General features: G+C 62.1%; 46 protein-coding genes, 1 other RNA gene and 1 pseudogene (2 of these 48 only partly in view). 17 read left to right on the forward strand and 31 right to left on the reverse strand.

The window, feature by feature from the left end; all coding sequences use genetic code 11:
• The 4 genes and pseudogenes from CKW07_RS00280 to CKW07_RS00295 all read right to left on the reverse strand — a co-directional run.
• On the reverse strand, positions 1-1,405 hold the 5' portion of the coding sequence (locus CKW07_RS00280) for a nitrate reductase (protein WP_095143075.1). Its footprint begins 1,313 nt before the window's first position; the window shows 1,405 of its 2,718 coding nt (coding positions 1-1,405); the start codon lies at positions 1,403-1,405; the stop codon falls past the left edge of the window.
• A gap of 73 nt (positions 1,406-1,478) precedes the next feature.
• A pseudogene (locus CKW07_RS00285) lies at positions 1,479-2,682 on the reverse strand (NAD(P)/FAD-dependent oxidoreductase); the annotation flags it as partial.
• Between the two features lie 350 nt (positions 2,683-3,032).
• Positions 3,033-4,706, reverse strand: a complete 1,674-nt coding sequence (locus tag CKW07_RS00290) for a bifunctional protein-serine/threonine kinase/phosphatase (protein ID WP_095143076.1) — start codon at positions 4,704-4,706, stop codon at positions 3,033-3,035.
• Between the two features lie 6 nt (positions 4,707-4,712).
• The gene (locus CKW07_RS00295; protein WP_095143077.1) at positions 4,713-5,924 is read right to left on the reverse strand and encodes a NarK/NasA family nitrate transporter; all 1,212 of its coding nucleotides are present in this window, start codon (positions 5,922-5,924) and stop codon (positions 4,713-4,715) included.
• 26 nt (positions 5,925-5,950) lie between these two features.
• Between CKW07_RS00295 and CKW07_RS25870 the strand changes: the two genes are divergently transcribed.
• Complete coding sequence (locus CKW07_RS25870) at positions 5,951-6,160, forward strand: hypothetical protein (RefSeq protein WP_095143078.1); 210 nt, start codon at positions 5,951-5,953, stop codon at positions 6,158-6,160.
• A 120-nt stretch (positions 6,161-6,280) separates the two neighbouring features.
• Here the strand turns inward: CKW07_RS25870 and CKW07_RS00305 are convergent, their stop codons facing one another.
• Complete coding sequence (locus tag CKW07_RS00305) at positions 6,281-6,856, reverse strand: ANTAR domain-containing response regulator (protein WP_095143079.1); 576 nt, start codon at positions 6,854-6,856, stop codon at positions 6,281-6,283.
• Positions 6,857-6,871: 15 nt separating this feature from the next.
• On the reverse strand, positions 6,872-8,083 hold the full coding sequence (locus CKW07_RS00310) for a CmpA/NrtA family ABC transporter substrate-binding protein (RefSeq protein WP_095143080.1): 1,212 nt from the start codon (positions 8,081-8,083) through the stop codon (positions 6,872-6,874).
• Between the two features lie 244 nt (positions 8,084-8,327).
• On the opposite strand from CKW07_RS00310, the gene CKW07_RS00315 reads away from it, so the two are divergent.
• The gene (locus CKW07_RS00315; protein ID WP_095143081.1) at positions 8,328-9,353 is read left to right on the forward strand and encodes a quinone-dependent dihydroorotate dehydrogenase; all 1,026 of its coding nucleotides are present in this window, start codon (positions 8,328-8,330) and stop codon (positions 9,351-9,353) included.
• A gap of 192 nt (positions 9,354-9,545) precedes the next feature.
• Here CKW07_RS00315 and rmf read toward each other — a convergent pair whose 3' ends face one another.
• On the reverse strand, positions 9,546-9,761 hold the full coding sequence (gene rmf / locus CKW07_RS00320; RefSeq protein WP_003223300.1) for a ribosome modulation factor: 216 nt from the start codon (positions 9,759-9,761) through the stop codon (positions 9,546-9,548).
• Between the two features lie 546 nt (positions 9,762-10,307).
• On the opposite strand from rmf, the gene rlmKL reads away from it, so the two are divergent.
• Entirely contained in the window at positions 10,308-12,578 is a 2,271-nt protein-coding gene (rlmKL, locus tag CKW07_RS00325; protein WP_095143082.1) for a bifunctional 23S rRNA (guanine(2069)-N(7))-methyltransferase RlmK/23S rRNA (guanine(2445)-N(2))-methyltransferase RlmL, read from the forward strand.
• A 211-nt stretch (positions 12,579-12,789) separates the two neighbouring features.
• Here rlmKL and dacB read toward each other — a convergent pair whose 3' ends face one another.
• Entirely contained in the window at positions 12,790-14,250 is a 1,461-nt protein-coding gene (dacB, locus tag CKW07_RS00330) for a D-alanyl-D-alanine carboxypeptidase/D-alanyl-D-alanine-endopeptidase (RefSeq protein WP_095143083.1), read from the reverse strand.
• A gap of 232 nt (positions 14,251-14,482) precedes the next feature.
• Here dacB and CKW07_RS00335 point away from each other — a divergent pair, with 232 nt between their 5' ends.
• Positions 14,483-14,827: a YggL family protein gene (locus CKW07_RS00335; protein ID WP_095143084.1), complete on the forward strand. Its 345-nt coding sequence runs from the start codon at positions 14,483-14,485 to the stop codon at positions 14,825-14,827.
• 44 nt (positions 14,828-14,871) lie between these two features.
• Here the strand turns inward: CKW07_RS00335 and CKW07_RS00340 are convergent, their stop codons facing one another.
• Complete coding sequence (locus tag CKW07_RS00340; RefSeq protein ID WP_095143085.1) at positions 14,872-16,062, reverse strand: benzoate/H(+) symporter BenE family transporter; 1,191 nt, start codon at positions 16,060-16,062, stop codon at positions 14,872-14,874.
• Between the two features lie 235 nt (positions 16,063-16,297).
• Between CKW07_RS00340 and CKW07_RS00345 the strand changes: the two genes are divergently transcribed.
• A complete protein-coding gene (locus tag CKW07_RS00345; RefSeq protein WP_095143086.1) occupies positions 16,298-17,062 on the forward strand; it encodes a GntR family transcriptional regulator in 765 nt (254 codons plus the stop codon).
• Positions 17,063-17,193: 131 nt separating this feature from the next.
• Here CKW07_RS00345 and guaD read toward each other — a convergent pair whose 3' ends face one another.
• From guaD to xdhA, 4 genes are all read right to left on the reverse strand, one after another.
• Positions 17,194-18,498, reverse strand: coding sequence for a guanine deaminase (gene guaD, locus CKW07_RS00350; RefSeq protein WP_095143087.1), 1,305 nt, complete (start codon positions 18,496-18,498; stop codon positions 17,194-17,196).
• Positions 18,499-18,521: 23 nt separating this feature from the next.
• The gene (gene xdhC, locus CKW07_RS00355) at positions 18,522-19,364 is read right to left on the reverse strand and encodes a xanthine dehydrogenase accessory protein XdhC (protein WP_095082701.1); all 843 of its coding nucleotides are present in this window, start codon (positions 19,362-19,364) and stop codon (positions 18,522-18,524) included.
• A gap of 69 nt (positions 19,365-19,433) precedes the next feature.
• Positions 19,434-21,833 carry a xanthine dehydrogenase molybdopterin binding subunit gene (gene xdhB, locus CKW07_RS00360; protein ID WP_095143088.1) on the reverse strand — a complete coding sequence of 800 codons (2,400 nt, stop codon included), beginning with the start codon at positions 21,831-21,833 and terminating at the stop codon, positions 19,434-19,436.
• Complete coding sequence (gene xdhA, locus CKW07_RS00365) at positions 21,826-23,280, reverse strand: xanthine dehydrogenase small subunit (RefSeq protein WP_095143089.1); 1,455 nt, start codon at positions 23,278-23,280, stop codon at positions 21,826-21,828. The genes xdhB and xdhA overlap by 8 nt, the downstream gene beginning before the upstream one ends.
• 266 nt (positions 23,281-23,546) lie before the next feature.
• Between xdhA and CKW07_RS00370 the strand changes: the two genes are divergently transcribed.
• The 5 genes from CKW07_RS00370 to ffs all read left to right on the forward strand — a co-directional run bounded on the left by CKW07_RS00370 (position 23,547) and on the right by ffs (position 31,668).
• On the forward strand, positions 23,547-24,206 hold the full coding sequence (locus CKW07_RS00370) for a GntR family transcriptional regulator (RefSeq protein ID WP_095082707.1): 660 nt from the start codon (positions 23,547-23,549) through the stop codon (positions 24,204-24,206).
• A gap of 2 nt (positions 24,207-24,208) precedes the next feature.
• On the forward strand, positions 24,209-27,697 hold the full coding sequence (gene smc, locus CKW07_RS00375; RefSeq protein WP_095143090.1) for a chromosome segregation protein SMC: 3,489 nt from the start codon (positions 24,209-24,211) through the stop codon (positions 27,695-27,697).
• Between the two features lie 256 nt (positions 27,698-27,953).
• Positions 27,954-28,808, forward strand: coding sequence for a cell division protein ZipA (gene zipA / locus CKW07_RS00380; protein WP_095143091.1), 855 nt, complete (start codon positions 27,954-27,956; stop codon positions 28,806-28,808).
• A gap of 91 nt (positions 28,809-28,899) precedes the next feature.
• Positions 28,900-31,257: an NAD-dependent DNA ligase LigA gene (gene ligA / locus CKW07_RS00385; protein WP_095143092.1), complete on the forward strand. Its 2,358-nt coding sequence runs from the start codon at positions 28,900-28,902 to the stop codon at positions 31,255-31,257.
• 314 nt (positions 31,258-31,571) lie between these two features.
• Positions 31,572-31,668, forward strand: an RNA gene (gene ffs / locus CKW07_RS00390) — signal recognition particle sRNA small type.
• Between the two features lie 430 nt (positions 31,669-32,098).
• On the opposite strand, the gene CKW07_RS00395 is transcribed toward ffs, so the two are convergent.
• Positions 32,099-32,413: a helix-turn-helix domain-containing protein gene (locus CKW07_RS00395; protein WP_095082209.1), complete on the reverse strand. Its 315-nt coding sequence runs from the start codon at positions 32,411-32,413 to the stop codon at positions 32,099-32,101.
• A 483-nt stretch (positions 32,414-32,896) separates the two neighbouring features.
• Here CKW07_RS00395 and CKW07_RS00400 point away from each other — a divergent pair, with 483 nt between their 5' ends.
• Complete coding sequence (locus CKW07_RS00400) at positions 32,897-34,597, forward strand: bifunctional diguanylate cyclase/phosphodiesterase (protein WP_095143093.1); 1,701 nt, start codon at positions 32,897-32,899, stop codon at positions 34,595-34,597.
• A 3-nt stretch (positions 34,598-34,600) separates the two neighbouring features.
• On the opposite strand, the gene CKW07_RS00405 is transcribed toward CKW07_RS00400, so the two are convergent.
• Positions 34,601-35,365 carry an ABC transporter substrate-binding protein gene (locus CKW07_RS00405; protein ID WP_095143094.1) on the reverse strand — a complete coding sequence of 255 codons (765 nt, stop codon included), beginning with the start codon at positions 35,363-35,365 and terminating at the stop codon, positions 34,601-34,603.
• A gap of 146 nt (positions 35,366-35,511) precedes the next feature.
• Between CKW07_RS00405 and dnaX the strand changes: the two genes are divergently transcribed.
• The 5 genes from dnaX to CKW07_RS00430 all read left to right on the forward strand — a co-directional run bounded on the left by dnaX (position 35,512) and on the right by CKW07_RS00430 (position 41,198).
• Positions 35,512-37,602, forward strand: coding sequence for a DNA polymerase III subunit gamma/tau (gene dnaX / locus CKW07_RS00410; RefSeq protein WP_095143095.1), 2,091 nt, complete (start codon positions 35,512-35,514; stop codon positions 37,600-37,602).
• Positions 37,603-37,669: 67 nt separating this feature from the next.
• Positions 37,670-38,008 carry a YbaB/EbfC family nucleoid-associated protein gene (locus CKW07_RS00415; RefSeq protein WP_008028561.1) on the forward strand — a complete coding sequence of 113 codons (339 nt, stop codon included), beginning with the start codon at positions 37,670-37,672 and terminating at the stop codon, positions 38,006-38,008.
• 218 nt (positions 38,009-38,226) lie between these two features.
• Positions 38,227-39,261, forward strand: a complete 1,035-nt coding sequence (locus CKW07_RS00420; RefSeq protein ID WP_095143096.1) for an NADP-dependent oxidoreductase — start codon at positions 38,227-38,229, stop codon at positions 39,259-39,261.
• 77 nt (positions 39,262-39,338) lie between these two features.
• Positions 39,339-39,941: a recombination mediator RecR gene (recR, locus tag CKW07_RS00425; RefSeq protein WP_095143097.1), complete on the forward strand. Its 603-nt coding sequence runs from the start codon at positions 39,339-39,341 to the stop codon at positions 39,939-39,941.
• Positions 39,942-40,049: 108 nt separating this feature from the next.
• On the forward strand, positions 40,050-41,198 hold the full coding sequence (locus CKW07_RS00430) for an acyl-CoA dehydrogenase family protein (protein ID WP_095143098.1): 1,149 nt from the start codon (positions 40,050-40,052) through the stop codon (positions 41,196-41,198).
• Positions 41,199-41,456: 258 nt separating this feature from the next.
• Here the strand turns inward: CKW07_RS00430 and CKW07_RS00435 are convergent, their stop codons facing one another.
• The 16 genes from CKW07_RS00435 to ccoN (CKW07_RS00510) form a co-directional block, all read right to left on the reverse strand.
• Positions 41,457-42,005: an adenine phosphoribosyltransferase gene (locus tag CKW07_RS00435; RefSeq protein WP_095143099.1), complete on the reverse strand. Its 549-nt coding sequence runs from the start codon at positions 42,003-42,005 to the stop codon at positions 41,457-41,459.
• 78 nt (positions 42,006-42,083) lie between these two features.
• Positions 42,084-42,818: a fumarate/nitrate reduction transcriptional regulator Fnr gene (fnr, locus tag CKW07_RS00440; RefSeq protein ID WP_095143100.1), complete on the reverse strand. Its 735-nt coding sequence runs from the start codon at positions 42,816-42,818 to the stop codon at positions 42,084-42,086.
• A 110-nt stretch (positions 42,819-42,928) separates the two neighbouring features.
• Positions 42,929-44,311: an oxygen-independent coproporphyrinogen III oxidase gene (gene hemN, locus CKW07_RS00445; protein ID WP_095143101.1), complete on the reverse strand. Its 1,383-nt coding sequence runs from the start codon at positions 44,309-44,311 to the stop codon at positions 42,929-42,931.
• 165 nt (positions 44,312-44,476) lie between these two features.
• A complete protein-coding gene (locus tag CKW07_RS00450) occupies positions 44,477-45,160 on the reverse strand; it encodes a sulfite exporter TauE/SafE family protein (protein ID WP_095143102.1) in 684 nt (227 codons plus the stop codon).
• Positions 45,153-45,383 carry a cbb3-type cytochrome oxidase assembly protein CcoS gene (gene ccoS, locus CKW07_RS00455; protein WP_095143103.1) on the reverse strand — a complete coding sequence of 77 codons (231 nt, stop codon included), beginning with the start codon at positions 45,381-45,383 and terminating at the stop codon, positions 45,153-45,155. Before ccoS ends, CKW07_RS00450 begins: the two co-directional genes overlap by 8 nt.
• A 22-nt stretch (positions 45,384-45,405) precedes the next feature.
• Positions 45,406-47,856, reverse strand: coding sequence for a heavy metal translocating P-type ATPase (locus tag CKW07_RS00460; RefSeq protein WP_095143104.1), 2,451 nt, complete (start codon positions 47,854-47,856; stop codon positions 45,406-45,408).
• A gap of 136 nt (positions 47,857-47,992) precedes the next feature.
• Positions 47,993-48,532 (reverse strand): FixH family protein, encoded by a 540-nt coding sequence (locus CKW07_RS00465; RefSeq protein ID WP_095143105.1) that lies wholly within the window; start codon positions 48,530-48,532, stop codon positions 47,993-47,995.
• A gap of 11 nt (positions 48,533-48,543) precedes the next feature.
• Positions 48,544-49,959 (reverse strand): cytochrome c oxidase accessory protein CcoG, encoded by a 1,416-nt coding sequence (gene ccoG, locus CKW07_RS00470; RefSeq protein WP_095143106.1) that lies wholly within the window; start codon positions 49,957-49,959, stop codon positions 48,544-48,546.
• Positions 49,960-50,393: 434 nt separating this feature from the next.
• Positions 50,394-51,371: a cytochrome-c oxidase, cbb3-type subunit III gene (gene ccoP, locus CKW07_RS00475; RefSeq protein ID WP_095143107.1), complete on the reverse strand. Its 978-nt coding sequence runs from the start codon at positions 51,369-51,371 to the stop codon at positions 50,394-50,396.
• On the reverse strand, positions 51,368-51,553 hold the full coding sequence (locus CKW07_RS00480; protein WP_003175465.1) for a CcoQ/FixQ family Cbb3-type cytochrome c oxidase assembly chaperone: 186 nt from the start codon (positions 51,551-51,553) through the stop codon (positions 51,368-51,370). Before CKW07_RS00480 ends, ccoP (CKW07_RS00475) begins: the two co-directional genes overlap by 4 nt.
• 5 nt (positions 51,554-51,558) lie before the next feature.
• Positions 51,559-52,167 (reverse strand): cytochrome-c oxidase, cbb3-type subunit II, encoded by a 609-nt coding sequence (ccoO, locus tag CKW07_RS00485; protein WP_095082242.1) that lies wholly within the window; start codon positions 52,165-52,167, stop codon positions 51,559-51,561.
• The gene (gene ccoN, locus CKW07_RS00490; RefSeq protein ID WP_095143108.1) at positions 52,167-53,609 is read right to left on the reverse strand and encodes a cytochrome-c oxidase, cbb3-type subunit I; all 1,443 of its coding nucleotides are present in this window, start codon (positions 53,607-53,609) and stop codon (positions 52,167-52,169) included. The genes ccoO (CKW07_RS00485) and ccoN (CKW07_RS00490) overlap by 1 nt, the downstream gene beginning before the upstream one ends.
• Positions 53,610-54,138: 529 nt before the next feature.
• The gene (gene ccoP / locus CKW07_RS00495; protein ID WP_095143109.1) at positions 54,139-55,077 is read right to left on the reverse strand and encodes a cytochrome-c oxidase, cbb3-type subunit III; all 939 of its coding nucleotides are present in this window, start codon (positions 55,075-55,077) and stop codon (positions 54,139-54,141) included.
• Positions 55,074-55,283, reverse strand: a complete 210-nt coding sequence (locus CKW07_RS00500; RefSeq protein WP_095082245.1) for a cbb3-type cytochrome c oxidase subunit 3 — start codon at positions 55,281-55,283, stop codon at positions 55,074-55,076. Before CKW07_RS00500 ends, ccoP (CKW07_RS00495) begins: the two co-directional genes overlap by 4 nt.
• A 3-nt stretch (positions 55,284-55,286) precedes the next feature.
• Positions 55,287-55,895: a cytochrome-c oxidase, cbb3-type subunit II gene (gene ccoO, locus CKW07_RS00505; protein ID WP_095143110.1), complete on the reverse strand. Its 609-nt coding sequence runs from the start codon at positions 55,893-55,895 to the stop codon at positions 55,287-55,289.
• Positions 55,896-55,905: 10 nt separating this feature from the next.
• The gene (ccoN, locus tag CKW07_RS00510) at positions 55,906-57,330 is read right to left on the reverse strand and encodes a cytochrome-c oxidase, cbb3-type subunit I (RefSeq protein ID WP_095143111.1); all 1,425 of its coding nucleotides are present in this window, start codon (positions 57,328-57,330) and stop codon (positions 55,906-55,908) included.
• 97 nt (positions 57,331-57,427) lie between these two features.
• On the opposite strand from ccoN (CKW07_RS00510), the gene CKW07_RS00515 reads away from it, so the two are divergent.
• Positions 57,428-57,671: the start of an alpha/beta family hydrolase gene (locus CKW07_RS00515; protein ID WP_095143112.1), read on the forward strand. It continues 449 nt past the right edge of the window; only the first 244 of its 693 coding nucleotides appear in the window; it begins with the start codon at positions 57,428-57,430; its stop codon lies beyond the right edge, outside the window.

Below are 57,671 nucleotides of genomic sequence, written 5' to 3' on the forward strand. Positions count from 1 at the left end.
CACGGCGAACGTGGGAGACGCGACGTTCCGAGTTGGTCACCGTGCCTTCCTTCTCGCCCCAGCTGGCGGCCGGCAGCAGCAGGTCGGCAAAGGCGGCGGTTTCGGTGGTGCGAAAGGCTTCTTGCAGGACCACGAACGGACAAGTCTGCAGGGCTGCGCGCACGTTGTGCAGGTCCGGCAGTGACTGCGCGGGGTTGGTGCAGGCGATCCACAACGCCTTGACGGTGCCGTTCCTGACCTGCTCGAACAGCTCGATGGCGGTCAGGCCGGTGGCCTCTGGCAGTTGGTCCACGCCCCAGTACGCCGCGACCTCGGCGCGATGCTCGGCGTTGGCCGCTTCGCGATGACCCGGCAACAGGTTGGCCAGGCTCCCGGTTTCGCGTCCGCCCATGGCATTTGGTTGACCGGTGAGGGAAAAGGGGCCGGCACCTGGCCGGCCTATTTGTCCGGTGGCCAGGTGCAGGTTGATCAGCGCGCTGTTTTTCGCACTGCCGGCGGTGGATTGATTCAAGCCCATGCACCACAGCGACAGGAAAGCGGGCGAGGTACCGACCCACTCGGCACACAGCCGCAACTGCTCAATGCTGATGCCGCACAGTTGCGCGACCATGGCCGGGCTGTAGTTGTGCACCAGTTGTTTCAGTTCGGCCAGGCCGTCGGTGTGTGCCCTGATGAAGGCAGGGTCGATGCGGCCTTCCCACAGTAGTAGATGCAAAATCCCATGGAACAGCGCGACATCGCTGCCAGGCAGTATCGCCAGGTGCAGGTCGGCCAGATCGCAGGTGTCGGTGCGCCGAGGGTCGATGACGATGACTTTCATCCCGGGGCGACGGGCTTTGGCTTCTTCCAGGCGGCGAAACAGCACGGGGTGGGCGTAGGCCATGTTGCTACCGACGATCATCACGCAATCGCTCAGCTCAAGGTCTTCGTAGCTGCACGGCGGGGCATCGGCCCCCAGGCTGCGCTTGTAGCCGACCACGGCCGAGGACATGCACAGTCGGGAGTTGCTGTCGATATTGTTGGTGCCCACCAGTGCCCGGGCCAGCTTGTTGAAGACGTAGTAGTCTTCGGTCAGCAATTGTCCCGAGACATAGAACGCGACACTGTCCGGGCCATGTTCGGCAATGGTGCTGGCAAACACGTTGGCGGCGTGGTCGAGGGCGGTGTCCCAATCGGTGCGGCCGCGCGCCAGGCTTTTGCCCAGCCGCAGCTCGGGGTACAGCGCGCGGGCAGCGAGGTCGCCGGTCAGGTGCAGCGTCGAGCCCTTGCTGCACAGCTTGCCAAAATTGGCCGGGTGCGTAGGGTCGCCGCTGACACCGAGGATCTGCTCGCCGTCATGTTCGATCAATACGCCGCAGCCTACGCCGCAGTAACAACAGGTCGAGGCGGTCGTTTGGCGGTTCATCAGCAGGCTTCCTGCAAGGCCGGCATGGCCTGTTCGTTCTCCACCCGGGGCGCGGGGGCTACTTGTGGTACCAGGGCCTCGCCGAACATCAAGTGATCACGGATGTCTGCAATGTTCCGGCTGTCACGAATCTGGCGTATGTACCAGCCACCGTCGGTGGTGTCGCCATACAGGCAGGCGCCCACCAGAACATCATTCTTGATCACCAGCTTTTTGTAGATCCCGTCGATGGGGTCGGACAGGGTGATGGTCTCGGTGCCTTCCGCGCCCATGAAATCGCCGGCAGAGAACAGGTCGATGCCGGTGACTTTCAGCTTGGTGGATGTCACCGATCCGCTATAGCGGGCAAAGCCCAGTTGTGCGAGGTGGTTGGCGCAGACCTTGGCCTGCTCGAACAGTGGCGCCACCAGGCCATAGGCAATGCCGCGATGGCTGGCGCACTCGCCAATGGCATAGATGCGTGGGTCGTAGGTTTGCAGGGTGTCGTTGACCAGGATCCCGCGGTTGCACGCAATGCCGGCTGTTTCGGCCAGTTCGGTGTTGGGGCGGATGCCGGCGGCCATCACCACCAGGTCAGCCGGGATGCGGTCGCCGTTCTTGAACTGGACTGAACCGACCCGGCCATTGCCAGCGTCGTGCAGGGCCTGGGTCTGTTCGCTCAGGCGAAAATTCAAGCCCCGGGCTTGCAGCGCGGATTGCAGTAGCTGACCGCTGGTTTTGTCCAGTTGTCGCTCCAGCAACCACTCGCCAATATGCACCACGGTCACATGCATGCCGCGCAGCATCAGGCCGTTGGCCGCTTCAAGGCCCAATAGGCCACCGCCGATGACCACCGCGTGTGTGTGGGTCCTGGCGGTGTCGATCATGGCCTGGGTGTCGGCGATGTCGCGATAGCTGATCACGCCCTGCAAGCGGTTGCCTGGAATCGGCAGGATGAATGGTGCGGAGCCGGTGGCGATCAGCAGGCGATCGTATTCGGCTTCGCTGCCGTCCTCGGCGATGACTCGCCGATTGACCCGGTCGATCGCCACCACTTTACGGTTGAGCAGCAGCTTGATGTGGTTGTCCTGGTACCAGCCCAGGTCGTTGAGCACGATCTCGTCGAAGGTCTGCTCGCCGGCCAGCACCGGCGACAGCAGGATGCGGTTGTAGTTGGTATGGGGCTCGGCACCGAAGACCGTGATGTCATACAGTTCGCCGCTGAGTTTGAGCAGCTCTTCCAGTGTGCGAACCCCGGCCATACCATTGCCGATCATCACCAGTTTGAGTTTTTTCATCAGCTTCTCCGCAAGCTCAGGCCTGTGTCATCGGGCCGGTGGGGCTGGCTCGGTTTATTGGGCGCAAACAAAAAAAGGCGTCCCGCTAGTGATCTAGCGAGGACGCCTTTGTCCTGGTCCCGTTCTCTCGGGGGAGCGCGGCCTTCGTCGTTGAAGGCTGGGCTTTATGTAGGGTGACAATGCTAATGCAGTGGTTGTGCCAAGTTATCCTGCGGCGCGGGTTTGTTGGGGTGGTGGATGGGAATCGGGTCTTCGCTGGCGGTTTTACGCACCGATTGGAGGCGCGATGCCCGGTCGTGGAGCGGTGCAGGCTGGTGGCGAGGGTGCCGGCCATAAAACGTGGGGTCTGCTCAGGGGGCGCGCAGCCATGAAAACAGCAACACCACATTGATCATCAGCAGTGCCAGGGCCAGCGTGCGCCACACTTTCACCGGTTCACGCTCGAGCAATGGCCTTGGCCGAACACTCAGGCTACGTCGCTCTCCTTGCTCCAGTACCAGGAGCCATTGCTCCGCTGTTTCATAGCGTTGAGCCGGGTCGGCGCACAGGGCGCATTCCAGGCTTTGTCCCAGCCAGTCCGGCCAGTCCGGCCGATAACGGCTGGCGCTGACGGGCAGGCCGAAGCGTGGGCGCTGGAAGGCTTCAATCTCGCCGTAGGGATAGTGCCCGGTAGCCAGGTAGTACAGGGTGACGCCGACGGCATACAGGTCCTGTTGCGGTGTCGGGGCCTGGCCATTGAACGCTTCGGGCGCAATGTAGCTGGGCGTCCCGGGCAGCGCGTGAGCCTGGTCTTCGGACAGGCCGGGGCAGTAGGCGAGACCGAAATCCAGCAGGCGCAATTCGCCGTCGTCCCCCAGCAACAGGTTCTCCGGTTTGATATCCCGGTGCAGGATCTGTCGCCGGTGCAGCAGTCCCACCGCTCGTAGTAGCCGTTCGGCCAGTGCCTGCCATTGGGCCAGGGGCAGGGGGCCGGTTTGCAGGAACAGTTCAGCCAGGGTCACCCCCGGGTATTCGCGCATCACGTAATACAGGTGCTGGCGTTGAGTCGCCGGGTGTATTTCAGGGAAGCTGCGCCCGGCCACGCGCTTGAGAAACCACTCTTCGGACAGCAATGCCTGGGCCTCCGTGGTGTCGTTGCTCGATGAGGCGGCCAGGGTCTTGAGCAGCCAGGGTTGGTGCTGCCCGTCGCGGACGCGATAGATCAGCGATTGCTGGCTGTGGCCCAGCAGCTTTTCGATGTGCCAGCCCTCGAAGGATTGGCCGGCCTTGAGCGGTGGTGGCAAGGGCCATTGTTGCAACTGGATCAGCGCGTCGCCGATGCTGCTCTCGCCGAGGGCGTCGATCCGCACCAGCAGCGCGCTGGCATTGTCCTGGCTGCCTGCCAGGTGAGCAGCGTTGACCAGGGTGTGTGCTGCACAGTCGAGGTCGGGCTGGTCGCGCAGGATGGCCGCGATGGCCGTGTCGCCCAATGTCGACCAGACGCCATCGCTCAGCAGCACGAAACTCTCACCGGTGCGCAACTCACCATCGAGGAAATCCAGCACCAGGTGTTGATCCAGCCCCAGTGCGCGCTTGAGCACATGCTGCATGCCCGGCTGCTCCCAGACGTGGTCCTCGCTGATGCGTTGCAACTGATCTGCGTGCCAGCGGTACACCCGGCAATCGCCGACATGGGCCAGGGTGAAGCGCCTTCCGCGCAGCACCAGCGCGCTGACGGTGGTCAGCAACGGCAGGCCGCCGCCGTTGGCCTGCAACCAGCGATTTTGCGCCAGCAACAGGCGGTCCAGCGCCTGCGCCACGCCCCAGGTCTGCGGCGTGGCGTAGTAGTCCAGGGCTAGAGCCTGCAAGGTAGTCCGGGCCGCGAGCCCGCCGTCGGCGCATTGGCTGACACCATCGGCGATGGCGAACAGGCAGCCCTTGCTGGCCGCCAGTTCAGCCGTAGGTGTAACCAGGCGCAGAGCATCCTGGTTTTCCGCTCGAGGGCCGATGGCGCTGGCCTCGGCGAAGCTCAGTTGCAGGCTCATCGAAGGTCAGACCCGTGCCGCGGTCATGGCCGCCGAACCCCAGGTGGTTCTCCAGCGGCGCTTGACCCCGTGCAGACCAAACCAGGCCAGGACGCCCAGGCTGGCGAACAACCACAAGGCCAACTGATAGCTACCCGTGCTCTGCTTGATCGCCCCCATGCCGGCCGCCAGGGCGAAGCCGCCGATGCCACCCGCCATGCCGATCAGGCCGGTCATCACGCCGATCTCGCGCCGAAAGCGCTGCGGTACCAGTTGGAACACCGCGCCATTGCCCGCGCCGAGGCCGAGCATGGTGCACACGAACAGCGCCAGTGCCGCGTAGGAGCTGGGCAGGTTGAAGCCGACGGCCGCGATGCACACGGCGGCGACGGTGTACATCACCAGTAGGGTGCGGATGCCGCCAAAACGGTCCGCCAGGGCACCACCCAGGGGCCGCATCAAGCTGCCGCCGAATACGCACGCGGCGGTGTAGTAACCGGCGGTGACCGGGTTCAGGCCGTACTGATCGTTGAAGTAACCAGGCAGGGCGCTGGCCAGGCCGATGAATCCGCCAAAGGTCACGCAGTAGAAGAACATGAACCACCAGCTGTCACGATCCGCCAGGGCCTTGAAGTAGTCGCTCATGGATTTGGCCTTGGGCCGCTCAGGTGCGTTTTTTGCCAGCCAGGCGAACACGATCAGGGTCAGGATCAGCGGGATCAAGGCGAAGCCGAACACGTTGCTCCAGCCAAACGCGGCCGCCAGGACCGGCGCGATCAGCGCGGCGAGCACGGTGCCCGAGTTGCCCGCACCGGCGATGCCCATGGCCTTGCCCTGGTGTTGTGGCGGATACCATTGCGAGGCCAGGGGCAGGGCGACGGCGAACGAAGCACCGGCCATGCCCAGGAACACGCCCAGCAACAAGGCCTGCTCGTAGGTGTGGATCCCCAGTTTCCAGGCGCCGAACAGGGCGCAGATGACAATCACCTGGCCAATCAGCCCGGCGGTTTTCGGTGATAGGCGATCGGCGAGCAGGCCCATGGCGAAGCGCAGGAAGGCGCCGGCCAGAATTGGCGTGGCCACCATCAGCCCGCGCTGTTGCGTGGTCAATTGCAGATCGGCGGCGATTTGCACCGCCAGCGGGCCGAGCAGGTACCAGACCATGAAGCTCAGGTCGAAATACAGAAAGGCTGAGAACAGTGTCGGGGTATGGCCGGATTTCCAGAAGCTTGTGTTCATCGCGCACCTCAGCGGTTAAGAGTCTCGTGGCAAGTCGTGAGCTTTGCGGTGGGCGCCGCGACGGCCGCACCACCGACCCCGGGCTGTGGGGCCAAAACGAAAAAACGCCGCTACCCGATTCGCCAGGGGCAAATGAGGTGAGCGACGTCTTTGTCGTGGGTGGGGCAACCGCCGTTGGTTACCTGTACCGATTACTTAGCGAGATCTGTGCCAGATCCGCGATGTGTACGCGATGATCGTTCCCATGCTCTACGTGGAAATGCCGCCATGGACGCTCGGCGTCCGCTTTGAATGTGACGCGGAGCATCACGGGACGCATTCCCGCGCGGGAGCGTGGAAACGATCAGGCGTGGGGCTCAGCCCAGCAACTCGCTCATGGCAATGATCTGCTCCGCCACCTGGATCAGCTTTTGCTGGCGGCTCATGGCCTGGCGGCGCATCAGGGTGTAGGCCTGCTCTTCGTTGCACGCTTTCATTTTCATCAGCATGCCCTTGGCCAGTTCGATGCGCTTGCGCTCGGCCAGTTGCTGGTCCCGGGCGTGGAGTTGGGCGCGCAGGGCCTGGTCGCTTTCAAAGCGTGCCATGGCCACATCCAGGATCGGCTGCAGGCGTGCGGCATGAATGCCTTCGACAATGTAGGCACTGACGCCGGACTTGATGGCCTGGCGCATCACGCCCGGGTCGTGTTCGTCGGTGAACATCACAATCGGCCGTGGCTGGTCACGGCTGACCAGCACCACTTGTTCCAGCACATCGCGGCTGGGTGACTCGGTATCGATCAGGATCACGTCCGGGTGCACTGTTTCGACGCGCGCGGGCAGGTCGATGGTCAGGCCGGATTCGTCGATCACCTCGAAGCCGGCTTCGGTCAGTGCGGTCTTGAGACGACCGACTTTTTTCGCGGTGTCGTTGATCAGCAGGATGCGTAACATGGTCGTGGCCTCCTGTCAGCGGCGGGCGAGCAGGGTGGGGGTGTCGGTCATGGCGTGCAGCGCGAAGCTGCGGGCATAGGCCGCAGGGTCCGAACCGTCCCAGACTTTGCCATCGATCAACTGGCTGCTGCGCATTGCCTGGCCCTCGGTACGGATTCCCAATGCGCTGGCCGCGTCCCGGTACAGCGCCAGTTGCTGGACCTGGCGGGCGACCGCCAGATAGTCCGGATCTTCACGCAACAGCCCCCAGCGCCGAAATTGGGTCATGAACCACATGCCGTCGCTCAGGTACGGCACATTCACCTCGCCATTGCCATGGAAGCGCAGCGCGTGCGGGTCCTGCCAGCGATTGCCAAGGCCGTCGGCATAGTCGCCCAGCAAGCGCGGCTCGATGCAGTCCAGCGGCATATCCAGGTAGTCGGGGGCGCTCAACAGTTGCGCGGTACTGCGGCGATTTTCCGTGCTTTGCTCGATGAAACGACTGGCCTCCAGGATCGCCATCACCAGCGCCCGGGCTGTGTTGGGGTATTGCTCGACGAAGGCGCGGGTGCAGGCGAGGACTTTCTCCGGGTGATCGGGCCACAGGGCTTGGGTGGTTGCCAGGGTGAAACCCAGGTTCTGCTTCACGGCGGCGGCGCTCCAGGGTTCGCCCACGCAAAAGCCGTCGATACGACCGGCCTGCAGGTGCGCGATCATTTGCGGCGGCGGTACCACGACGCTGTCGACATCGTGCAGCGGATGGATACCCTGGCTGGCCAGCCAGTAATACAGCCACATGGCGTGGGTGCCGGTGGGAAAGGTCTGGGCGAAGGTCAGTTTTGGGCGACTTTGGTGCACGTGGCGATCCAGCGCCTCAGGACTGCTCACGCCCAGCCGGTGCAGGCCGTGGGAGAGGTTGATGCTCTGGCCGTTCTGGTTCAGGCCCATGAGCACCGCCATGTCGGTTGCCGCTACGCCACCGATGCCCAGATGCACGGCATACACCAGCCCGTACAGGCAGTGGGCGGCATCCAGCTCGCCACTGACCAGTTTGTCCCGCAGGCTGGCCCAGGACGTTTGGCGCTTGAGATTCAGGGTCAGGCCGTAGGGCTGGGCGAAGCCCTGAGTGGCGGCGACCACCACCGAGGCGCAGTCGCTCAGGGCCATGAAGCCCAGGTTGATCGAGGTTTTTTCCGGGGCATCGCTGCCATTGACCCAGGCCAGAGGGCCGGCTGATGGTTCATTCATCGAGTGTGCACCTTCCAAAAAAACGTCGTCCCGGGCCCTTGCCAGAGCAAGGCCGGGGGACGACGCCATTGTCCTTCCCATCAGCAACGCGGGACTCATCCCGTCGTTGGCATGAGTGCTGATGCCAATCCCGGTGCAAGGCATATGCCATTGACGCCTGATTTCGTCGTGCGCCTCGCTTGCAACCCCGATGCCCGGCTATAATCGCCGCCTCATTTCGCCGCCAATCGAGTCAAGTCCGCCCATGTATACCCTGGCCCGCCAACTGCTGTTCAAACTCTCCCCGGAAACCTCCCACGATCTGTCCCTGGACCTGATCGGTGCGGGCGGGCGTCTGGGCCTGAACGGCTTGCTGTGCAAGGCACCGGCGCACGTGCCGGTGAATGTCATGGGCCTGGACTTCCCGAACCCGGTAGGGCTGGCGGCCGGTCTGGACAAGAATGGCGCGGCCATCGACGGCTTTGCCCAACTGGGTTTCGGCTTCGTGGAAATCGGCACCATTACCCCGCGTCCGCAGCCGGGCAACCCCAAGCCGCGCATTTTTCGCTTGCCGCAGGCCGAGGCGATCATCAACCGCATGGGCTTCAACAACCTGGGCGTCGATCACCTGCTGGCGCGCGTTGCCGCCGCCAAGTACAAAGGCGTGCTGGGGATCAACATCGGCAAGAACTTTGACACTCCGGTCGAGCGTGCCGTCGACGACTACCTGATCTGCCTGGACAAGGTCTACGCCCATGCCAGCTACGTGACGGTCAACGTCAGTTCGCCCAACACCCCGGGCCTGCGCAGCCTGCAATTTGGCGATTCGCTCAAGCAGTTGCTCGAAGCCTTGCGCCAGCGCCAGGAAGACCTGGCCCAACTGCACGGCAAGCGCGTACCGCTGGCGATCAAGATCGCACCGGACATGACCGACGAAGAAACCGTTGAAGTGGCGCAGGCCCTGATCGAAACCGGCATGGACGCGGTGATCGCGACCAACACCACCCTGAGTCGCGTCGGTGTCGAAGGCATGGAGTTTGGTGACGAGGCGGGCGGTTTGTCCGGCGCCCCGGTACGCGACAAGAGCACGCACACGGTCAAGGTGCTGGCGGCTGAACTGGCCGGGCGCCTGCCGATCATCGCCGTGGGCGGGATCACCGAAGGCAAGCACGCGGCTGAGAAGATCGCCGCGGGTGCCAGCCTGGTGCAGCTCTACTCCGGGTTCATCTACAAAGGCCCGGCGTTGATTCGCGAGTCGGTGGATGCGATCGCGGCAATGCGCCAACGGTAGAGGTTTGTGCTGAGGGGATTGTGTGGCAAGGGGGCAAGCTCTCTTGTCACGGCCAGCGTTTGCAGGTGTCGATTGCAGGCATAAAAAAGGGCTCCTCGAGGGAGCCCCTGGGCCGAAGCCCGCCGTCCGGAGAGGACGTGCGTGGTTAAGTCGTTACCTGATCAAGTTGTCGTGTCGGAGTGTGTGCCCTGTTTAGCCGACGGCGTGAAGTTCGTTGAGTCTATGGATTCCCGCAGTGCCGGTCATACCGTCCCAGTTGTCGCCGCGTCCTTCTCGCCAGCCGTTAATCCAGGCTTGGCGTACCGACGGTAGAGTAAATGGGCAAAGCTCACGGGATTTGCCACCAACGCCATATTGATATCCGCGCAAAAATGCTCTTTCCAACGGATCACGCTTAAGTCTTCTCATAGGGTGTTTCCCTCACTTGTTGACTGTATTTGTCGCGTCGACCTCTATCGAGGTCAGGCAGGAAAACTCCTGCCGTTGGGGGCTCGCTGCCGGCGTCGCGAGCCAAGGTGTTGACGTCGTTGCGGCGTCAACCTGAGTTGAGTTCTAACCAATGAGTCACATCGAGGGAATGATCGTTTTGTCATAAGAACGTAACGATAAAGATGCTAAGGCCATAAGTAACACGACGTGATTTGCGTGGTGTTTGGCCAAAGCCCCCTGTGATCAGCCTCTCACTGGATGATGAGGTTAATGCTTTAGAAAAAATGTCCACCCGTTGTACTCGGGTACTATTCGACGAAGGGTCGAGTTATGACATTTTGTTGCATCGAATTTTTTATCTGCCCGGGCATCTAAGCTCATTCCAGTCCATCGACTGGTTGAGCGGCCAGGGTGGGACGGCACACCTTCGTGCCACGCGAGCGCTCTTTTAGAAAAGCGCTTGATTGAAAACCGAGCGGTCAATGCGTTGCCCGTTCACTTATTGCCAAAGGCCCTGGAACCCCCATGTCGGATCGTTACGAACTCTTCCTCACTTGCCCTAAAGGCCTCGAAGGCCTGCTTATCGAGGAAGCCGTCGGGCTTGGCCTTGAGGAAGCGCGCGAGCACACCTCGGCCGTGCGTGGCATGGCCACCATGGAAACCGCCTATCGCCTGTGCCTGTGGTCGCGCCTGGCGAACCGGGTCCTGATTGTCCTCAAGCGTTTCGCGATGAAGGACGCCGAAGACCTGTATCACGGCGTGCTGGATGTCGAGTGGCAGGACCATATGCTGCCTGACGGTACCCTGGCGGTGGAGTTCAGTGGCCACGGTTCGGGCATCGACAACACCCACTTCGGTGCGTTGAAAGTCAAGGACGCCATCGTCGACAAGCTGCGCACCCCGTCGGGTGAGCGCCCGTCCATCGACAAGCTCAACCCGGACCTGCGCATTCACCTGCGCCTGGACCGTGGCGAAGCGATCCTGTCCCTGGACCTGTCCGGTCACAGCCTGCACCAGCGCGGCTACCGCCTGCAGCAAGGTGCTGCACCGCTGAAGGAAAACCTCGCGGCGGCGATCCTGATCCGTTCCGGCTGGCCACGCATTGCCGCTCAAGGCGGCGCACTGGCTGACCCGATGTGCGGTGTCGGGACCTTCCTGGTCGAAGCGGCGATGATCGCCGCCGATATGGCGCCGAACCTGCGCCGTGAGCAGTGGGGCTTCACCGCCTGGCTGGGTCACGTGCCGGCGTTGTGGAAAAAGCTCCACGAAGAAGCCTCAGAGCGCGCCGCTGCCGGCCTGGCCAAGCCACCGCTGTGGATTCGCGGGTACGAAGCCGACCCACGGCTGATTCAACCGGGCCGTAACAACGTCGAGCGCGCCGGCCTGAGCGAGTGGATCAAGATCTACCAGGGCGAAGTCGCGACGTTCGAGCCGCGCCCGGACCAGAACCAGAAAGGCCTGGTGATCTGCAACCCTCCATACGGCGAGCGCCTGGGCGACGAGGCGAGCTTGCTCTACCTCTACCAGAACCTAGGCGAGCGCCTGCGCCAGGCCTGCCTGAACTGGGAAGCGGCCGTGTTCACCGGCGCGCCGGACCTGGGCAAGCGCATGGGCATCCGCAGCCACAAGCAGTATTCGTTCTGGAACGGCGCGCTGCCGTGCAAACTGCTGCTGATCAAAGTCCTGCCGGACCAGTTCGTCACAGGCGAGCGCCGTACGCCGGAACAGCGCCAGGCCGAGCGTGAGCAAGCGGTCTACGATCAGTTGCCGGTCGAGCCGCAAGAGCGTCAGTACAACAAGAACGGCAACCCGATCAAACCTGTGCCGGCACCGGCACCTGTGGTTGAGCAGGCGCGCCTGAGCGAAGGCGGGCAGATGTTTGCCAACCGCCTGCAGAAGAACCTCAAGGCTATGGGCAAGTGGGTCAAGCGCGAAGGCATCGATTGCTACCGCGTCTACGATGCCGACATGCCTGAGTACTCGATGGCCATCGACCTGTATCACGACTGGGTCCACGTCCAGGAATACGCCGCGCCGAAATCCATCGACCCGGAAAAAGCCTCGGCGCGCATGTTCGATGCCCTGGCGGCCATTCCGCAGGCCTTGAACGTCGACAAGAGCCGCGTGGTGGTCAAGCGCCGCGAGCGTCAGAGCGGCACCCGCCAGTACGAGCGTCAAAGTGCCCAGGGCAAGTTCGTCGAAGTCAACGAAGGCGGCGTGAAGTTGCTGGTCAACCTGACCGACTACCTCGACACCGGCCTGTTCCTGGACCACCGTCCGATGCGCATGCGGATCCAGAAAGAGGCGGCCGGCAAGCGCTTCCTCAATCTGTTCTGCTACACCGCCACCGCCAGTGTGCATGCGGCCAAGGGCGGCGCACGCAGCACCACCAGCGTCGACTTGTCGAAAACCTACCTGGACTGGGCGCGTCGTAACCTGTCGCTCAATGGTTTCTCGGACAAGAACCGCCTGGAGCAGGGCGATGTCATGGCCTGGCTGGAAGCCAACCGGGACGAGTTCGAGATGATCTTCATCGATCCGCCGACCTTCTCCAACTCCAAGCGCATGGAAGGCATCTTCGACGTCCAGCGTGACCACGTGCAACTGCTGGACCTGGCCATGGCGCGCCTGGCACCGGGCGGCGTGTTGTATTTCTCCAACAACTTCCGCAAGTTCCAGCTCGAAGAGAACCTCGTGGCGCGCTATGCCGTCGAGGAAATCACCGCGCAAACCATCGACCCGGACTTTGCCCGTAACGGCAAGATCCACCGTGCCTGGAAAATCATGGCGCGTTAAGGGGGCTGGTCCCACAGGGCCTCAATGTTTCGAGGCCCTGTGGGCTGATTCTCTGGCGAACTGCATGGCAATAGCCATGTTGTGGCGTGCCGACGTGGGGGTGTATGCCTGCAGGCTGGCGGGAAGAATCGGGTCGAGGAGGGGTAGCACGCCCCAGTGGCCAGGGAACAAAGGTCCCTGGCCACGTGGGGGCGCAGACTGTCGGTAAGGCTTACAGCACCGAAGCGGTCGCCGCCAGTTTCGGCTGACGGTACAGGTCCAGCAGCACTTGATCGAGTACCGACGAGGCGCCAAACGGTGCCTTGTCGTTGAGGATCGCCACCACGGCCCAGGTGTTGCCGTTGTTGTCGCGGCTGAAGCCGGCAATGGCGCGAACGGTGTTCAGGGTGCCGGTCTTGACGTGGGCCTCACCGCGCATGGCGGTGGTCTTGAGGCGCTTGCGCATGGTGCCGTCCATGCCGGAAATCGGCATCGAGCTGACGAACTCGGCCGAGTACGGGCTTCTCCAGGCGGCCTGCAGCATGCTCGCCATCTCCCGGGCACTTACCCGTTCAGCGCGCGACAGGCCCGAGCCGTTCTCCATCACCAGGTGCGAGGCGGTAATGCCCTTTTTCGCCAGCCACTGGCGCACGACGCGCTGTGCGGCCCTGGCGTCGTCGCCATCGGCATCGGTACGGTATTTCGCACCCAGGCTCAGGAACAACTGCTGGGCCATGGTGTTGTTACTGTACTTGTTGATGTCGCGGATGATTTCCGCCAGGTCCGGCGAGAAGGCCCGGGCCAGGACCTTGGCGTCTTTTGGCACCGACGCCAGGCGATCCTTGCCCTGGATGCTGCCGCCCAGTTCCTGCCAGATCGCCCGTACGGCACCGGCGGTGTAGGTGGCATGGTCGAGCAGCGAGAGGTAGGTCTGCGAGCTGCAGCCCTCGCCGAGCTGGCCGGCCACGGTCACGGCCACGCTGCCGTCGGCCTGGGGCACCGGGTTATAGCGCACGCCACCGGTGCATTGCTTGGAGTTGAGGGCCTTGACCTGGTTATCGATGCGCACGGTGGCGATCGGCGGTTCAACCGACACCAGCACCCGGCCCGAGTCATTGCGGGCCACGAAGCGCAGGGCCTTGAGGTTGACCAGCAGGGCGTCCGGCTTGACCAGGAACGGCTTGTTATCGTCATTGCCGTCGTCATTGAACTGAGGCAATTGCGGCTGGATGAAGAAGCTGCGGTCCAGCACCAGGTCGCCCGTGACTTGCTGTACGCCATTGGCCCGCAGGTCGCGCATCAGCAGCCAGAGCTTTTCCATGTTCAGCTTCGGATCGCCGCCACCCTTGAGGTACAGGTTGCCATGCAGGATCCCGCCGCTCAGGGTGCCGTCGGTGTAGAACTCGGTTTTCCACTGGTGGTTCGGGCCGAGCATCTCCAGGGCGGCGTAGGTGGTGACCAGCTTCATGGTCGAGGCCGGGTTCACCGACACGTCGGCGTTGAAGACCGTGGGAGTGCCCGGGCCGTTGAGCGGAATCATTACCAGGGACAGGGCGCTGTCCGGCAGCTTGCTGGCTTTGAGCGCCTTTTGCACATTGGGCGTCAGCGCGGTATTGACCGGCGCGGCAGAAACAGGGAAGGCCAGCGGCACAAGCAGGCTGGCAAGAAGCAATGGACGCAAAGAGTTGATCATTTGAAATAAAACCCTACAGCCGAGGGGAAAAAAATGAGGGCATGAAGATAAATTCCCTCAATGGTCACGAAAGTGTCGGCATTATGCCCAAGGTATAGCGCCTTGTGCCGCACAGGATGTGCCTAATGCGCGTTTTTTTTACCGACGGTAGAGGCCGGCTTCCAGAGAGTCGGGCATTGCGCGGCTTAAAATGTTAAAGTGCCGCCCGTTATTACTTAAGAGGATTGTTCCAATGGCGACTAACCGTTCCCAGCGTCTGCGCAAAAAACTGTGCGTCGATGAATTTCAAGAGCTGGGTTTCGAGCTGAACCTGGATTTCAAAGAAGATTTGGCTGATGAAGCCATTGACGCTTTCCTCGACGCGTTCCTGAAAGAAGCCATGGAAGCCAACGGTCTGGGTTATGTGGGCGGCGACGACTTCGGTCTGGTTTGCCTGCAGAAGCGCGGCTCCGTCAGCGCAGAACAGCGTGCTGCCGTTGAAGCCTGGCTCAAGGGCCGTACCGAGCTGACCAGCGCTGAAGTCAGCCCGTTGCTGGACGTTTGGTACCCGGAAAAGCCGATCAATCCGGTAGCCTGATGTTCAAAAAAACGGCGACCCTGAGGTCGCCGTTTTTTTATGTCTCATGCTTTGCGCCCATTCAGAATCATCAGCGTCACCAGCCCCGCGACAATCCCCCAGAATGCCGAGCCGATAGAAAACAGGGTCATCCCCGACGCCGTGACCATAAAGGTGATCAGCGCCGCTTCGCGTTCCTTCACTTCGCTCATGGCGATGCTCAGGCCATTGATGATCGAGCCAAACAGCGCCAGGGCGGCAATTGACAGCACCAGCTCCTTGGGCAGGGCGGCAAACAAGGCCGCCAGTGTCGCGCCGAACACGCCGGCAATACCGTAGAAAATCCCGCACCAGACTGCCGCGGTGTAGCGCTTGTCGCGATCTTCATGGGCATGGGGGCCGGTGCAGATGGCCGCGCTGATGGCCGCCAGGTTGATCCCGTGGGAGCCGAACGGTGCCAGCAGCAACGAGGCGATGCCGGTGGTGGTGATCAGTGGCGAGGCCGCAACCTTGTAGCCGTCGGCGCGCAGCACCGCGATGCCGGGCATGTTTTGCGAGGTCATGGCCACCACGAACAGGGGGATGCCGATGCTGATGGTGGCGGCGAGCGAGAAGTGCGGCGTGGTCCAGACTGGCGTTGCCACTTCCAGGTGAAAGCCGCTGAAGTCCAGCAGCCCCATGAAGCCGGACAAGGCGGTGCCGATCAGCAGCGCGGCAAGCACGGCATAACGCGGGGACAGGCGCTTGACCACCAGGTAGGTGATAAACATCCCCAGCACCAGGCCGGTGCGATGCTGGGCGGCGACGAAGATTTCGCTGCCGATCTTGAACAGGATCCCGGCCAGCAAGGCGGCGGCCAGGGACCCCGGGATCCTTTTCACCAGCCGTTCGAAGCTACCGGTCATGCCGCAGATCGTCACCAGGATGGCGCAGGTGATGTAGGCGCCAATCGCCTCACCGTAGCTGACCCCCGCCAGGCTGGTGATCAACAACGCCGCACCGGGGGTCGACCAGGCAATGGTGATGGGGGTGCGATAACGCAGGGACAGGCCGATCGAGCACACCGCCATGCCAATCGAGAGCGCCCAGATCCACGAAGAAATCTGCCCGCTGCTCAGGCCGGCGGCTTGCCCGGCTTGAAACATCAGCACCAGGGAGCTGGTGTAGCCGGTCATCATGGCGATGAACCCGGCGACGATCGCTGAGGGCGAGGTATCGGCCAGTGGGCGAAGTTGCGTGTGCGTGGCGTCGTTCATGACGGTGGTGTTCCTTGTATCCGCGGAAGCAGGCAGGCTGTTTTGTGGGTTCAAGCCTAAACTCAAACCTGACGGATCGTTGCAATACAGCCGGGGGCGTAAACGGCCATACAGTGTGTTGCCACCTCCAGTTGTGTACAATATGCACAGTTTTTTACGCGATACTTGTCAGCGACCCACTGTGCCGTATTACAGTCACGGTCTATTCGCCGCCGTTCTCCCGATTCGAGTGCCCATGAACGAACAGTTGCAGCCCCTCAAGAAACAACCGCGAGCAGGCAAAGCCGGCCGCAGCGGTACCCAGGACGATATCGTCTATGCGCATATCTTCGAGGCCATCCTCGAACAGCGCCTGGCGCCCGGTACTAAATTGAGCGAAGAGGCGCTGGGAGAGATTTTCGGGGTCAGCCGCACCATCATTCGCCGCGCGTTGTCACGCCTTGCCCACGAAGGCGTGGTACTCCTGCGTCCCAACCGTGGCGCCGTGGTTGCCAGCCCGAGCGTCGAGGAGGCCCGCCAGGTATTCATGGCGCGGCGCCTGGTGGAGCGGGCGATCACCGAGCTTGCGGTCGAGCACGCGACCGCCGAGCAGATTGCCGAGTTGCGGCAGATGGTCAACGACGAGCGCGACAGCTTCTCCCGTGGCGACCGTGGCGCCGGCATCCGTCTTTCGGGCGAGTTCCACCTCAAGCTCGCGGAAGCGGCGAAGAACGCCCCGCTGATCAGCTTCCAGCGCAGCCTGGTGTCGCAGACGTCCCTGATCATCGCCCAGTACGAAAGCGGCAACCGTTCACACTGCTCCTACGACGAGCACACCCAGTTGATCGATGCCATCGAGGCCCGCGATGCGACGCTGGCGGTGAACCTGATGATGCACCACATGGATCACATCGACAGCAAGCTCAACCTCGACGAAGAAAGCGCCTCGGATGATTTGCACGCGGTGTTCTCGCATTTGCTGCAGACCAAGAAGCCAGGGCGTTCCAGCGCGAAAATCTGAGACACCGCGGCGCGTCCTTCGCGGGCACACATGCCCTGTGGCTTGATTGAGTTGCCTGAGAAGGCGCTCTCAAGGACAAAAAAATCCCCCGGAGCCTCACGGCACGGGGGATTTTTTCATGACCGAAACCTTTAGCGCTGATGCACCAGGTTGCCCGCCGCATAGGTCTGCAGCACCGTGCGGTCATCCCCCAGGGTCATCAGGACAAACAGGGTTTCGGCGATGGTGTTGGCCTGTTTCAGGCGGTAGCTGAGCAGTGGCGTGGCGTTGTAGTCCAGCACCAGGAAGTCGGCGTCGGTGCCCGGTTGCAGGGTGCCGATGCGGTCCTCCAGGCGCAGCGCCCGCGCACCGCCGAGGGTGGCCAGGTACAGCGACTTGAACGGGCTCAGGCGTGCGCCTTGCAGTTGCATGACTTTGTAGGCTTCGTTGAGGGTGTGCAGCAGCGAGAAGCTGGTGCCGGCGCCCACGTCCGTGCCCAGTCCGACGTTCAGGTTGTGCTTCTCGGCCATCGGCAGGTTGAACAGGCCGCTGCCCAGGAAGAAGTTCGAGGTCGGGCAGAAGGCGATGGCCGAGCCGGTCTCGGCCAGGCGCGCGCATTCGTCGTCACACAGGTGCACCCCGTGGGCGAACACCGAGCGCTCGCCCAGCAGCTTGTAATGGTCGTAGACGTCCAGGTAGCCCTTGCGCTCCGGGAACAGCTCTTTGACCCATTGGATTTCCTGCAGGTTTTCACTGATGTGGGTCTGCATGTACAGGTCAGGGTATTCGCCGAGCAACTGGCCGGCGAGGGTCAGTTGTTCCGGGGTGCTGGTCGGGGCAAAGCGCGGGGTGACCGCGTAGTGCAGGCGACCCTTGCCGTGCCAGCGCTCGATCAGCGCCTTGCTGTCGACATAGCTGGATTCGGCGGTGTCGGTCAGGTAATCCGGCGCGTTGCGGTCCATCATCACCTTGCCGGCGATCATCCGCAGGTCAAGTTTGCGGGCGACTTCGAAGAACGAATCCACTGACTGCGGGTGCACGCTGCCGAACACCAGCGCGGTGGTGGTGCCGTTGCGCAGCAGTTCCTTGATGAAGATCTCGGCGACTTCTTCGGCGTGGGCCTTGTCGGCGAACTGGCTTTCACACGGGAAGGTGTAGGTGTTTAGCCAGTCCAGCAGTTGTTCGCCGTAGGCGCCGACCATGCCGGTTTGCGGCAGGTGGATATGGGTGTCGATGAAGCCTGGGGTGATCAGCGCATCCTGATAGTGGGTGATCTCGATGTCGGCGGGCAGGCTGGCAAGCAGTTCGGTGGCGTGGCCGATGGCACTGATCTGGCCGTTTTCGGTCACCAGCAAACCATCTTCGAAGTACTCGTAGGAGGCTTCGATGCCCACCACGGCGGGGTCGGCGATGCTGTGCAGGATGGCGGCGCGGTAGGCTTTGCAAGTCGAAGGCATGGGAATTCTCAGTTCGTGGCTTATCAGTTCGACGCGTGGCTGCGGCGTGAAGCGGGAAGCAGTTTGGCAATAGGTTCGGCGCGGGCGGTGTGCTGGCCGAAATTCGCGTTATAGGTGGCGATGATTTCCCCGGCGATGGAGATGGCGATTTCCACAGGCAATTTGCCTTTGACTTCGCCGATGCCCATCGGGCAACGCATGCGTTGCAGCACGCTGTTGTCGACACCGCGCTCGCGCAGGCGGTGTTCGAACTTGACCCGCTTGGTCTTCGAGCCGATCAGGCCGAAGTAGGCGAAGTCGTTGCGCTTGAGGATCGCGGCGGTGAGCTCCAGGTCGAGCTGGTGATTGTGGGTCATGACGATGCAGTAGCTGCCGACGGGCAGGTCGTCGACTTCGTCCACCGGTTCTTCGCTGACGATTTTACGCACGCCATGGGGGATCTGCTCGGGGAACTCGGCTTCGCGCGAGTCGATCCAGCGCACGCGGCAGGGCAGGCTGGCCAGCAAGGGCACCAGCGCCCGGCCAACGTGGCCGGCACCGAACACGGCAATCTGCGCCTGCACCTGGCCCATGGGCTCGAACAGCAGCACGGTCACGCCGCCGCAGCATTGGCCGAGGCTGGCGCCGAGCGTGAAGCGTTCCAGGTGGGTGTCCTGCTTGCCGCTGGCCAGCATCTCCCGGGCGATGTGCATCGCCTTGTATTCCAGATGCCCGCCACCGATGGTGTCATAGGACTGCGTGGCGCTGATGACCATCTTCGAGCCAGCATTGCGCGGCGTCGAGCCGAGCTCTTCGATGATGGTCACCAGCACGCAGGGTTCACCCTGGGCTTGCAGGTCGGCGAGGGCGTCGATCCAGTTGTACATGTTCACCTCAACATCTCTGTTGTCTGTTCGGGCCCATCGCGGGCAAACCCGCGATGGGCGCGCCCCGGTCTAGAGCGAAGCCAGCTCGGTCTCGGCTTCCACGGCTTTCACCGCCGTCAACTGGCGCATCTGCTCACAACCCCACAACACCCGCTCCGGCGTCGCCGGCGCGTCGATTTTCGGTTGATGGCGGTAGTCGCCCAGGCTGGCCACGGCGTCCTTGATCGCACACCAGGCGGCGATGCCGAGCATGAACGGAGGCTCGCCCACAGCCTTGGAGTGGAACACCGTGTCTTCCGGATTCTTGCGGTTTTCCACCAGCTTGACCCGCAGGTCCAGCGGCATGTCGGCCACCGCCGGGATCTTGTAGCTGGCCGGGCCGTTGGTCATCAGCTTGCCCTTGGCATTCCACACCAGCTCTTCCATGGTCAGCCAGCCCATGCCCTGGATATAGCCGCCTTCGACCTGGCCGATGTCGATGGCCGGGTTCAGCGAGGTGCCGACGTCGTGGAGGATGTCGGTGCGCAGCATCTTGTACTCGCCGGTCAGGGTGTCGACGATCACCTCGGCACAGGCCGCACCAAAGGCAAAGTAGTAGAACGGACGACCACGGGCCTGGCTGCGGTCGTAGTAGATTTTCGGGGTCTTGTAGAACCCGGTGCTCGACAGCGACACCTGGGCAAAGTACGCCTGCTGGATCAAGGCTTCGAAGGTCAGGATCTGGTCGCGAATCCGCACGTGGCCGTTGTGGAACTCCACGTCTGCTTCGCTGACCCCGAACTTGCGCGCGGCAAATTCCACCAGGCGCTGCTTGATGATCTCGGCGGCGTTTTGCGCGGCCTTGCCGTTGAGGTCAGCCCCACTGGAGGCGGCCGTCGGCGAGGTATTGGGCACTTTGTCGGTGTTGGTGGCCGTGATCTGCACCCGGTCCATTTCCACCTGGAACACTTCGGCCACCACCTGGGCGACCTTGGTGTTCAGGCCCTGACCCATTTCCGTGCCGCCGTGGTTGAGGTGGATGCTGCCGTCGGTATAGACATGCACCAGGGCGCCGGCCTGGTTGAGGAAGCTGGCCGTGAAGGAAATGCCGAACTTCACCGGGGTCAGCGCCAGGCCTTTTTTCAGGATCGGGCTGTTGGCGTTGTAGCGCCGGATCGCTTCGCGGCGTTCGGCGTACTGGCTGCTTTCTTCCAGTTCGGCGGTCATTTCCTCGAGCATGTTGTGCTCGACGGTCTGGTAGTAGTGGGTGACGTTGCGCTCGGTCTTGCCGTAGTAGTTGACCTTGCGCACGGCCAGCGGGTCGAGGCCCAGATGGCGGGCGATGGCGTCCATCACTTCTTCGATGGCGACCATGCCTTGCGGGCCACCAAAACCACGGTAGGCGGTGTTCGAGGCGGTGTTGGTCTTGCAGCGGTGACCGTTGATGGTCGCGTCACCCAGGTAGTACGAGTTGTCCGAGTGGAACATGGCCCGGTCAACGATGGACGCCGACAGGTCCGGCGAGCAGCCGCAGTTGCCCGCCAGGTCCAGGGCAATGCCGTGCAGGCGGCCGGTGCTGTCGAAGCCGACGTCGTACTCGACATAGAACGGGTGGCGCTTGCCGGTCATCAGCATGTCTTCGACCCGGGGCAGGCGCATCTTGGTCGGCTGTCCGGTCAGGTGCGCGATCACCGCGCACAGGCAGGCCGGGCTGGCAGCCTGGGTTTCCTTGCCGCCGAAACCACCGCCCATGCGGCGCATGTCGACGACGATCTTGTTCATCGACACGTCCAGCACTTCGGCGACCAGTTTCTGCACTTCGGTGGGGTTCTGGGTCGAGCAGTAGACAATCATCCCGCCGTCTTCCGTCGGCATCACGGAAGAGATCTGGGTCTCCAGGTAGAAGTGTTCCTGGCCGCCAATGTGCAGCGTGCCCTGGATACGGTGTTCGGCGGTTGCCAGGGCATTGGCCGAATCGCCGCGCTGGTGGGTGTGGCTGTCGAGGACGAAGTGGCGTTTGCGCAGGGCTTCGACCACGTCGAGCACCGGCTCCAGGTCTTCATATTCGATGACCGCCGCCATGGCAGCCTTGCGTGCGGTGTCCAGGTCCTTCGCGGCGACGGCGAGCACCGGTTGGCCGACGAACTGCACGTCATCGATGGCCAGCAGCGGGTCGCCCGGCAGCAGTGGGCCGATGTCTTTCAGGCCCGGTATGTCTTTGTGGGTAATGGCGATGCGCACGCCTTCGAAGGCGTAGCAGGGTTGGGTGTCGATGCTGATGATTTTCGCGTGGGCACGGTCCGACAGTCGCGCATAAACGTGCAACTGATTCGGGAACTCCAGCCGGTCATCAATGTACTGCGCTTCACCGGACACGTGTTTGGCGGCGCTGTCGTGCTTGACGCTGCGCCCGACGCCGGTGGTCAGGTCCCTGGCAAACAGCTCGGCCAGTTCGGCTTGGGTCTTTTCAACGGTGTGATGGTTAGACATAAGCGGTCACCCGAGTCTCGATGTACGGTGTTTGCAGTTCGATGAAGTATTTGCGCAGCAGGTTCTGTGCACTGAGCAGGCGGTATTCCTTGCTCGCACGGAAGTCCGACAGCGGGGTGAAGTCTTCGGCCAGGGCGGCGCAGGCGCTTTCGACGGTGGCTTTGTTCCAGGTCGCGCCCAGCAGTGCGGCTTCGCAGTGCTTTGCCCGTTTCGGGGTCGCGGCCATGCCGCCGAAGGCGACGCGGGCATCGCGGATCACACCGTTTTCAATGCGCAGGTTGAACGCTGCACAGACGGCGGAGATGTCATCGTCCAGGCGCTTGGACACCTTGTAGGCACGGAACAGTTGTTCGGCGCTGGCACGGGGCACGATGATCTTTTCGATGAACTCGCTTTCCTGGCGCGCAGTCACCCGGTAGTCGATGAAATAGTCTTCCAGGGCCAGGGTGCGGCGGGTATTGCCTTTGCACAGCACGATCTGCGCACCCAGCGCGATCAGCAGTGGTGGCGAGTCACCGATGGGCGAGGCGTTGCCGATATTGCCGCCCAGGGTGCCCTGGTTGCGGATCTGCAGGGAGGCAAAGCGTTGCAGCAGTTCACCGAAGTCCGGGTACTCGGCCTTCAGGGCGTCGTAGCAATCGGAGAGGGCGGTGGCGGCGCCGATTTCCAGGCGGTCGTCAAAGCGTTCGATGCGCTTCATTTCGGCGACGTTGCCGACGTAGATCATCACCGGCAGCGTGCGGTGGAACTGGGTCACTTCCAGCGCCAGGTCGGTGCCGCCCGCCAGCAGGCGCGCTTGCGGATAGGCGTCGTAGAGATCGGCCAGGTCGGCCACGGTCAGCGGCACCAGGCAGCGTTTGTCGCCACTGTTGAGTTCACCTGTATCGCTGGGGGCGATGGCCTTCAGGCGAGCAATGGTCTCGGCTTCGCGGGCATCGAACTGGTCAGGCTGCTTGCCACAGCAACTTTGCTCGGCGGCTTGCAGGATCGGCCGGTAGCCGGTGCAGCGGCACAGGTTGCCGGCGAGGGCTTCGTGGGCCTTGTGGGCGTCGGGTTGGTCGCTGTTTTTCTGCAGGGCGAACAGCGACATGACAAAGCCCGGTGTGCAGAAGCCGCACTGGGAGCCGTGGCATTCGACCATGGCCTGTTGCACGCTGTGCAGTTGGCCCTGGTGCTTGAGGTCTTCGACGCTGATCAGCTGTTTGCCCTGCAGGGACGACACAAAGGTCAGACACGAGTTGAGACTGCGATAGCGAATCTGCTCGCGGCCGGTGTCATCGGTGTGCAATTCACCGACCACCACCGTACACGCGCCACAGTCGCCACTGGCGCAACCTTCTTTGGTACCGGGCTTGCCCAAATGGTCGCGCAGATAGTTCAGCACGGTCAGGTTCGGGTCCAGGGCGTGCTCGCTACGGAGTTCCTGGTTTAATAAAAACTGGATCACGGAAGGCCTCGCAGACTCATTATTGTTGTTGATCGACGTGACCTGAATTTAGCAGGTCTGACTTTTCGGTCAATGATTTTCTGACTTCAAGGTCAGGAAATTGACATTTGCCGATCAACAGCCGTTTCTTTCATTATTGACCCTCTCGGGATACCGTGCTTTTTGCTTGAATCGTGCCAATTTCCCCGGGTCAGGCCCTGCGCCATCCCCTATCAAGTGCGCTACACTGCGCCGCTTGTGCAGATTGAAGATTTTCAAGGAAAACCATGACGTTCAAGGCGCCGGACAGCCTCGCCGAGCAAATCGCTCACCACCTCGCCGAACGCATCATTCGCGGCGAAATGAAGCCGGGGGAGCGCATTCAGGAACAGAAGGTCACGCTGGCGCTGAATGTCAGCCGCGGTTCGGTCCGTGAAGCCTTGCTGATCCTGGAGCGCCGCCACCTGATCGCGATCCTTCCGCGACGCGGCGCCCATGTCACCGAGCTCACCGCGCACAAGGTGCAGAGCCTGTGCACGCTGATGAGCGAGCTGTACATCCTGCTGGGCAACGCGGTGGCCAACGGCTGGCAAGTCCAGGCCGACATGCTGCCGTTCGTGCAGATCCAGCAGCGGCTCAATGCCAGCTTTGAGCGTCAGGACATCCGTACCTTCGTCGATGACAGCTTCAATGTGATGCGGGCGGCGTACCCGTTCGCCAACAACCCGTACCTGCAGGAAACCGTCGAGAACCTGCAACCGGCCATGAGCCGCGCGTACTTTCTTGCCCTGGAGCAGCGCAAGGCCGAGATGAGTGAGTTCCTCGAACTGTTCGAGCGCTTGCTGGCGGCCGTGCTGGCCCGTGACCTGCCGCAGATTCGCATCGTGCTCTCGGCCTATGCCCAGCGCAGTTGCGACCTGGTGCTGTCTGCCTTGCCGGTTGCCTGAACGTGCGGCTCAAGTGCATCAAACTGGCGGGGTTCAAATCCTTCGTCGACCCGACCACAGTCAACTTCCCCAGTAACATGGCGGCGGTGGTCGGGCCCAATGGTTGCGGCAAGTCGAACATCATCGACGCCGTACGCTGGGTGATGGGCGAGAGCTCGGCCAAGAACCTGCGCGGCGAGTCGATGACCGACGTCATCTTCAATGGCTCCACCAGCCGCAAGCCGGTGAGCCAGGCGAGTATCGAACTGGTGTTCGATAACTCCGACGGCACGCTGGTCGGCGAGTACGCGGCCTACGCGGAAATTTCCATTCGCCGCAAAGTCACCCGCGACAGCCAGAACACCTATTTCCTCAACGGCACCAAGTGCCGTCGCCGGGACATTACCGATATCTTCCTGGGGACTGGTCTTGGGCCGCGCAGCTACTCGATCATCGAGCAGGGGATGATCTCCAAGCTGATCGAGGCCAAGCCCGAAGACCTGCGCAACTTCATCGAGGAAGCGGCGGGGATCTCCAAGTATAAGGAGCGTCGGCGCGAGACTGAAAACCGCATCCGCCGCACCCATGAAAACCTGGCGCGCCTGACCGACTTGCGCGAAGAACTGGAGCGTCAGCTCGAGCGGCTGCACCGCCAGGCCCAGGCGGCCGAGAAGTATCAGCAATACAAGGCCGAGGAGCGTCAGCTCAAGGCCCAGCTGTCGGCCTTGCGCTGGCAGGCATTGAATGAACAGGTTGGCCAGCGCGAAGCGATCATCGGCAACCAGGAAGTCAGTTTCGAAGCCCTGGTCGCCGAACAGCGCAATGCCGACGCCAGCATCGAACGCTTGCGCGACGGTCATCACGAGCTCTCCGAACGCTTCAATCTGGTGCAGGGGCGCTTCTATTCGGTCGGTGGCGACATTGCCCGGGTCGAGCAGAGCATCCAGCACGGCCAGCAGCGTTTGCGCCAGTTGCAGGACGACCTCAAGGAGGCCGAGCGCTCGCGCCAGGAAACCGAATCGCACCTGGGGCACGACCGGACGTTGCTCGCGACCCTGGGCGAAGAGCTGGACATGCTCACCCCCGAGCAGGAAGTCACCAGTGCAGCTGCCGAAGAAGCGGCGGCCGCCCTGGAAGAGTCCGAAACCACCATGCACGGTTGGCAGGAGCAGTGGGACAGTTTCAACCTGCGCTCGGCCGAGCCACGGCGTCAGGCCGAAGTCCAGCAGTCGCGCATCCAGCAGCTGGAAACCAGCATGGAGCGTCTGGCCGATCGTCAACGGCGCCTGGCCGAAGAACGTGATCTGTTGTCGGCGGATCCTGAAGATGCGGCGATGCTCGAGCTCAGCGAGCAGCTCGCCGCCAGCGAAGCGACCCTCGAAGACCTGCAGGCCAGTGAGGAAGCGCAAGTCGAGCGGCTTGAACAGTTGCGCCAGGAGCTGCAACAGGCCCTGCACAACCAGCAGCAGGCCCAGGGTGACTTGCAGCGCCTCAACGGCCGGCTGGCTTCGCTGGAGGCCTTGCAGCAGGCGGCGCTGGATCCGGGCACCGGTACTGTCCAGTGGCTGCGCGAACAGCAACTGGCCGAGCGCCCGCGCCTGGCCGAAGGCTTGAAGGTTGACGCCGGTTGGGAGCTGGCGGTGGAAACCGTGCTCGGTGCCGACCTGCAAGCGGTGTTGGTGGATGATTTTGCCGGGTTCGACCTGTCCGGGTTCGCCCAGGGTGACCTGCGCTTGCTCAGCCCGGCCGCCGACGGTGTGCGCATCCCCGGCAGCCTGCTGGACAAGGTCGAGGCGCAGATCGATCTGTCGCCCTGGCTGGGCCAGGTCAAGCCGGTGGACAGCCTTGAGCAGGCCTTGGCACTGCGTGCGCAGTTGGCGACGGGTGAAAGCCTGATCAGTCGCGATGGTTATTGGGTGGGCCGGCACTTTCTGCGAGTGCGTCGCGCCAGTGAGGCCGAGAGCGGCCTGCTGGCCCGCGGTCAGGAAATCCAGCGCCTGGGCCTTGAGCGCGAAGAGCGTGAAGCGACGGTCGAGACCCTGGAAAGCACTTTGCAAAACCTGCGTGCCCAGCAACGCCAGCAAGAAAACGGTCGCGAACACCTGCGTCGATTGCTGCAGGACGAAGCCCGCCAGCAGGGCGAACTCAAGGCGCAGTTGTCGGCCGGCAGAGCCAAGGCCGAACAGCTGACGTTGCGTCGCACCCGTCTCGATGAAGAGTTGGGGGAGCTGGCTGAGCAGCGCGCGCTGGAGCACGAGCAGGTGGGCGAGTCGCGCCTGCAGTTGCAGGACGCCCTCGACAGCATGGCCCTGGACACCGAGCAGCGTGAACTACTGCTGGCCCAGCGCGACAGTCTGCGCGAGCGTCTGGACCGGGTGCGTCAGGAGGCCCGCCAGCACAAAGACCATGCCCACCAGTTGGCGGTGCGCCTGGGGTCGCTCAAGGCGCAGCACGACTCGACCCGTCAGGCGCTGGAGCGGCTGGAGTTGCAGTCCGAACGCCTGACGGAAAAGCGCGAACAGTTGAGCCTCAACCTGGAGGAGGGCGAGGCGCCGCTGGAAGAGTTGCGACTCAAGCTTGAAGAGTTGCTGGACAAGCGCATGAGCGTCGACGATGAATTGAGAACGGCGCAAGTCGCACTGGAAGATGCCGACCGCGAATTGCGTGAGGCCGAGAAGCGCCGCAACCAGGCCGAGCAGCAAGCGCAATTGATCCGTGGCCAGCTCGAGCATCAGCGCATGGAATGGCAAGCCCTGACCGTGCGTCGCAAAACCTTGCAGGATCAATTGCTCGAGGATGGCTACGACCTGCACGGCGTACTCGCCACCCTGGTGGCTGAGGCCAGTGAACAAGCCGCCGAAGCCGAACTTGAAAGCATTGCCGCGCGAATCCAGCGGCTCGGCGCGATCAACCTCGCGGCCATTGACGAGTACCAGCAGCAATCCGAGCGCAAGCGCTACCTGGATGCCCAGGACGCCGACCTGGTGGAGGCGCTCGACACCCTGGAAAACGTCATTCGCAAGATCGACAAGGAAACCCGCAACCGCTTCAAGGATACCTTTGATCAGATCAATGGCGGTTTACAGGCGCTTTTTCCAAAAGTTTTCGGTGGTGGCAGCGCTTATTTGGAACTGACGGGCGAAGATCTACTCGATACAGGGGTAACGATCATGGCGCGTCCGCCGGGGAAGAAGAACAGCACCATCCATTTGTTGTCTGGCGGCGAGAAAGCGCTGACGGCATTGGCCCTGGTATTTGCCATCTTCAAACTCAATCCGGCACCGTTCTGCATGCTCGATGAGGTTGACGCCCCGCTGGATGACGCTAACGTTGGACGCTACGCAAGGCTGGTTAAAGAGATGTCGCAAACCGTGCAGTTCATCTATATCACCCACAACAAGATTGCCATGGAAATGGCGGATCAATTGATGGGGGTCACGATGCACGAGCCCGGTTGTTCACGTCTGGTGGCCGTTGATGTTGAGGAGGCGATGGCGATGGTGGACGCTTGAGTCATGGTGTGCGGGCGGTATGTTTGTGGAAAACAAGGGGTTTTTTCCCGATGGATTGCTGGCCAATCGACATATTCGCTGAAGCCATTGTGACAGACGGTGTAAAGTTACCTTTGGTCGTGCTAGTTTAATGTCAATTTTTCGTGTACGTGGGCAAAACGCCTGTCAGAACATAGAGTTGGCGCCACGTTTTAAAGCGGTTTGCGAGTTGTAAACCCCTTATTTTTCAGCATTTTTTATAGAGGCACGGGATTACATGGAAATCGGTCTGCGCGAGTGGCTGATCGTCATCGGCATCATTGTCATTGCCGGTATTCTTTTTGATGGCTGGCGGCGCATGCGCGGCGGCAAGGGCAAACTCAAGTTTCGCCTGGACCGCAGCCTGTCCAACCTGCCGGACGAGGACAGCGGTGCCGAACTGCTGGGCCCGCCGCGCGTACTGGACAACCATAAGGAGCCGCAACTGGACGAGCACGACCTGCCGTCGGTGAGCATGCCTGCCCGTGAACCGCGCGAGTCGGGTTCCAAGCGTGGCAAGCGTAACCACAGCGAGCCGAGCCAGGGTGACTTGAACCTCAACCTGGACCTGGACGGCGGCCCGAGCTTCAGCAGCCGTGATGACGACTTCCCGGCTGATACCAAGGCGTCGAGCGCCGCGGCCGACAAAGACACGCAACAGGCCGAAGAAGTGCTGGTCATCAGCGTGATCTGCCGTGATACCGGTGGCTTCAAGGGCCCAGCCCTGCTGCAGAACATTCTGGAAAGCGGCCTGCGTTTCGGCGAGATGGACATCTTCCACCGCCACGAAAGCATGGCGGGTAATGGCGAGGTGCTGTTCTCCATGGCCAACGCGGTCAAGCCAGGTGTTTTCGACCTGGACGACATCGACCACTTCAGTACCCCGGCCGTGAGTTTCTTCCTTGGCTTGCCGGGCCCGCGTCACCCGAAACAGGCTTTCGACGTGATGGTGGCTGCCGCTCGCAAGTTGTCCCAAGAGCTCAATGGCGAGCTCAAGGACGATCAGCGCAGCGTACTGACCGCGCAGACCATCGAGCACTACCGTCAACGTATCGTTGAGTTCGAGCGCCGCGCCCTGACCCAGAAGCGCTGACGCAAAGGTTGCTCCCGCGCCGGGCGCGGGGCGACCAGCCAATACAGATTGAGCAGCCTCGGCTGCTCTTTTGCTTTATGAGAGAACACCCATGAACGCCGCCGAAAACCGCATCCTAGAGCTGCGCGCTGAGCTGGATCAGCACAACTACCGTTACCACGTGCTGGATCAGCCGAGCATTCCGGACGCCGAGTACGACCGGTTGTTCCACGAACTCAAGGCACTGGAAGCGGACCATCCCGAGCTGGTCACGAGTGATTCACCCACCCAGCGGGTCGGAAGTGCGGCGTTGTCGGCCTTTACCCAGGTGCGTCATGAAGTGCCGATGCTCAGCCTGGGCAACGCCTTCGAAGAAACCGACATGCGCGAGTTCGACCGCCGGGTGAGCGAAGGTCTGGACCTGCCGGCCGGTGATTTGTTTGGCGGCGGTGTCGAGGTTGAATACAGCTGCGAACCCAAGCTCGATGGCCTGGCGGTCAGCCTGCTGTACCAGGATGGCGTGCTGGTGCGCGGCGCCACGCGCGGTGACGGCACCACGGGCGAAGACATCAGTGTCAACGTGCGCACGGTGCGCAATATTCCGCTCAAGCTGCAGGGCAGCGGTTGGCCGTCGACCCTGGAGGTGCGCGGCGAAGTCTATATGTCCAAGGCCGGTTTCGAGCGCCTCAACGCGACGCAGCTGGAAGCCGGCGGCAAGACCTTCGCCAACCCGCGTAACGCGGCGGCGGGGAGCCTGCGCCAGCTGGATTCGAAGATCACCGCCAGTCGCCCGCTGGAGTTCTGCTGCTATGGCATTGGCCAGGTGTCGGCAGACATTGCCGAAACGCACATTGGTCTCTTGCAGCAGCTCAAGCAGTGGGGCATGCCGGTCAGTCGCGAGCTGAAGCTGGCCAAGGGTATCGGCGAGTGCCTCGACTACTACCGCGACATTGGCGAGCGCCGCAACGCCTTGCCTTATGAAATCGATGGCGTGGTGTTCAAGGTCAACAGCATTGCCTCGCAGCGCGAGCTGGGCTTCCGTGCGCGGGAACCGCGCTGGGCGATTGCCCACAAGTTCCCGGCCATGGAGGAGCTCACCGAGTTGCTCGATGTGGAGTTCCAGGTCGGTCGTACCGGTGCAGTGACCCCGGTGGCGCGCCTCAAGCCGGTGAAGGTGGCCGGTGTAACCGTCTCCAATGCGACCTTGCACAACATGGATGAAGTGGCGCGCCTGGGCTTGATGATCGGCGACACGGTGATCATTCGCCGTGCCGGTGACGTGATTCCGCAAGTGGTACAGGTTGTCACCGAGCGTCGCCCGGACGATGCCCGCCCGGTGCAGATTCCCGAGAGCTGCCCGGTGTGCGGCTCCCATGTCGAGCGCACGCAACTGGTCAAGCGCAGCAAGGGGCGCGAGACCATCAGCGAAGGGGCGGTGTATCGCTGTGTCGGGCGTCTGGCCTGTGGTGCGCAACTCAAGCAGGCGATCATCCATTTTGTGTCGCGCCGCGCCATGGATATCGAAGGGCTGGGGGAGAAAAGCGTCGAGCAGTTGGTGGATGAAGGCCTGGTCGACTCGCCAGCGGACCTCTATGCATTGACGTTCGAGCAGATCGTCGACCTCGAGGGGTTCGCCGAGCTGTCGAGCAACAACCTGCTGGGCGCCATCGCCGACAGCAAGAAACCCGGGCTGGCGCGTTTCATCTATGCCCTGGGGATTCCCGACGTCGGCGAAGAGACGGCCAAGGTGCTGGCGCGCTCCCTGGGGTCGCTGGCCCGCGTTCAGCAAGCGTTGCCGGAAGTCTTGACCTACTTGCCGGACGTCGGCCTGGAGGTCGCTTACGAGATCCACAGTTTCTTTACCGATGGGCACAACCAGCGGGTGATCGAAGCGTTGCTGGGCCACGGCCTGGACATTCAGGACCAGGGTGAGCTGGGTGCCGAGTTCGCCGCCAGCACCACCCTGGGCGGGATGATCGACAAGCTGCACATTCCCTCGGTCGGCCCGGGTGGGGCGCAGAAACTGGCGGACAAGTTCGGTTCGCTGCAGGCGATCATCGCCGCCGACTGGCTGGACATGCGCCAGGCGCTGCCGGAGAAGCAGGCCAACGCAGTGCGCGAGTTCTTCGCCGTCGAGAAAAATCGCCAACTGGCGTTGAGTGCCGAACAGCAGTTGCATGATTTCGGCATGCACTGGCACAGCGAGAAGAAAGTCGTCGAAGGCTTGCCGCTGGCGGGGCAGACCTGGGTGCTGACCGGCAGCCTGGAACTGATGAGTCGCGACATCGCCAAGGACAAGCTCGAAAGCCTCGGCGCCAAGGTGGCGGGTTCGGTGTCGGCGAAGACCTATTGTGTCGTGGCGGGGCCGGGCGCCGGCTCGAAGTTGGTCAAGGCCAATGAGTTGGGGTTGAAGGTGCTGGACGAAGAAGCCTTCGTGGCGTTCTTGAGTGGTCACGGTATATCGGTCTGATGCCCGGACCTGTGGCGAGGGCGTTTTCTGGCGCCGGAGCGCGAAGCGGTCGCCGTGATCCCGGCGCCCGCTGTGCAGGCGAACGGTAGCCAGACTGATTATTCTCCTGTGCGGCGCGGGAATAATCAGCAGCGGCACGTCATTCACCTGATGGTCCGGCAAGCGGGCGGCGGGGCGTTGGCGCAGTAAAACCGGGAGTAACGCAGGTCCTTGACGGGCCTCGTATTTTTAATCCGAAACCAACGGTTGTAACTTCGTCTCAGATAGGTACAATGGCGCGGCTCGCCGACTGGCGAGCGTCGTTATGGTGACCCCATCGGTCCCCCCGCAACGATCAGCCGTGAACCCGGTCAGGCCTGGAAGGGAGCAGCCGCAGCGGTGACATTGTGTGCCGGGGTGTGGCTGGTGGGGTCGCCACCTTAACGCTAGCTCGTTCTTCAGAAACGGGCTGATCCTCGAAAAATCCTCAAAATAGAACGCCATCGCAGCTGACCCAAACGGGCCCGCGCGGAAGTCTGCTCGTTGCAAACGTCTCCTTTGTCAGTCTCCCTGCCGATTGCCCTCTGAGCGCTCCTTGGTTCAAGGTGCCTGCTGTTGTCAATGCGTTCTCGTTATTCCCCCCCGGTTGGAAAAAACTGCATCTATCAACAGGCATCTGATTGAACTCTTTGCGCCGGCGGGTTGCCAGTCGCGCGCCCAGGTGTTCGACGATGACGACTCACCGAGGCTGCCAATTCCGGGTCATGGTTTTTCGGGTGCGCTGGTTTCCAGGGGTAATCAAACAAAACAGGCGGGCAACGATCAGTCGTTACTCCGCCTGTTTCTGTTTCTGTTTCTGGCTCTAAGGCTTGGACAAGGCTTGATCTACCGCTGCGATCAGCTTTCCCAGATCCTTTGGGGGGGCTTTGTGTATGACACCGAAGAGATAGGCGCGCTGCTCTTCTTCGTCGCCCAGGTCGGCAAAGAACGCCTTGGGCTTCACGCCCAGTACGTCGGCAAAGCTGAACAGGGCTTCGACGCTGGGGGCGTAGGTGCCGGTTTCGAAGCGGCTGATGGTTTTGGGGTCAAAACCGGTTTTTTCGCCAAGTTCAGCCTGAGTAAGCCCGGCTACCTTGCGGTAGCGTTTGATGGCTGGACCCAAACTTGAAATGTGCATCGCTCGATTCCCATTTAGAATCAAGAACTTAACGACAGTTTTTTGCATTGAACAACTGCATGATTCATCACCTTGCTTTTAAAAACGTGATGTATTTCGTAGAATTGGCGTTTGGCTCGCGTATTGGCCGGCCTGGTGTCAGGCGTTCGGGTGATGCGAAACGGCCATCATTGCGTCAGCCCTGAACCTGTCTGGAGGGCGTGTCGATGACACCCGGGGCCGTCGAACCTTGCCAGAACCGGACGCTCGTCTGAGTGTCGCGAGGTCTTCAAGACTAGTCGATCTTTATATGTCACGGGGCCATCACCTGCTGTTCATGGAGTTTTAAAGTGCATCTGAATTTGCTGGTCCGCACGCTTGCAAGGACGTTACTCCCGCCGCTTCAAAGGCTGCACGATCCCCGGCATCGCACCTCCTACTCCTTCATCTCTGCCAGGCATTGCGCACTGGTCGAGCGGTGCAGCCGCTAGATGGGGCACGCTCATGGATGAGAAATACCGCAGGGCAGTGGATGCTGCCGCCATATTTTCCGAGACCGACCTGAGTGGGCGGATTATTCACGTCAACGACCGGTTCTGCGCGATATCGGGCTATAGCCGTGAAGAGTTGCTGGGCGCCGATCATCGCCTGCTGAACTCGGGGCTGCACCCTGGCGATTTCTTCGCGACCATGTGGCGCACCATTGCCCTGGGCAAGGTCTGGAAGGGGGAAATCTGCAACCGGGCCAAGGATGGGAGCCTGTACTGGGTCGACAGCACCATGGTACCGGTGCTGGATGAAGTGACCGGCCGGGTGATGCGCTATGTGTCCATTCGCTTCGATGTCAGTGAAAAGCGCCAGTTGCTGCACTCCCTGGAGTGGCGGGTGGGACATGATGTGCTGACCGGCTTGCCCAATCGGGCGTTTCTCTTTGATTTGCTCGACCAGGCCCTGACGTTCTCTCGTGCGGAGGACGTCCCGCTGGCGGTCTGCATGCTCGATCTCGATGGCTTCAAGGCCGTCAACGACGGCTATGGTCATGCCTGTGGCGATTTGTTGCTGGTGGAAGTGGCCAAGCGCCTTCGCGAGATTGTAAGGGGCGAGGATGTGGTCGCGCGGTTGGCCGGGGACGAGTTCGTGCTGATCTTGCGCTATGTGAGCGACGTGTCGGAGTTGCGTGCGGCCCTGAACCGGGTGCTGGGGGTGATCTCGGCGCCGTATTCGATCCTGGGCAAGGAGCTGCATGTGTATGCCAGTGTCGGCGTCACGCTGTTCCCGGTGGACAACGAAGACGCAGAGACCTTGCTGCGTCATGCCGACCAGGCCATGTACGTGGCCAAGCAAAGCGGGCGCAATCGGTTTCACTTGTTTGATGTGGTGCATGACCGCGAGGTCAAGGCGACCTACCAGACCGTGGCGCGGGTTCGGCAGGCCTTGCTCAATCATGAGTTGCGCCTGCATTTCCAGCCCAGGGTCAATATGCGCAGCGGCACGGTGGTGGGCTTTGAGGCGTTGCTGCGCTGGGAGCACCCGGAGAGGGGCGTGGTGCCGCCCAGAGAGTTTTTGCCGTGGGTGGAGGAGACGGACCTGATCGTCGACATCGGCGAGTGGGTCATGGAGCAGGTGCTGGTGCAGTTGTCCCGGTGGCAGCGGCTCGGGTTGCAGTGGCCGGTCAGCATCAATATCGCGGCACGACACTTTCAGCGTGCCGACTTTTTCGAACGGCTCAAGGGTGTGCTCCAGTGTCACGCCAGCGTCTCCCCGCGGCTACTCGATCTTGAGATTGTCGAGTCGGTGGCAATCGAAAACATCCAGCATGTCAGCACCTGCCTGCGCGCCTGCCAGGCGCTGGGCGTGAGGTTCTCGCTGGGGGATTTTGGCACCGGTCACTCGTCGCTCAGTTACCTCAAGCGCCTGCACACCCAGACCATCAAGATCGACAAGTCGTTTGTGCGCGACATTCTGCATGACCGTGACGACCTGGCGTTGACCACTGCCGTGATCGGCCTGGCCCGGGCCTTTGGGCGAGAGGTGGTCGCCGAAGGCCTGCACAGTGTGGAGCACGGCCAGTTGTTGCTGCGCTTGGGGTGTGAGGTGGCGCAGGGGTATTTCATTGCCCGGCCGATGCCGGCCAGCGAGGTCCCGGGCTGGGTTGCAGGGTTCGCCGCTCCGATGCAGTGGCAGGCGCTGGACCAGGTGGTCTGAGGTTCATGGCGAGGGGGAGGCCAGGACCGGTTCGCGGGTGCCGGTGTAGAGTTGGATGATGTCGTCGATTTCCCCGGATATTTTCATTTTGAGCAAGGTGCCTAGAATTCGTTGTACCGGCACTTTCGGGTCATTGCGCACGTAGCAGCCGACATTCAATTCCTGCAGCACCGTGGCGGTGTGCAATTGCTGGTCGGGCATCAGCCGTTGATTGAACCAGTCCAGGGTCCATTGATTGCTCACGGCATACTGATAGCGTCCGGCCTGCAGCTTGCGCAGGACCTGGTCCTGGTTGCGCGCGTCGTCGCGTTGCAGTTGCCCGCTGTCGAACAGCGGCTGCAGGGTCGGGTAGTAATACCCGAGTACGGTGCCGATGGGTTGCGCGGTGAGGCGGGCCGGGGCCACTGGGGCGGGAGTGCCGGGCCGGGCGATCAACAGGTCGCGCTGGAGCCACAACGGGACACTCCAGATGTAGTTTCCGGACTGGTCGGGCAGCCAGGCCTGCGCCGCATAACAGCGGACATCGATTTCCCCGTGTTCCATGCTGCTTTGCACGCGTGCGCGGGCCAGCACCTTGAACTCGGCCGGCACGCCGACCTGGGTGGCCAGGCTGAGCATCACGTCGTACAAAATGCCCTGGATGGGGCGGCCGCGCTCGATCTGCGCCATGGGCATGGCCCAGCTGTCGGTGATCGCGAAGCGTATTGGTGCGGGCGCGGCAATAGTGCTGGCGCTGATCAACAGCAAAGCCCCCAAGGCTGAACGCATAAATTCTCCAGCAGAATGCCGCCAGACACCGATTAAAGCATCCCCAAAGACCAGCTTAGACAGATTAGCCGAGCACACCGGATGCAATTTTGCCCTTGCTCCGCTAGCATTAGCCGCTTCAGCTTCCTTCGTTGCGACGGTTTTCGATGAGTTATCAGGTTCTTGCACGTAAATGGCGTCCGCGCTCGTTCCGCGAAATGGTCGGCCAGACCCATGTGCTCAAGGCTCTGATCAATGCCTTGGACAGCCAGCGGCTGCACCATGCCTACCTGTTTACCGGCACCCGCGGTGTGGGCAAGACCACCATTGCGCGGATCATTGCCAAATGCCTGAACTGTGAAACAGGTATCACTTCGACGCCGTGCGGCACGTGCTCGGTATGCCGTGAAATCGATGAGGGGCGCTTTGTCGACCTGATCGAGATCGACGCCGCGAGCCGGACCAAGGTCGAGGATACTCGCGAGTTGCTCGACAACGTCCAGTACGCGCCGAGCCGTGGGCGCTTCAAGGTCTACCTGATCGACGAAGTGCACATGCTCTCCAGCCATTCCTTCAATGCGCTGTTGAAAACCCTCGAAGAGCCGCCGCCCTACGTCAAGTTCATCCTGGCGACCACCGACCCGCAGAAACTTCCAGCAACGATTCTTTCCCGGTGCCTGCAGTTCTCGCTGAAGAACATGACGCCGGAGCGCGTGGTCGAGCATTTGAGCCACGTACTGGGTGTCGAGAATGTGCCGTTCGAAGACGATGCACTCTGGTTGCTGGGGCGTGCCGCGGACGGTTCGATGCGTGACGCCATGAGCCTGACCGACCAGGCCATCGCCTTCGGTGAAGGCAAGGTCATGGCGGCTGACGTACGGGCGATGCTGGGTACCCTGGATCATGGGCAGGTCTATGACGTCCTGCATTCGCTGATCGAGGGTGATGCCAAGGCATTGCTCGAAGCAGTGCGCCATCTGGCCGAGCAGGGTCCGGACTGGAATGGCGTGCTGTCGGAAATCCTGAACGTGCTGCACCGGGTGGCGATTGCCCAGGCTTTGCCTGAGGGCGTGGACAACGGCCATGGCGATCGTGATCGGGTGTTGGCGCTGGCCCAGGCCTTGCCGGCCGAAGACGTACAGTTTTATTACCAGATGGGCCTGATCGGTCGCCGCGACTTGCCGCTGGCGCCGGACCCGCGTGGTGGTTTCGAAATGGTCCTGCTGCGAATGCTTGCCTTCCGGCCGGCAGACACCGCGGATGCACCGAGGCAGCCGCTAAAGCCAGTGGGGATCAGCCAGGCCACAGTTGATTCCGCGAACTCGGTGGCTGGCGCGCAGCGTGTTGCGCCGGTAGTGGCGGCTGCTCCTGTCGTTGAGGCTGCAGTGCGGCCTGTTGCCGAGGCGGTAACGCCTGCACCTGCTCCGGTTGCGCCCCAGGTGGTGCCTGCGCCGGTGGTTGAGGCCGTGGCAGCAACCGCGGCCATTGCCGAAGAGGTTGTCGACCTGCCGTGGAACGACCCGGTAGAACCGGCTGTCGTGCAGCAGCCGGCTGCCGAGCCCGTGCTGGAAACGACCGCCGAACAGCCTGACCTGACGCCGATGCCAGTGCCGGTTCCAGACAGTGTCGTGCCGGATGCGCCGGCGTGGGCTGCCGAGTCGATTCCCGAGCCGAGCGTGGCGCAGGTCGATGCCGCCACGCCGGGCATGGACCTGGACGACGAGCCGCCGCTGGATGAGGACTATATCGAGCCGGACCAGGATTCGGCCTACAGCTACCTGGATGAGCTGGCCAGTGAACACGCCGCAGAACCGGCGCCGGAGCCCGAGCCGGAACCCGCTGCGATGCCGGCCACCGGTCTGGCGCTGCAATGGCTGGAGCTGTTCCCGAAGCTGCCGATTTCCGGCATGACCGGCAGCATCGCCGCCAACTGCACGCTGATTGCCGTTGATGGCGATCACTGGCTGATGCACCTGGACCCGGCCCACAGTGCGCTGTTCAACACCACCCAGCAACGCCGGCTCAACGATGCGCTGAACCAGTATCACCAGCGTACCCTGACGGTGAGTATCGAACTGATCAAGCCCGAGCAGGAAACTCCGGCCCAGGCTGCCTCGCGTCGACGTGCCGATCGCCAGCGCGAGGCCGAGGATTCGATCCACGGTGATCCGTTCATCCAGCAAATGATGCAACAGTTCGGCGCGGTGATCCGTAACGATACTATTGAACCTGTCGAGGCTCTGGTCAGCCAGGGCTAATAACTGAAGGCGCTCGGTCCGGTTGGCCGGGCGCTGTTTTGATCCAAGTACTTTTGAGGTGATTCCCATGATGAAAGGTGGCATGGCCGGCCTGATGAAGCAGGCGCAGCAGATGCAGGAAAAAATGGCCAAGATGCAGGAAGAGCTGGCCAACGCCGAAGTCACCGGTAAAGCCGGTGGCGATATGGTCACCGTGGTGATGACCGGTCGTCACGACGTCAAACGCGTGACCATCGATCCAAGCCTGGTGGAAGGCCTGAGCGAAGACGACAAAGAGATGCTCGAAGCCGTGTTCGCCGCCGCCGTCAACGACGCGGTGCGCAAGATCGAAGCCAACAGCCAGGACAAGATGTCCGGCATGACCGCAGGCATGCAATTGCCACCGGGCATGAAACTGCCGTTCTGATTCGCCAAGGCGCTTCGGATGGGCTACAAAAAATGCCAGGCATCGCGCCTGGCATTTTTGTTTTTGCGGCACACTGATCGTTCCCATGCTCTGCGTTGGAGCGCCGCCACGGACGCTTCGCGTCTAGACAGGCACCGGCCCTGAGAAACATCGAACGCCAGCCCCTGGCCACGGTCTGCTCTCTATACCACCGAACTCATCGTCAAGGAGATGCTCACATGCCACACGCATTGACCCTCAACCAACGTATCGTCCTGGTGTCGCGGCCCACGGGGGCGCCGGTACCGGAGAACTTTCGCCTGGAGCGGGTGGCGCTCCCGGAGCTGAGCGAAGGTCAGGTGCTGCTCAAAACCCTCTACCTGTCGCTCGATCCCTACATGCGCGGACGCATGAGCGATGCACCGTCCTATGCAGCGCCCGTGGCGCTCGGCGATGTGATGACCGGTGGTGCCGTCAGCCGGGTCGAGCGTTCGCTGAACCCGAAATTCCAGGAGGGCGACCTGGTGGTGGGCACCACGGGCTGGCAGAGCCATAGCATCAGTGATGGCCGGGCGCTGGTCCCCGTGCCGTCGGGCTGGCCGAGTCCTTCCCTGGCACTGGGTGTACTCGGCATGCCGGGGATGACCGCCTACATGGGCCTGATGGACATCGGCCAGCCCAAGGCCGGCGAGACTCTGGTGGTTGCCGCAGCGTCCGGTGCCGTGGGTTCGGTGGTGGGGCAGGTGGCTAAAATCAAGGGCCTGAAGGTCGTGGGGGTTGCAGGGGGTGCCGACAAGTGCCGTTACGTGGTCAGGGAGCTGGGCTTCGATGCCTGCATTGATCACCGCAGTCCGACCTTTGCCGATGAGTTGGCGCAGGCCTGCGGCGACGGCATCGATGTGTATTTCGAAAACGTCGGTGGCAAGGTGTTCGACGCGGTCTTGCCGCTGCTCAATCCCAAGGCGCGGATCCCAGTGTGCGGCCTGATTGCGCAGTACAATGCCCAGGAGCTACCACCCGGCCCGGATCGCTTGCCACTGCTGCAACGCCTGCTGCTGACCAAGCGTGTGCGGATGCAGGGCTTTATCGTCTTTGACGACTACGGTGATCGGCAATCGGAATTCATCAAGGCGATGGCACCCTGGGTACGCGAGGGTAAGGTGAAGTTTCGTGAGGATGTCGTCCTCGGTCTGGAACAAGCACCCGAGGCATTTATCGGGCTGCTGGAAGGACGCAACTTCGGCAAGCTGGTGGTGCGGGTCGCTGAAGACTGACGCCTGGATGAGCATTTGACGCTGGCCAGAGGCGCGGGTATAAACCGCGTCTCGTTGATTTGTCGGACCTTTCTACCATGAGCTTCAGCCCTTTGATTCGCCAACTGATCGACGCCCTGCGTACTTTGCCCGGTGTCGGTCAGAAAACCGCCCAGCGCATGGCGCTGCAACTGCTCGAGCGTGACCGTAGCGGCGGTTCGCGGCTGGCATTGGCGTTGAGCCAGGCGATGGAAGGGGTTGGCCATTGCCGGCTGTGCCGCACGCTGACTGAAGATGACTTGTGCCCGCAATGCTCGGACACTCGCCGTGACGACACATTGTTGTGTGTGGTTGAAGGGCCGATGGATGTCTATGCCGTGGAGCAGACCGGTTTTCGCGGTCGTTACTTCGTGCTCAAGGGCCATTTGTCGCCCCTTGACGGCCTGGGCCCCGAAGCCATCGGTATCCCGCAACTGCTGGCGCGGATCGAAGAGGCGGGCACCTTCACCGAAGTCATTCTGGCAACCAACCCAACCGTGGAAGGCGAAGCCACCGCGCACTACATCGCCCAGTTGCTCAGCAACAAGGGCCTGATCGCTTCGCGCATTGCCCATGGCGTGCCTTTGGGTGGCGAGTTGGAACTGGTAGACGGCGGTACCCTGGCTCATTCCTTTGCGGGGCGTAAGCCGATCGCTCTGTAGCGTCTGGCTTGACGTTTCTGGCCTCTCGCTTCGCCGTCTTCGCTGAAGACGCTTGAAAACCAAGCAAGCGCTCGGTTAACTTCGCTGAACCTTCAGTGGAGTTCGCCGATGCCTGCCTTCCAGGAATACTTCGACCCAAGCCATGAATTGGTCCGTGACAGCGTGCGACGCTTCGTCGAGCGCGAGATTCTTCCGGACATTGATCAGTGGGAGGAGGCCGAGGGCTTTCCCCGTGAGCTCTACCTCAAGGCCGGCGCGGCGGGCATCCTCGGCATCGGTTACCCCGAGGCGCTGGGTGGCAGCCACGAAGGCGACCTGTTTGCCAAGATCGCCGCCAGCGAAGCCTTGATGCGCTGCGGTTCCGGGGGGCTGGTGGCGGGGCTCGGCTCGCTGGACATCGGCCTGCCGCCGATCGTCAAGTGGGCCAGGCCCGAGGTGCGCGACCGGGTGGTGCCGCACGTCCTGAGTGGCGAGAAAATCAGCGCCCTGGCGGTCACCGAACCCGGCGGCGGCTCGGATGTCGCCAACCTGCAGACCCGCGCTGTGCGTGACGGCGACCATTACCGGGTCAATGGCAGTAAAACCTTTATCACCAGCGGTGTGCGTGCGGATTTTTATACCGTTGCGGTGCGCACCGGTGAGCCGGGGTTTTCCGGCATCAGCCTGCTGTTGATCGAGAAGGGCACGCCGGGATTCACCGTCGGTCGCCAGTTGAAGAAAATGGGCTGGTGGGCGTCGGACACGGCCGAGCTGTTTTTCGACGACTGCAAGGTGCCGGTGGGCAACCTGATCGGTGTCGAGAACATGGGCTTTGCCTGCATCATGGGCAACTTTCAAAGCGAGCGCCTGGCCCTGGCGCTGATGGCCAATATGACCGCGCAACTGGCACTGGAAGAGAGCCTGAAGTGGGCGCGGCAGCGCGAAGCGTTCGGCAAGCCGATTGGCAAGTTCCAGGTGCTCAAGCATCGTCTGGCGGAAATGGCCACGGCGCTGGAGGTGTCCCGGGAGTTCACCTATCGCCAGGCCGCGAAAATGGCGGCGGGCAAGAGTGTGATCAAGGAAATATCCATGGCCAAGAACCTCGCCACCGACACTGCCGACCGCATCACCTACGACGCGGTGCAGATCCTCGGTGGGCAGGGTTACATGCGCGACAGCCTGGTGGAACGGCTGTATCGCGATAACCGGATCCTCTCCATTGGCGGCGGTACCCGGGAGGTGATGAATGAAATCATCAGCAAGCAGATGGGGCTATAGATTGCGGTATGGCGGCTGACGTGCCCGCTCCCACTGGGGATTGTCGCGAGACACAAATCTTGTGTGCGAAACAGATCCCTGTAGGAGCGAGCGTGCTCGCGATGGTCGGCAACGATAACGCGTGCTGCCTGACACCCCGCGTCGCGCTCACGGTCATCGCGAGCAAGCTCGCTCCTACATGGGCGCCGCCTGCATTGCCCTGTAGGAGCGAGCGTCGGGCGGTGTTCCGCTTGCCCGCGAAGGCGTCAGTGCAAGCGCTTACTTTTCGGACAGCGCAAACTGCGTCAGGCAGAACGTCGGGATGCCCATGTCTTCCAGGCGCTGGGAGCCGCCCAGTTCCGGCAGGTCGATAATGGCCGCGGCCTCGAAGAGGCTGGCGCCCATGCGTCGCACCAGATTGGCGGCGGCGATCAGGGTCCCGCCGGTGGCGATCAGGTCGTCGAACATCAGCACCGAGTCCCCTTCACAGAGGCTGTCGGCGTGGACTTCGAGGAAGGCTTCGCCGTACTCGGTCTGGTAACCCTCGGCCAACACGTCGGCCGGCAGTTTGCCTTGCTTGCGAAACAGCACCAGTGGCTTGTTCAGTTGGTAGGCGAGCACCGAGCCGATCAGGAAACCACGGGCATCCATGGCACCGATGTGGGTGAAGTCGGCCTCGACATAGCGGTGCGCAAAGCTGTCCATCACCAGGCGCAAGGCCTTGGGCGACTGGAACAGCGGGGTGATGTCGCGGAAGATTACGCCCGGCTTCGGGAAGTCGATCACGGGGCGGATCAGGGATTTGATGTCGAAGGAGTCGATGACCATCGTCGGGATGTCCTGGCAGGCTACAAACGCGACAGTATAACCGTGGCTGAGCGGGGCCGCTCAGCCACCTGCGGATCGTCAGCCTTCGACTGAACCACCGGCCAGCGCGCACAGCTGGATCGGGTCGAGGATGTGCACTTCCTTGCCTTCGGCGGCGAGCAACTCGTTTTGCTGGAAGCGCGTGAACACCCGGGACACGGTTTCCACCGCCAGACCCAGGTAGTTGCCGATTTCGTTGCGCGACATGCTCAGGCGGAACTGGTTGGCCGAGAACCCGCGAGCGCGGAAGCGTGCCGACAGGTTGACCAGGAAGGTGGCGATGCGCTCGTCGGCGGTCTTCTTCGACAGCAACAGCATCATTTGCTGGTCGTCGCGGATTTCACGGCTCATCACCCGCATCAATTGACGGCGCAATTGCGGCAGTTGCAGGGCCAGTTCATCAAGGCGCTCGAAGGGGATTTCGCAGACCGAGGTGGTTTCCAGCGCCTGGGCGGACACCGGATGACTCTCGGTGTCCATGCCGGACAAGCCGACCAGTTCACTCGGCAGGTGGAAGCCGGTGATCTGTTCTTCGCCGCTGTCGCTCAGGCTGAAGGTTTTCAAGGCGCCCGAGCGTACTGCAAAGACGGAATCGAAAACGTCGCCCTGGCGGAACAGGAATTCGCCTTTTTTCAGTGGGCGGCCACGTTTGACGATGTCGTCCAGCGCATCCATGTCTTCCAGATTCAGAGAAAGTGGCAGGCAAAGTGGTGCCAGGCTGCAATCCTTGCAATGAGCCTGGTTATGAGCGCGCAGTTTAACTGGCTCGGACATTTCTTAGATCCTTGTGGGAAAACACACATAAGGCGTAAGGGTAACCTACGCAAGGACCTTGAAGCCAGTCTGCGGCAACATGGCGCAACCTCGTGGGTGCGCCCAGTGCTTTAAATAACCCGAGAGAAGCGTTGGCGGTTCTGCTGCTCCAGATAGGCATCGAACACCATGCACACTGAACGCACCAGCAGTCGCCCGGCGGGCAGGACCAGGATTTTTTCACGGTCGAGTTCGATCAGGCCATCCTCGGCCATGGCCTGCAACTGTGGCCAGAGCTGTGCGAAGTAGCCGCGAAAATCGATGTTGAAGTCCTGTTCGATGGTGGCGAAGTCCAGGCGGAAATTGCAGATCAGTTGCTGGATCACCGCCCGGCGCAACCGATCGTCCTGATTGCACAGCAGGCCACGGCTGGTGCCGAGTTGGGAGTTGGCCAAGGCGTTCTGGTACTCGTTCAGGTCGCTGCTGTTCTGGCAGTACAGGTCACCGATCTGGCTGATGGCCGACACGCCGAGGCCGATCAGGTCGCAATGGCCGTGCGTGGTGTAACCCTGGAAATTGCGTTGCAGGGTCGATTCTTCCTGCGCGATGGCCAGTTCATCGTCGGGCAGGGCGAAATGGTCCATGCCGATGTAGCGATAACCGGCGGCGGTCAGTTGCTCGATGGTGCGCTCAAGCATTTTCAGCTTTTCGGCAGGCGCCGGCAGGTCGTCGCTGTTGATTCGCCGCTGCGGCATGAAGCGCTCGGGCAGGTGGGCGTAGTTGAACACCGAAAGGCGGTCGGGCTGCAGGCTGATGACTTCTTCGACAGTGCGGGCGAAGTTGTCGGCGGTTTGCTTGGGCAGGCCGTAGATCAGGTCGATGTTGATCGAGCGGAACTGCAAGGTGCGCGCGGCATCGATCACCGCTCGGGTTTCCTCCAGGCTTTGCAGGCGATTGACCGCCCGTTGTACCGCCGGGTCGAGATCCTGCAGGCCGATACTGACGCGATTGAAGCCCAGTTCGCGCAGCAGGCCCATGGTCGACCAGTCCGCTTCCCGGGGGTCGATTTCGATGCCGTAGTCGCCCGAATCGTCATCCAGCAGGTTGAAGTGCTTGCGCAGTTGCGCCATCAACTGGCGCAGTTCGTCATGGCTGAGAAAGGTCGGGGTGCCGCCACCGAAGTGCAGTTGTTCGACTTTCTGGTTCGGGTCCAGGTGGCAGGCGACCAGCTGGATTTCCTGTTCCAGGCGTTGCAGGTAGGGCTGGGCGCGGCCGCGATCCTTGGTGATGACTTTGTTGCAGGCGCAGTAGTAGCAGATGTTCGCGCAAAACGGCACGTGCACATACAGCGAGAGCGGGCGCCGGGCCTTGCGGCTGTCGCGCAGGGCGTGGAGCAGGTCGAACGTGCCGACCTGGCTGTTGAATTGCACCGCGGTCGGGTACGAGGTGTAGCGTGGTCCCGCCAGGTCGTAACGGCGGATCAGGTCTGTGTCCCAACGAATGGCGTCGAGCATGCGGGCGTTCCCCCGGATAGGCTGGCAGTGTCAGCGAGTCTAGGGGGTTGCCACGAGGGGAATCTTGATTTGTATCAAGAGTGTACGGGTGTACACCGTCGAGCCGGGGTAAATGCCCTGTATGCGGTTACATGGGGGCTCTTCAAGCCTTCAATCGCGGCGGCCCTAGTGCCCCATGAGCCAATGCTGGTGTGGCCCGGGCAGGGTCCAGATACCGAACAGGATCACCAGCAGGCCGCCGGTCATGCGCACGCTGCGTTGGCGTAACAGCGCCGTGACGCGTTCGGCGGCGAGCCCCGTGGCCAACAACACCGGCCAGGTGCCAAGGCCAAAGGCGAGCATCAACAGCGCACTGTCGATGGCATCGCCCTGGCTGGCGGCCCACAACAGGGTGCTGTAGACCAGGCCACATGGTAGCCAGCCCCACAGCGCGCCCAGCAGCAAGGCGCGCGGTACGCTCGATACCGGCAGCAGGCGGTTGGCAACGGGCTGGATATGGCGCCACAGGCCGCGGCCCAGGCTTTCGATGCGGGTCAGGCCGCTCCACCAGCCCGCCAGGTACAGCCCCATGGCGATCAGCAGCAAACCGGCAAGCACGCGCATGAACATCGCCGCCGGACTGTTGGCCAGGGCCCAGCCGGCGAGGCCGATCAGCAGGCCGGCGGTGGCGTAGCTGAGGATTCTGCCCAGGTTGTACGCCAGCAGCAGGCGAAAGCGTCGGCTGCGTTGTTCCTTGGGGATCGCCAGGGTCAGTGCGCCCATCAACCCGCCGCACATGCCCAGGCAATGACCGCCACCGAGCAGGCCCAGGATCAGCGCTGACACCAGCAGGGGTGCCAGCTCAAGCATCGGGTGGCGCCTTGTCGGTTGGCTTGGCCGGATCCGCTGTTGGCTGGCCGTCGGCTTCGTCGATGGCAGCCTTGTGGTTCGGGTCCTGGTCGTCGAACAGGATGCTGTGGGCCGGCCCGTCGAGGTCGTCGTACTGGCCGCTGTCGACGGCCCAGAAGAAGATGTAAATGGCGATGGCGACGATCAGCAGCGCCGCCGGGATCATCACGTAGAGAGCTGGCATCTTTACTCCATGCCCGCGCGGCTCAGGCCGGCAGCGGGCGGGTTTCTGGCGTGGTGCCGGTGCCCGGAACACTCGGCATGCGAGTCAGGCGCAAGGCATTGAGTACCACGGTCAACGAACTGATGGACATGCCGACCGCGGCCCACACCGGAGTGATCCAGCCGAGGGCGGCAAACGGCAACATGAGGCCATTGTACAGCCCCGCCCACAGCAGGTTCTCGATGATTACCCGGCGGGTGCGGCGGGCCAGGCTGAAGGCTTGTACCAGGGCATCCAGGCGGTTGGACAGCAGCACGGCATCGGCGCTGGTTTTCGCAAGGTCGGTGGCCGAGCCCATGGCCACGCTGATGTCGGCCGCGGCCAGTACCGGCACATCGTTGACGCCGTCGCCAAGCATCAATACTTTGCGACCTTCCTGGTGCAGTTGCTTGAGCACCTGCAGTTTGTCGTCCGGACGCAATCCGCCACGGGCTTCGTCGATGCCCAACTCTGCCGCAACGCTGGCCACCATCGGCGAACTGTCGCCCGACAGCAACAGGGTGCGCCAGCCGCGTGCCTGGCAGGCGGCGAGCAGGGCCGGTGCGTCGCTGCGCAGGCGGTCGTCGAGGACCAGCCAGGCCAGTGCGCCGTTGCTGTCGCCCAGCAGCAGCCATTGACCGGCTTCGTCGGGCATCGGGGGGACGGCGCAACCGCTGAGTTCGCAGACGAATCCCGGCTGGCCGATGCGCAGGCGCTGCGAGCCGACCAGACCTTCAAGGCCCAGGCCGGGGGTGCTCAACACTTCTTCGGCGGCCACGGGGGCTCGACCAAAGGCCCTGGCAATCGGGTGTTCCGAGCGGTTTTCCAGGGCGGCGGCAAGCGCCAGGCACTGGTTGCTGTCGAGGGCTGCCAGTGGGCGGATCGAGCGCAACGCCAGCCGACCTTCCGTGAGGGTGCCGGTCTTGTCGAAAATCACCGTGTCGATCTGGTTCAGGCCTTCCAGCACATGGCCTCGGGTCAGGAGCAGGCCGAGTTTATGCAGGGTGCCGGTGGCGGCGGTGAGGGCGGTGGGAGTGGCCAGCGACAAGGCGCAAGGGCAGGTCGCGACCAGCATGGCCAGCACGATCCAGAACGCACGGGACGGATCCAGCTCCCACCAGATCAGGCCAATGACCGCCGCGGCCACCAGCGACAGCAGCAGGAACCATTGCGCCGCGCGGTCGGCGATTTGTGCCAGGCGTGGTTTCTCGGCCTGGGCGCGGTCCAGCAGGCGGACGATGGCTGACAGGCGTGTGTCCTGACCCAGCGCCAGCACTTCGACGGTCAGCGCACCCTCGACGTTCAGGGTGCCGGCGGTGACGGCATCGCCAGCGGTGCGCGGTTGTGGCAGGTATTCGCCCGTCAGCAGCGACTCATCGATACTCGACTGGCCGTCGAGGATCTTGCCGTCGGCCGGCAGGATGGCGCCGGGATGGACCAGCACCCGGTCACCCAGGCGCAACTCGCTGAGCAGAATGCGCTCGCTCTGGCCGTCCGGGCTTAATCGCAGGCACGATGCGGGCAGCAGGTTGACCAGTTGGGCGGTGGCGGCAGCCGTGCGTTCGCGGGCACGGCGCTCCAGATAGCGGCCAGCGAGCAGGAACAGGGCGAACATGCCGACCGCGTCGAAGTACAGCTCGCCGGTGCCGGTGATCGAGGTCCAGATGCCGGCCAGGTAGGCGCCACCGATCGCCAGCGAGACTGACACGTCCATGGTCAGGTGACGGGTGCGCAGGTCGCGCATTGCCCCTTTGAAGAAGGGTGCGCAGCTGTAGAACACGATCGGGGTGGTCAGGAACAGCGCGACCCAGCGCAGGATCGCATGCAGCTCGGGGCTGAGGTCGATGTTGAACTCCGGCCAGGTGGCCATGGTTGCCATCATCGCCTGGAACCACAACAAGCCCGCCACGCCCAATTGGCGCAAGGCCAGGCGGTTTTCGCTGGCCAGTTGCTCGCTGGCGCGGTCCGCTTGATAGGGGTGGGCGGCGTAGCCGATGTGGCGCAGCTCGCCGAGCAGCTGGCTCAACGGCAGCTGGCTGTCGACCCAGCGTACGTGCAGGCGATGGTTGGACAGGTTCAGGCGCGCCTCCGCCACGGCGGGCAGGTTGCGCAGGTGTTTCTCGATCAGCCAGCCACAGGCGGCGCAGCTGATGCCTTCCATCAATAGCGTGGTTTCGGCCAGCTCGCCTTCGTGGCGTACAAAGGGCTGTTGCACGTCGGCGCGGTCATACAGCGCCAGTTCGTCCACCAGTTGCACCGGCAAGGCGTCGGGGTTGGCCGAGGCCTCGCTGCGGTGGCTGTAATAGTGTTCCAGGCCACCGGCGACAATCGCTTCGGCCACCGCCTGGCAGCCCGGGCAGCAGAGCTCGCGCGTCTCGCCAAGGATGACGGCGGTGAACCGGCTGCCGGGTGGGACGGGCAGGGCGCAGTGGTAGCAGGGAGTTGGGGTGGTCATGAGGCGTTGTCCGATGATCGTTCCCACGCTCTGCGTGGGAATGCCTCCCCGGACGCTCCGCGTCCGCTTCGGCTGGGACGCAGAGCGTCCCTGGCTGCGTTCCCGCGCAGAGCGTGGGAACGATCAGGGGTAGGGCTTACTGCTTCAGGTCTTCGGCGCCTTGCAGCGGTTCGTCACCCAGCAGCAGGTCTTTGTCGTGGCTGACCTGTTCTTCTTCGAACATGCGCCAGATGTGGTCGTCCTGGGTGCCCAGCAGCTCGACGAAGCGGCGACCTTCAATCTTGTCGTTCACCTGGCCGATGTAGCGGCCTTGTTCGGTTTCACTGCGGGTCAGGATGATCTTGCGGTCTTTCTCCGGCTGGGTGGGCGAGATCAGGTTCAGCTCCAGGGTCTTCGGCTGGCTGTTGCCGGTCAGGTGCAGGTCGACTTCACCGGTCACGCCGTCCAGGTGCATGCTGGCGCGCATCAGCAGGGTCTGGGCCAGCAGCTCACGGTCCAGTGAGCGGTTGATGCCCTTGCCAGCTTCGTAGTAGTTGTCGTTGACCAGGTTGTCCGGGTTGTTCACCGCGATGGTCACCATCGACAGGGTCAGCGTTACCGAACAGGCCAGGATAGCGATGATGATCCATGGCCAGAGGTGCTTGTACCAAGGGCTGGTGGCAGTTGCTGCGGGCATGATGACGTCTCTCAACGAATTTGTGGGCCGATGAATCGGCTCTTGGCTTCAACGTGGACGCTGTCGTCATCGGCATCCTTGAGGATGAATTTCACCTCGTTGGTGCTCGACGGCAGTTGGTCCGGTGCGCTCGACAACTCGACCGGCATGCTGAAAATATCACCCGCGGCTACCTTGATCTCACGCTTGCCTTGCAGCTTGAGGTCGGGCAGGCCGGCGGCGTCCAGCACGTAGGTATGGTCGTGCTGGTCCTTGTTCATGATTTTGAGGCTGTAGACGTTCTCGATCCGGCCTTCGGCGTTTTCGCGGTACAGCACGCGGTCCTTGCTGACGTCGAAACCCACCAGCGAGCGCATGAAGAACGCGGTGACCAGCAGGCTGATCATGGCCAGCAACACCAGGGCGTAACCGATCAGGCGCGGACGCAGTTTATGGGTTTTTTGCCCGGACAGGTTGTGCTCGGTGGTGTAGCTGATCAGGCCGCGAGGGTACTCCATCTTGTCCATGATGCTGTCGCAGGCGTCGATGCAGGCCGCGCAGCCAATGCATTCGATCTGCAGGCCGTCGCGGATGTCGATGCCGGTCGGGCAGACCTGGACGCACATGGTGCAATCGATGCAGTCGCCCAGCCCCAGGGCCTTGTAGTCAGCGCCTTTCTTGCGCGGACCACGGCTTTCGCCACGGCGCGGGTCGTAGGAGACGATCAGGGTGTCCTTGTCGAACATCACGCTCTGGAAGCGTGCGTAGGGGCACATGTAGATGCACACTTGCTCGCGCAGCCAGCCGGCGTTGCCATAGGTGGCGAGGGTGAAGAAACCCACCCAGAAGTAGGACCAGCCATCGGCTTGCCCGGTGAAAAACTCGATCACCAGCTCACGAATCGGCGAGAAGTAACCGACAAAGGTCATGCCGGTGACGAAGCCGATCAGCAGCCACATCGTGTGCTTGCTGAATTTGCGCAGGAATTTGTTGGCGCTCATCGGCGCCTTGTCGAGCTTGATGCGTTGATTGCGGTCGCCTTCGGTGACCTTCTCGCACCACATGAAAATCCATGTCCAGACGCTCTGCGGGCAGGTATAGCCGCACCAGACGCGCCCGGCGTACACGGTAATGAAGAACAGGCCGAAGGCGGCGATGATCAACAGGCCCGACAGCAGGATGAAGTCCTGCGGCCAGAAGGTGGCGCCGAAGATGAAGAACTTGCGCTCCGGCAGGTTCCACCAGACAGCCTGATGGCCGCCCCAGTTGAGCCACACCGTACCGAAATACAGCAGAAACAACCCGGCACCGCCCATCATCCGCAGGTTACGGAACAGGCCGGTGAAGGCGCGGGTGTAGATTTTCTCTCTGGAGGCGTAAAGGTCGACGCTGTTGTTCGCGTTCTTGGTGGGCGGGGTGACGTCGTGTACCGGAATCTGGTTGCTCATCATTGCATCCCACGGCAGTGGAAAAATGCCGCGGTCAGTACGTGCCGACCGCGGTCAAAAAGGGCTGTAACAGTGGCGCAATGATACGCCTGTCGCTCTAGTTCAAGGGTGCGACCTTTGGTCGCGTTGGGGAAAAAACCTGGATGGTGTAGCAAATGTAACAAATCGTGATGCAGGTCAATTGACTATAGCCGATTCCCCTTTTTCCTTGGCTGCCTGCGCATGATCTGGTTCGGGGAGGGGTATGCAGCGGGCTGGCGCGGCACACCGGTTACTTGCGTAGTTCACTCCGATGATGCGCTGGCGTCAAGGAGGGTTGCCGCCTCCCGGGGAATCCCGCCCACCGGTACGGCGTATTCAAATAACCGGGAAATGCAAACGGCCCCGCCAATTCTCATTGGCGGGGCCGTTTTTTACTGCTTCAAGCGTTTGCCTTACTCGGCGTCCGCTGCCTTCTCACCGTGAGACAGGCTGTAGACGTAAGCGGCCAGCAGGTGAACCTTGTCGTTACCCTGCATTTGCTCTTGCGCAGGCATCTGGCCCTGACGGCCGTAACGGATGGTCTGCTGCAGTTGAGCGAAGCTCGAACCGTAGATGAACGCTGCCGGGTGGGTCAGGTTAGGTGCGCCCATTGCCGGGGTACCTTTGCCTTCCGGACCGTGGCAGACCGCGCAGTTGGTGGCGAACAGCTTCTGGCCGGCAGCCGGATCGGCTTTCGCGCCTTCTGGCAGTTTGCGGCCATCGAGGTTGGTCAGGACAAATGCAGCCACGTCGCTGACGCCTTGCTCGCCGATCACGTCGGCCCAGGCTGGCATTACCGCGTGACGACCGGCCATGATGGTGGCCTTGATGTCTTGCGGTGCGCCGCCCCAGCGCCAGTCGGCGTCGGTCAGGTTAGGGAAGCCATAAGCGCCCTTGGCGTCGGAGCCGTGGCAGACCGAGCAGTTGGAGGCGAACAGGCGGCCACCCATCTTCAGGGCTTGCGGGTCCTTGGCGACTTCTTCAATCGGCATGGCGGCGAACTTGGCGAAGATCGGACCGAACTTGGCGTCCGACTTGGCCATTTCCTTTTCCCACTCGTGAACACCGGTCCAGCCAGACTGGCCGTTGGCGAACTCGGTTTTCTTGTCGTTATCCAGGTAGGCGTAACCTGGCAGCAGACCTTTCCAGTTGCCCAGGCCCGGGTACAGGACCAGATAGCCGAGGGCGAAGACGATGGTGCCGACGAACAGCATGAACCACCATTTCGGCAGCGGGTTGTCGTACTCCTCGATCCCGTCGAAGGAGTGGCCAACCTTCTCATCTGTCTGTTCGCTGCGCTGGCCCTTGCGGGTCGACAGCAACAGCCAGGTCAGGGCGAAGATGGTACCCAGACTGAGGACTGTGACGTACAGACTCCAGAACGTAGTCATTCTTTGTTACTCCTAGAAGCTTGCTCGACGTGCTTGATGGCTTCGGGATCATCCGCGAAAGGCAGCAAGGTCGCGTCTTCAAACTCGGACTTGCGCTTGGGGCTGAACACCCACAGGGCCAGACCGATAAAGGCAACCATCACGACAACGGTGCCCAGGCCACGAATCATCCCGATATCCATCTAAATCACCGTTTGCTTTTGATGATGGTGCCCAGGCCTTGCAGATAGGCCACCAGCGCGTCCATTTCGGTTTTGCCCTTCACTGCGTCTTTTGCACCGGCGATGTCTTCGTCGGTGTAAGGGACGCCGAGCGTACGCAAGACTTCCATTTTCTTCGCGGTGTCTTTGCCGTCGAGCTTGTTTTCCACGAGGAACGGGTAACCCGGCATTTTCGACTCGGGTACAACGTTGCGCGGGTTGTACAAGTGCGCACGCTGCCAGTCATCGGAGTAACGACCGCCTACGCGGGCCAGGTCCGGACCGGTACGCTTGGAACCCCACAGGAACGGGTGGTCCCAAACGCTTTCACCGGCTACCGAGTAGTGGCCATAACGTTCGGTTTCAGCGCGAAACGGACGGATCATCTGCGAGTGGCAGCCGACACAACCGTTGGCGATATAAATGTCGCGGCCTTCCAGTTCAAGGGCGGTACGCGGCTTCATGCCCTCGACCGGCTTGTTGGTGACGTCCTGGAAAAACAGCGGAACGATCTGGGTCAGGCCGCCAATGCTGACGGCGATGACCATGAAGAAGGCCAGCAGGCCAATATTCTTCTCGACTGCTTCATGCTTCATCAGTGAGCTCCAACTACGGCAATCTGTTCGGCGGCTTTGGCTTCAGCCGGGTTCGAGGCGCGTACGGTACGGAATACGTTGTAGGCCATGAACAGCATGCCGGTGGCGAAGAATGCACCGCCCAGGGCGCGAACGATGAAACCAGGATGGCTGGCTTGCAGCGCTTCAACGAACGAGTAGGTCAGGGTGCCGTCGTCGTTGATTGCACGCCACATCAGGCCCTGGGTGATGCCGTTTACCCACATCGAGGCGATGTAGAGCACGGTACCGATGGTCGCGAGCCAGAAGTGGGTGTTGATCAGGCCGGTGCTGTGCATCTGCTGGCGACCGAACAGTTTCGGGATCATGTGGTAGATGGCGCCGATCGAGATCATCGCTACCCAGCCCAAGGCACCGGCGTGTACGTGGCCGATGGTCCAGTCAGTGTAGTGAGACAGCGAGTTGACGGTCTTGATGGCCATCATCGGGCCTTCGAAGGTCGACATGCCGTAGAACGCCAGGGATACGACCAGGAAACGCAGGATCGGGTCGGTGCGCAGCTTATGCCAGGCGCCCGACAGGGTCATCATGCCGTTGATCATGCCGCCCCAGCTCGGTGCCAGCAGGATGATCGACATCGCCATGCCCAGGGACTGAGCCCAGTCCGGCAGTGCGGTGTAATGCAGGTGGTGAGGGCCGGCCCAGATGTACAGGGTGATCAGTGCCCAGAAGTGCACGATCGACAGGCGATAGGAGTAGATCGGACGCTCGGCCTGTTTAGGCACGAAGTAGTACATCATCCCCAGGAAGCCGGTGGTCAGGAAGAAACCTACCGCGTTGTGGCCGTACCACCACTGGATCATGGCATCGGTCGCACCGGCGTAGGCCGAGTAGGACTTGAAGAAGCTGACCGGCAGGGAGGCGTGGTTGACGATGTGCAGCATCGCCGTCACGACGATGAAGGCACCGTAGAACCAGTTGCCCACATAGATGTGCTTGGTCTTGCGCTTGACGATGGTGCCGAAGAACACCAGACCGTAGGTGACCCAGACGATGGCCAGCAGAATGGCAATAGGCCATTCCAGTTCGGCGTATTCCTTGCTGGTGGTGTAACCCAATGGCAAGGAGATGCCTGCACCGACAATCACCGCTTGCCAGCCCCAGAAGGTGAAGGCCGCGAGGCTGTCGGAAATCAGTCGCGTTTGGCAGGTTCGCTGCACGACGTAATAAGAAGTGGCAAACAATGCACATCCACCGAAGGCGAAAATCACCAGGTTGGTGTGCAGTGGGCGCAGGCGTCCAAAGCTCGTCCACGGCAGGTCGAAGTTCAACTCCGGCCAGACCAGTTGCGAGGCGATGAAGACACCGAGCCCCATGCCAAGGATCCCCCAGACCACCGTCATGATGGCGAACTGGCGGACTACCTTATAGTTATAAGCAGTCGGACTGATTGCTGTGCTCATTCTAAGGTTCCACGGTTTGGGTGTTTTATTAGGGATAAAAATCGGCCGCAAGTATGGAGAAAGCGGGGGGTCATTGCAACGCGCCATGACCTGGGTCAATGCTTTCAAAAGCTGATTCTGCGGCCTTTCCATGCGCCGCGTAGGGACAAAATTGCCTGGGGGCAAAATGTCTCGGCGGACGGAAAAGGCGAGGGGGTCGGGTCGGTTGTAGCTAGGCGTGTTCAAACGAAGCGCGCAGGTGACAGACGGCAACTTGCGCGACAGCCGGTAACTACCAGCCTTTGCGGCCTGTCATCGAACAGATTCGTCGAACGCATCCGGTACGGTTGACCTGTGACCGGCTGTTGCCAGTCCGCTTCGGAGCAAGCTTAGACGTGAATCCACCGAACGGAAAGGCGGACCCTTGAGGGGTGCGACAATGGGTCGCAAAGGGGGGGCAGCTGCAAGCTTCAAGAGGGATCTCGTCGCTTGCAGCTTTTGCTTTTGCTTTTGCTTGCGGCTTGTAGCTTACCGCTTGCAACTGCTCCTCTTACTTACCGCTTGCAGCTTGAGGCTTGTCGCTGCTCAAGCTATACACATAAGCGGCCAGCAGTTGCACCTTGTCGTTGCCCAGCAGTTCGTTCTGCGCCGGCATGTGCCCCTGGCGACCATGGCGAATGGTCTGTTGCAGCTGGGCCAGGCTAGTGCCGTAGATGAACGCCGCCGGTTGTGTCAGGTTGGGCGCGCCCATCATTTCCATGCCCTGGCCTTTTGCTCCGTGACACGCTACGCAAGTGGTGCTGAACGCTTGCTGTCCGGCGACAAGGTCGGCGCCGTTGTCGGCCGGCAGCGGCAGGCCGGCCAGTTCATGACGAACATAAGCGGCGACGTTTTTCACCCCGGCATCGCCCAGCACTTCACCCCAGGCCGGCATCGCCGCCATCCGGCCACCCATGATGGTGGTCTTGATGGCGTCGGCACTGCCGCCCCAGCGCCAGGCGCTGTCGGCCAGGTTAGGGAAGCCGAACGCACCCTTGGCGTCCGAACCGTGGCACACCGAGCAGTTGGAGGCGAACAGGCGACCGCCCATTTTCAGTGCTTGTGGGTCTTTTGCCACTTCTTCCACGGGCATGGCTGCAAACTTGGCGAAGATCGGCCCGAACTTCGCGTCGGCCTTGGCCATTTCCTTTTCCCACTCGTGGGCGCCCGTCCAGCCGTTCTCGTAACCGGGCAAGATGCCTTTCCAGTTACCCAGGCCCGGATAGAGGATCAGGTAGCCGACGGCAAACACCAGGGTGCCGGCGAACAACAGGAACCACCATTGTGGCAATGGATTGTCGTATTCCTCGATGCCGTCGAAGGCATGGCCCATGGTCTGGTCGACACTGCCCTTGGTTTCGCCCTTGCGGGTGCCGATCAACAGCCAGGTCAGGCCGATCAGGCTGCCGATGGTCAGTACGCAGATCCACGTACTCCAGAAGGTCGTCATGGCCGAATGCTCCTTGTTGCAGGCTCTTGAGAGTGAGCGTCATCTGGTTGAATCAGCGGCTCGTCGGCGAACGGCAGCAGCCGTGCCTGGGCGAACTCCGGATTGCGTTTGCTGTTGAACACCCACAGCGACAGGCCGATGAAGGCGATCATCACCACCAGCGTACCCAGGCCGCGGATCATTCCTGTATCGAGTTCAAAACCCATGGCTCACCTCTTGCTCTTGATCGCAGTGCCCAGCACTTGCAGGTAGGAGACCAGTGCGTCCATCTCGGTCTTGCCCTTGAGGGTCGCGACTGAGCCTGCGATGTCTTCGTCGGTGTACGGAACGCCAAGGGTGCGCATGACCTTGATCTTGGTTTCGGTGTTGCTGCTGTCCACCGGCTGGGTGACCAGCCACGGGTAGGCGGGCATCTTCGATTCCGGTACCACGTTGCGCGGGTTGTACAGGTGCGCGCGGTGCCAGTCATCGGAGTAGCGGCCGCCGACACGGGCCAGGTCCGGACCGGTGCGCTTGGAACCCCACAGGAACGGGTGATCCCAGACGCTTTCACCGGCCACCGAGTAGTGGCCGTAGCGCTCGGTCTCGGCGCGGAACGGGCGGACCATCTGCGAGTGGCACTGTACGCAACCCTCGCGGATGTAGATGTCACGGCCTTCCAGTTGCAGGGCGGTATAGGGTTTCATGCCGGCGACCGGCTTGTTGGTGACGTCCTGGAAGAACAGCGGGACGATCTGGGTCAGACCGCCGATGCTCACCGCAAACACCATCAGCAGCAGGAGCAGGCCGACGTTTTTCTCAATCGTTTCGTGTTTCATGGCGGACTCCTCAGGCCATCTGCGCTGCGGCGGCGATTTCGGCTGGTTGTGCCTCACGCACGGTGCGCCAGGTGTTGTAGGCCATCAGGAACATGCCGCTCAGGAAGATAGCGCCACCCACCAGCCGCACGATGAAGCCAGGGTGGCTGGCCACCAGGGTTTCGACGAAGGAGTAGGTCAGCGTGCCGTCTTCGTTGATCGCGCGCCACATCAGGCCCTGGGCGATGCCGTTGACCCACATCGACGCGATGTAGAGCACGGTGCCGATGGTGGCGAGCCAGAAGTGCGCGTTGATCAGGCCGAGGCTGTGCATCTGCTGGCGGCCGAAGATTTTCGGGATCATGTGGTACAGCGCGCCGATGGAAATCATCGCTACCCAGCCCAGGGCGCCGGCGTGTACGTGGCCGATGGTCCAGTCGGTGTAGTGGGAGAGGGCGTTGACGGTCTTGATGGCCATCATCGGGCCTTCGAAGGTCGACATGCCGTAGAACGCCAGGGACACCACCAAAAAGCGCAGGATCGGGTCGCTGCGCAGCTTATGCCAGGCACCCGACAGGGTCATCATGCCGTTGATCATGCCGCCCCAGCTTGGTGCCAGCAGAATCAGCGACATCACCATGCCCAGGGACTGGGCCCAGTCCGGCAGGGCGGTGTAGTGCAGGTGGTGAGGGCCGGCCCAGATGTACAGGGTGATCAGTGCCCAGAAGTGCACGATCGACAGGCGATAGGAGTACACCGGGCGTTCGGCCTGTTTCGGCACGAAGTAGTACATCATCCCCAGAAAGCCTGCGGTCAGGAAGAAACCGACCGCGTTGTGGCCGTACCACCACTGCACCATCGCATCGGTTGCACCGGCGTAGGCGGAGTAGGACTTGGTCAGGCTCACCGGCAGTTCGGCATTGTTGACGATGTGCAGGATGGCGACGGTGATGATGAAGGCACCGAAGAACCAGTTACCGACGTAGATGTGCTTGGTCTTGCGCTTGATCAGCGTGCCGAAGAACACGATGGCGTAGGCGACCCAGACAATGGTGATCAGGATATCGATCGGCCATTCCAGCTCGGCGTACTCCTTGGAGCTGGTGTAGCCCAGTGGCAGGGTGATGGCCGCCAGTACGATCACCAATTGCCAGCCCCAGAAGGTGAAGGCAGCGATTTTCGGCGCGAACAGCTGGGTCTGGCAGGTGCGTTGCACGGAGTAGAACGAGGCGGCAAACAGGGCGCAGCCGCCAAAGGCGAAGATCACCGCGTTGGTGTGCAGCGGGCGCAAGCGACCGAAGCTGGTCCAGGGTAAATCGAAGTTCAGTTCGGGCCAGACCAATTGAGCTGCGAGAAAAACCCCGAGCCCCATGCCGACGATGCCCCACACCACCGTCATAATGGCGAATTGGCGGACCACCTTGTAGTTATAGGCGGTACTTAAAGAAGTGTTCATGGTTCCCCATCCACGGTTCAGCCGAAGTGAGGCGTCTGCGCAAGGCGATGACGCTCCCTTCGCCTGGAGTTATAGGCAGATTAAAAGCGAGGCAAGCATGGACAAAGAGCACGGGGCCAGTATTGACGGGGATCAATGGGCGCAGTGTGTACGCGAGCAGGGATGGCTGTGGAATCGCGCCAGCGAGCCGCTGTCGGGCGCAGCGCCGACCCTGATCCTGGCCCATGGTGCGGGCGCACCGATGGACAGCGATTTCATGACTGACATCGCTGCACGCCTTGCCGCCCGTGGCGTCAACGTGCTGCGCTTCGAGTTCCCGTACATGGCCCAGCGACGTATCG

It is taken from the genome of Pseudomonas sp. Irchel s3b6, from assembly GCF_900187415.1.
In the GTDB taxonomy this organism is placed as follows: Bacteria; Pseudomonadota; Gammaproteobacteria; order Pseudomonadales; family Pseudomonadaceae; genus Aquipseudomonas.

Bases quoted from the DNA above. Each gene is read 5' to 3' on its own strand.
- CKW07_RS00290 (WP_095143076.1), bottom strand. From the start codon at position 4,706: ATGAGCCTGCAACTGAGCTTCGCCGAGGCCAGCGCCATCGGCCCTCGA.
- CKW07_RS00295 (WP_095143077.1), bottom strand. From the start codon at position 5,924: ATGAACACAAGCTTCTGGAAATCCGGCCATACCCCGACACTGTTCTCA.
- CKW07_RS00305 (WP_095143079.1), bottom strand. From the start codon at position 6,856: ATGTTACGCATCCTGCTGATCAACGACACCGCGAAAAAAGTCGGTCGT.
- CKW07_RS00310 (WP_095143080.1), bottom strand. From the start codon at position 8,083: ATGAATGAACCATCAGCCGGCCCTCTGGCCTGGGTCAATGGCAGCGAT.
- CKW07_RS00315 (WP_095143081.1), top strand. From the start codon at position 8,328: ATGTATACCCTGGCCCGCCAACTGCTGTTCAAACTCTCCCCGGAAACC.
- rmf (WP_003223300.1), bottom strand. From the start codon at position 9,761: ATGAGAAGACTTAAGCGTGATCCGTTGGAAAGAGCATTTTTGCGCGGA.
- rlmKL (WP_095143082.1), top strand. From the start codon at position 10,308: ATGTCGGATCGTTACGAACTCTTCCTCACTTGCCCTAAAGGCCTCGAA.
- dacB (WP_095143083.1), bottom strand. From the start codon at position 14,250: ATGATCAACTCTTTGCGTCCATTGCTTCTTGCCAGCCTGCTTGTGCCG.
- CKW07_RS00335 (WP_095143084.1), top strand. From the start codon at position 14,483: ATGGCGACTAACCGTTCCCAGCGTCTGCGCAAAAAACTGTGCGTCGAT.
- CKW07_RS00340 (WP_095143085.1), bottom strand. From the start codon at position 16,062: ATGAACGACGCCACGCACACGCAACTTCGCCCACTGGCCGATACCTCG.
- CKW07_RS00345 (WP_095143086.1), top strand. From the start codon at position 16,298: ATGAACGAACAGTTGCAGCCCCTCAAGAAACAACCGCGAGCAGGCAAA.
- guaD (WP_095143087.1), bottom strand. From the start codon at position 18,498: ATGCCTTCGACTTGCAAAGCCTACCGCGCCGCCATCCTGCACAGCATC.
- xdhC (WP_095082701.1), bottom strand. From the start codon at position 19,364: ATGTACAACTGGATCGACGCCCTCGCCGACCTGCAAGCCCAGGGTGAA.
- xdhB (WP_095143088.1), bottom strand. From the start codon at position 21,833: ATGTCTAACCATCACACCGTTGAAAAGACCCAAGCCGAACTGGCCGAG.
- CKW07_RS00370 (WP_095082707.1), top strand. From the start codon at position 23,547: ATGACGTTCAAGGCGCCGGACAGCCTCGCCGAGCAAATCGCTCACCAC.
- zipA (WP_095143091.1), top strand. From the start codon at position 27,954: ATGGAAATCGGTCTGCGCGAGTGGCTGATCGTCATCGGCATCATTGTC.
- ligA (WP_095143092.1), top strand. From the start codon at position 28,900: ATGAACGCCGCCGAAAACCGCATCCTAGAGCTGCGCGCTGAGCTGGAT.
- CKW07_RS00395 (WP_095082209.1), bottom strand. From the start codon at position 32,413: ATGCACATTTCAAGTTTGGGTCCAGCCATCAAACGCTACCGCAAGGTA.
- CKW07_RS00400 (WP_095143093.1), top strand. From the start codon at position 32,897: ATGGATGAGAAATACCGCAGGGCAGTGGATGCTGCCGCCATATTTTCC.
- CKW07_RS00405 (WP_095143094.1), bottom strand. From the start codon at position 35,365: ATGCGTTCAGCCTTGGGGGCTTTGCTGTTGATCAGCGCCAGCACTATT.
- dnaX (WP_095143095.1), top strand. From the start codon at position 35,512: ATGAGTTATCAGGTTCTTGCACGTAAATGGCGTCCGCGCTCGTTCCGC.
- CKW07_RS00415 (WP_008028561.1), top strand. From the start codon at position 37,670: ATGATGAAAGGTGGCATGGCCGGCCTGATGAAGCAGGCGCAGCAGATG.
- CKW07_RS00420 (WP_095143096.1), top strand. From the start codon at position 38,227: ATGCCACACGCATTGACCCTCAACCAACGTATCGTCCTGGTGTCGCGG.
- recR (WP_095143097.1), top strand. From the start codon at position 39,339: ATGAGCTTCAGCCCTTTGATTCGCCAACTGATCGACGCCCTGCGTACT.
- CKW07_RS00430 (WP_095143098.1), top strand. From the start codon at position 40,050: ATGCCTGCCTTCCAGGAATACTTCGACCCAAGCCATGAATTGGTCCGT.
- CKW07_RS00435 (WP_095143099.1), bottom strand. From the start codon at position 42,005: ATGGTCATCGACTCCTTCGACATCAAATCCCTGATCCGCCCCGTGATC.
- fnr (WP_095143100.1), bottom strand. From the start codon at position 42,818: ATGTCCGAGCCAGTTAAACTGCGCGCTCATAACCAGGCTCATTGCAAG.
- hemN (WP_095143101.1), bottom strand. From the start codon at position 44,311: ATGCTCGACGCCATTCGTTGGGACACAGACCTGATCCGCCGTTACGAC.
- CKW07_RS00450 (WP_095143102.1), bottom strand. From the start codon at position 45,160: ATGCTTGAGCTGGCACCCCTGCTGGTGTCAGCGCTGATCCTGGGCCTG.
- ccoS (WP_095143103.1), bottom strand. From the start codon at position 45,383: ATGCCAGCTCTCTACGTGATGATCCCGGCGGCGCTGCTGATCGTCGCC.
- CKW07_RS00460 (WP_095143104.1), bottom strand. From the start codon at position 47,856: ATGACCACCCCAACTCCCTGCTACCACTGCGCCCTGCCCGTCCCACCC.
- CKW07_RS00465 (WP_095143105.1), bottom strand. From the start codon at position 48,532: ATGCCCGCAGCAACTGCCACCAGCCCTTGGTACAAGCACCTCTGGCCA.
- ccoG (WP_095143106.1), bottom strand. From the start codon at position 49,959: ATGAGCAACCAGATTCCGGTACACGACGTCACCCCGCCCACCAAGAAC.
- ccoP (WP_095143107.1), bottom strand. From the start codon at position 51,371: ATGACTACGTTCTGGAGTCTGTACGTCACAGTCCTCAGTCTGGGTACC.
- CKW07_RS00480 (WP_003175465.1), bottom strand. From the start codon at position 51,553: ATGGATATCGGGATGATTCGTGGCCTGGGCACCGTTGTCGTGATGGTT.
- ccoO (WP_095082242.1), bottom strand. From the start codon at position 52,167: ATGAAGCATGAAGCAGTCGAGAAGAATATTGGCCTGCTGGCCTTCTTC.
- ccoN (WP_095143108.1), bottom strand. From the start codon at position 53,609: ATGAGCACAGCAATCAGTCCGACTGCTTATAACTATAAGGTAGTCCGC.
- ccoP (WP_095143109.1), bottom strand. From the start codon at position 55,077: ATGACGACCTTCTGGAGTACGTGGATCTGCGTACTGACCATCGGCAGC.
- CKW07_RS00500 (WP_095082245.1), bottom strand. From the start codon at position 55,283: ATGGGTTTTGAACTCGATACAGGAATGATCCGCGGCCTGGGTACGCTG.
- ccoO (WP_095143110.1), bottom strand. From the start codon at position 55,895: ATGAAACACGAAACGATTGAGAAAAACGTCGGCCTGCTCCTGCTGCTG.
- ccoN (WP_095143111.1), bottom strand. From the start codon at position 57,330: ATGAACACTTCTTTAAGTACCGCCTATAACTACAAGGTGGTCCGCCAA.